Annotated in this window: 37 protein-coding genes and 2 pseudogenes; 27 read left to right on the top strand and 12 right to left on the bottom strand. The window is 60.0% G+C overall.

The window, feature by feature from the left end:
• From repC to ACMV_RS18990, 5 genes are all read left to right on the top strand, one after another.
• Positions 1-1,404, top strand: coding sequence for a plasmid replication protein RepC (repC, locus tag ACMV_RS18970; RefSeq protein ID WP_013641268.1), 1,404 nt, complete (start codon positions 1-3; stop codon positions 1,402-1,404).
• A gap of 137 nt (positions 1,405-1,541) precedes the next feature.
• Positions 1,542-1,823 carry a hypothetical protein gene (locus tag ACMV_RS20455; RefSeq protein ID WP_013641269.1) on the top strand — a complete coding sequence of 94 codons (282 nt, stop codon included), beginning with the start codon at positions 1,542-1,544 and terminating at the stop codon, positions 1,821-1,823.
• 879 nt (positions 1,824-2,702) lie between these two features.
• The gene (locus tag ACMV_RS18980) at positions 2,703-3,065 is read left to right on the top strand and encodes a plasmid mobilization protein (protein WP_013641272.1); all 363 of its coding nucleotides are present in this window, start codon (positions 2,703-2,705) and stop codon (positions 3,063-3,065) included.
• A gap of 295 nt (positions 3,066-3,360) precedes the next feature.
• Positions 3,361-3,606: a type II toxin-antitoxin system Phd/YefM family antitoxin gene (locus ACMV_RS18985; RefSeq protein ID WP_007424956.1), complete on the top strand. Its 246-nt coding sequence runs from the start codon at positions 3,361-3,363 to the stop codon at positions 3,604-3,606.
• On the top strand, positions 3,603-3,989 hold the full coding sequence (locus ACMV_RS18990; protein ID WP_007424955.1) for a type II toxin-antitoxin system VapC family toxin: 387 nt from the start codon (positions 3,603-3,605) through the stop codon (positions 3,987-3,989). Before ACMV_RS18985 ends, ACMV_RS18990 begins: the two co-directional genes overlap by 4 nt.
• A gap of 227 nt (positions 3,990-4,216) precedes the next feature.
• Here ACMV_RS18990 and ACMV_RS18995 read toward each other — a convergent pair.
• Together ACMV_RS18995 and ACMV_RS19000 are read right to left on the bottom strand one after the other, a co-directional pair.
• Positions 4,217-4,450: pseudogene (locus ACMV_RS18995) on the bottom strand (Tn3 family transposase); the annotation flags it as partial.
• Positions 4,451-4,486: 36 nt separating this feature from the next.
• The gene (locus ACMV_RS19000) at positions 4,487-7,453 is read right to left on the bottom strand and encodes a Tn3 family transposase (RefSeq protein ID WP_013635074.1); all 2,967 of its coding nucleotides are present in this window, start codon (positions 7,451-7,453) and stop codon (positions 4,487-4,489) included.
• 173 nt (positions 7,454-7,626) lie between these two features.
• Here ACMV_RS19000 and ACMV_RS19005 point away from each other — a divergent pair, with 173 nt between their 5' ends.
• Positions 7,627-8,208: a recombinase family protein gene (locus ACMV_RS19005; protein ID WP_013635075.1), complete on the top strand. Its 582-nt coding sequence runs from the start codon at positions 7,627-7,629 to the stop codon at positions 8,206-8,208.
• Between the two features lie 32 nt (positions 8,209-8,240).
• On the opposite strand, the pseudogene ACMV_RS19010 reads toward ACMV_RS19005, so the two are convergent.
• Together ACMV_RS19010 and ACMV_RS19015 are read right to left on the bottom strand one after the other, a co-directional pair.
• Positions 8,241-10,997 (bottom strand): annotated as a pseudogene (locus tag ACMV_RS19010) (Tn3 family transposase); the annotation flags it as partial.
• A complete protein-coding gene (locus tag ACMV_RS19015; protein WP_013641276.1) occupies positions 10,948-11,595 on the bottom strand; it encodes a recombinase family protein in 648 nt (215 codons plus the stop codon). The pseudogene ACMV_RS19010 and the gene ACMV_RS19015, both read right to left, overlap by 50 nt.
• A gap of 580 nt (positions 11,596-12,175) precedes the next feature.
• On the opposite strand from ACMV_RS19015, the gene ACMV_RS19020 reads away from it, so the two are divergent.
• Together ACMV_RS19020 and ACMV_RS19025 are read left to right on the top strand one after the other, a co-directional pair.
• Positions 12,176-12,430 (top strand): type II toxin-antitoxin system Phd/YefM family antitoxin, encoded by a 255-nt coding sequence (locus tag ACMV_RS19020; RefSeq protein WP_013641278.1) that lies wholly within the window; start codon positions 12,176-12,178, stop codon positions 12,428-12,430.
• Positions 12,430-12,855 carry a type II toxin-antitoxin system VapC family toxin gene (locus ACMV_RS19025; protein ID WP_013641279.1) on the top strand — a complete coding sequence of 142 codons (426 nt, stop codon included), beginning with the start codon at positions 12,430-12,432 and terminating at the stop codon, positions 12,853-12,855. The genes ACMV_RS19020 and ACMV_RS19025 overlap by 1 nt, the downstream gene beginning before the upstream one ends.
• A gap of 72 nt (positions 12,856-12,927) precedes the next feature.
• Here the strand turns inward: ACMV_RS19025 and ACMV_RS19030 are convergent, their stop codons facing one another.
• Complete coding sequence (locus ACMV_RS19030; protein ID WP_013641280.1) at positions 12,928-13,236, bottom strand: hypothetical protein; 309 nt, start codon at positions 13,234-13,236, stop codon at positions 12,928-12,930.
• 417 nt (positions 13,237-13,653) lie between these two features.
• On the opposite strand from ACMV_RS19030, the gene traA reads away from it, so the two are divergent.
• The 9 genes from traA (at position 13,654) to ACMV_RS19070 (ending at position 22,586) form a co-directional block, all read left to right on the top strand.
• Positions 13,654-16,497, top strand: coding sequence for a Ti-type conjugative transfer relaxase TraA (gene traA, locus ACMV_RS19035; protein WP_013641281.1), 2,844 nt, complete (start codon positions 13,654-13,656; stop codon positions 16,495-16,497).
• A complete protein-coding gene (locus ACMV_RS19040; protein ID WP_013641282.1) occupies positions 16,494-17,099 on the top strand; it encodes a hypothetical protein in 606 nt (201 codons plus the stop codon). The genes traA and ACMV_RS19040 overlap by 4 nt, the downstream gene beginning before the upstream one ends.
• A 173-nt stretch (positions 17,100-17,272) precedes the next feature.
• The gene (locus ACMV_RS19045; RefSeq protein ID WP_013641283.1) at positions 17,273-18,154 is read left to right on the top strand and encodes an ABC transporter permease; all 882 of its coding nucleotides are present in this window, start codon (positions 17,273-17,275) and stop codon (positions 18,152-18,154) included.
• Positions 18,155-18,158: 4 nt separating this feature from the next.
• Positions 18,159-18,986, top strand: a complete 828-nt coding sequence (locus ACMV_RS20475; RefSeq protein WP_013641284.1) for an ABC transporter ATP-binding protein — start codon at positions 18,159-18,161, stop codon at positions 18,984-18,986.
• Positions 18,983-20,041, top strand: coding sequence for a dTDP-glucose 4,6-dehydratase (rfbB, locus tag ACMV_RS19050; protein WP_013641285.1), 1,059 nt, complete (start codon positions 18,983-18,985; stop codon positions 20,039-20,041). Before ACMV_RS20475 ends, rfbB begins: the two co-directional genes overlap by 4 nt.
• Positions 20,038-20,919: a glucose-1-phosphate thymidylyltransferase RfbA gene (gene rfbA / locus ACMV_RS19055; protein ID WP_013641286.1), complete on the top strand. Its 882-nt coding sequence runs from the start codon at positions 20,038-20,040 to the stop codon at positions 20,917-20,919. The genes rfbB and rfbA overlap by 4 nt, the downstream gene beginning before the upstream one ends.
• Positions 20,916-21,470, top strand: a complete 555-nt coding sequence (gene rfbC, locus ACMV_RS19060; RefSeq protein WP_013641287.1) for a dTDP-4-dehydrorhamnose 3,5-epimerase — start codon at positions 20,916-20,918, stop codon at positions 21,468-21,470. The genes rfbA and rfbC overlap by 4 nt, the downstream gene beginning before the upstream one ends.
• Before the next feature lies 1 nt (position 21,471).
• The gene (gene rfbD, locus ACMV_RS19065) at positions 21,472-22,377 is read left to right on the top strand and encodes a dTDP-4-dehydrorhamnose reductase (RefSeq protein ID WP_013641288.1); all 906 of its coding nucleotides are present in this window, start codon (positions 21,472-21,474) and stop codon (positions 22,375-22,377) included.
• Positions 22,374-22,586 (top strand): glycosyltransferase, encoded by a 213-nt coding sequence (locus tag ACMV_RS19070; RefSeq protein WP_013641289.1) that lies wholly within the window; start codon positions 22,374-22,376, stop codon positions 22,584-22,586. Before rfbD ends, ACMV_RS19070 begins: the two co-directional genes overlap by 4 nt.
• A 254-nt stretch (positions 22,587-22,840) precedes the next feature.
• On the opposite strand, the gene ACMV_RS19075 is transcribed toward ACMV_RS19070, so the two are convergent.
• Positions 22,841-23,857 (bottom strand): IS1595-like element ISAcr1 family transposase, encoded by a 1,017-nt coding sequence (locus tag ACMV_RS19075; RefSeq protein ID WP_007421341.1) that lies wholly within the window; start codon positions 23,855-23,857, stop codon positions 22,841-22,843.
• A gap of 129 nt (positions 23,858-23,986) precedes the next feature.
• On the opposite strand from ACMV_RS19075, the gene ACMV_RS21725 reads away from it, so the two are divergent.
• On the top strand, positions 23,987-26,617 hold the full coding sequence (locus tag ACMV_RS21725; protein ID WP_231844566.1) for a glycosyltransferase: 2,631 nt from the start codon (positions 23,987-23,989) through the stop codon (positions 26,615-26,617).
• Here the strand turns inward: ACMV_RS21725 and ACMV_RS19085 are convergent.
• A complete protein-coding gene (locus tag ACMV_RS19085; protein WP_013635006.1) occupies positions 26,594-27,961 on the bottom strand; it encodes an IS5 family transposase in 1,368 nt (455 codons plus the stop codon). The genes ACMV_RS21725 and ACMV_RS19085 overlap by 24 nt on opposite strands.
• Before the next feature lie 313 nt (positions 27,962-28,274).
• Here ACMV_RS19085 and ACMV_RS20485 point away from each other — a divergent pair, with 313 nt between their 5' ends.
• From ACMV_RS20485 to ACMV_RS19100, 4 genes are all read left to right on the top strand, one after another.
• Complete coding sequence (locus tag ACMV_RS20485; protein ID WP_172637357.1) at positions 28,275-29,351, top strand: glycosyltransferase family 4 protein; 1,077 nt, start codon at positions 28,275-28,277, stop codon at positions 29,349-29,351.
• A gap of 114 nt (positions 29,352-29,465) precedes the next feature.
• The gene (locus ACMV_RS19095) at positions 29,466-30,044 is read left to right on the top strand and encodes a recombinase family protein (RefSeq protein ID WP_013641292.1); all 579 of its coding nucleotides are present in this window, start codon (positions 29,466-29,468) and stop codon (positions 30,042-30,044) included.
• A 321-nt stretch (positions 30,045-30,365) separates the two neighbouring features.
• The gene (locus tag ACMV_RS20490) at positions 30,366-30,662 is read left to right on the top strand and encodes a hypothetical protein (RefSeq protein WP_148361038.1); all 297 of its coding nucleotides are present in this window, start codon (positions 30,366-30,368) and stop codon (positions 30,660-30,662) included.
• A gap of 212 nt (positions 30,663-30,874) precedes the next feature.
• Complete coding sequence (locus tag ACMV_RS19100; protein WP_007421341.1) at positions 30,875-31,891, top strand: IS1595-like element ISAcr1 family transposase; 1,017 nt, start codon at positions 30,875-30,877, stop codon at positions 31,889-31,891.
• Between the two features lie 738 nt (positions 31,892-32,629).
• Here the strand turns inward: ACMV_RS19100 and ACMV_RS19105 are convergent.
• Entirely contained in the window at positions 32,630-33,175 is a 546-nt protein-coding gene (locus ACMV_RS19105) for a cytochrome b (RefSeq protein ID WP_013641294.1), read from the bottom strand.
• On the bottom strand, positions 33,168-33,761 hold the full coding sequence (locus ACMV_RS19110; protein ID WP_148361005.1) for a YceI family protein: 594 nt from the start codon (positions 33,759-33,761) through the stop codon (positions 33,168-33,170). Before ACMV_RS19110 ends, ACMV_RS19105 begins: the two co-directional genes overlap by 8 nt.
• A 390-nt stretch (positions 33,762-34,151) precedes the next feature.
• Here ACMV_RS19110 and ACMV_RS20495 point away from each other — a divergent pair, with 390 nt between their 5' ends.
• Positions 34,152-34,541: a hypothetical protein gene (locus ACMV_RS20495; RefSeq protein ID WP_148361006.1), complete on the top strand. Its 390-nt coding sequence runs from the start codon at positions 34,152-34,154 to the stop codon at positions 34,539-34,541.
• A 4-nt stretch (positions 34,542-34,545) separates the two neighbouring features.
• On the opposite strand, the gene ACMV_RS19115 is transcribed toward ACMV_RS20495, so the two are convergent.
• Complete coding sequence (locus ACMV_RS19115) at positions 34,546-34,992, bottom strand: recombinase family protein (protein ID WP_013641297.1); 447 nt, start codon at positions 34,990-34,992, stop codon at positions 34,546-34,548.
• Positions 34,993-35,153: 161 nt separating this feature from the next.
• Between ACMV_RS19115 and ACMV_RS19120 the strand changes: the two genes are divergently transcribed.
• Positions 35,154-35,777 carry an ISAs1 family transposase gene (locus tag ACMV_RS19120; RefSeq protein WP_013641298.1) on the top strand — a complete coding sequence of 208 codons (624 nt, stop codon included), beginning with the start codon at positions 35,154-35,156 and terminating at the stop codon, positions 35,775-35,777.
• Positions 35,778-35,794: 17 nt separating this feature from the next.
• On the top strand, positions 35,795-36,292 hold the full coding sequence (locus ACMV_RS22075; protein ID WP_407921942.1) for an ISAs1 family transposase: 498 nt from the start codon (positions 35,795-35,797) through the stop codon (positions 36,290-36,292).
• A 404-nt stretch (positions 36,293-36,696) separates the two neighbouring features.
• On the opposite strand, the gene ACMV_RS19125 is transcribed toward ACMV_RS22075, so the two are convergent.
• A complete protein-coding gene (locus tag ACMV_RS19125; RefSeq protein WP_007421341.1) occupies positions 36,697-37,713 on the bottom strand; it encodes an IS1595-like element ISAcr1 family transposase in 1,017 nt (338 codons plus the stop codon).
• 62 nt (positions 37,714-37,775) lie between these two features.
• Between ACMV_RS19125 and ACMV_RS20505 the strand changes: the two genes are divergently transcribed.
• Positions 37,776-38,465, top strand: a complete 690-nt coding sequence (locus ACMV_RS20505) for a PEP-CTERM sorting domain-containing protein (RefSeq protein ID WP_231844567.1) — start codon at positions 37,776-37,778, stop codon at positions 38,463-38,465.
• A 592-nt stretch (positions 38,466-39,057) separates the two neighbouring features.
• Here the strand turns inward: ACMV_RS20505 and ACMV_RS20515 are convergent.
• On the bottom strand, positions 39,058-39,741 hold the full coding sequence (locus ACMV_RS20515; RefSeq protein ID WP_013641302.1) for a ParA family protein: 684 nt from the start codon (positions 39,739-39,741) through the stop codon (positions 39,058-39,060).
• Positions 39,742-40,191: 450 nt separating this feature from the next.
• Between ACMV_RS20515 and ACMV_RS19135 the strand changes: the two genes are divergently transcribed.
• Positions 40,192-40,404 (top strand): ribbon-helix-helix protein, CopG family, encoded by a 213-nt coding sequence (locus ACMV_RS19135; RefSeq protein WP_013641303.1) that lies wholly within the window; start codon positions 40,192-40,194, stop codon positions 40,402-40,404.
• The last annotated feature ends 184 nt before the right edge of the window (positions 40,405-40,588 follow it).

The raw sequence follows: 40,588 nt of genomic DNA on the forward strand, positions 1-40,588 counted from the left end.
ATGGAGACGGAAAGTCCCGGTTTCGGGCGAAATACCAATATAAATCAGAGGCCTGGCGGACTTCGCCGGTTGAGCCTGGCGATGATTGCGACGGACCGGACCGCGGAAGGTTTCACCGGACTGTCAGACGGGGCAGGGGGGCCGGGCGCGGTTCTGGCGGCCTTCAAGGCGGCGGCGCCCTATCTCGGCCTGCCGCCGCGGGTGGTGCATGCGGTGGACTGGCTGTTCCGCTTTACCCAGCGGCAGGACTGGGAGCCGGGGGCGCGTCCGGTGGTCTGGCCGTCCGCTACGGTCCAGCAGGCGGATCTTGATCTGGGGGTATCGCAGACCAAGGCGCTGAACCGGCTTCTGGTCGAGCTGGGCCTGGTGGTGATGCGGGACAGTCCGAATGGCAAGCGTTACGGGCGGCGTGATCGTAGTGGGCGGATTGTCGAGGCGTATGGGTTCGACCTGTCACCGCTTGGGGTGCGGCTCGAGGAATTCCGGGCTGTGGCGGAGAAGGGGCGGGCGGAGCGTGAGGCGGTTCGCCAGTTGCGCCGGCGGGTGACGATTGCCCGCAAGGCGATCGAGCAGATCGTGGAAACGGCGGTCGAGGTCGGGCTGGAGCCGGTGGCTTTTGTGCGGGAGGCGGAGGAGGCGCGTCGGCTGTGCTGGCGTCTGGGCAAGGAGGAGAGATCCGATGTCCTCGCCTTTGGCGTAACCCGGCTCGAGGACCGTCATGGCGAGCTGCGCCAGCGGCTTGAGAGCCTGATCGCCGATAGGCGGGGAATGGCACAGAAAGATGTGGAAACCGACCCCAAGGGGCCGGAAAACCGGCCCCACCAATACAAATACAAATCAAACCCTGATCCTGAACAGGATACGGTATCTGGCATTGAGAAAAGTAGTCCGACCCCGGTGAGGTCGGTGGCCGCGGTCGGCAAGCCGGGACTGCGGGACGGATCGTCGGGACCACAGACGGGGAGGGGGGCGCAAAAACCCGCCCGGCAGGACGATGGAACGGTGCTGCGGATCACACCGGACGAGCTAGTGCGGCTGGCACCGCGGCTGCGGCCGTATCTCGGGCGGTCATCGCCGGCCTGGCCGGATATTGTGGAGGCGGCGGACTGGCTGCGGCATGATCTCGGAGTGTCGAAGCCGCTCTGGGGTGAGGCATGCCTTGCCATGGGCCGGGAGCAGGCGGCGATTGCGCTGGCTATTGTCTCGGCACGCCCGGCGGGGCATTTCCGGAGCACGCCCGGGGGGTATTTCCACGGCATGGTCACCAAGGCCCGGGCCGGCGAGCTCAACCTCGGCAAGTCCATCTGGGGCCTGCGCGCCCAGGACAGAAGTTCAGGGCCGGGAAAAGCCGCACCGCGACACTGTGGACCGGAGGGGCTTGCCATTCCGCGGATTTCGACCTGATTGTTGCAGCAGAGGAGTGGTTTCACGAGATCCTGCTGCAGCGCGGGTTTTGTCCCGAGGATCGGGCAGGGAAGCTCAAGGTCAGGTATTATCACCCTGACTATCCGCAGTTCGGCTGGCAACTGGTCACAGGTCCCATGTTTGACGGTCGCGCGGATCTGATGCGTGTTGCGCAGTTCCAGATTAATGCGGGGAGTGTTGTTGTCTTGCCGGCGATCGAAGACCTTATTGGTGACCGTCTGGGGCAGTATGCGGGGGACAAGCCGCCGGATGTATCACGCCTGATACCAGGCACGGGTTCTTTTCGAGATGGCGGACAAGATCGATTCCGCCTATCCGCCTATTTGAAGAAGCGGGTAGAAGAGGAAGGCGGGGATATCTCGCTCCTGGACGGCCTGGATTCGGAATCGGAGCCATGAGGACGATCAAGCTCGAGACACACCTGAAAAGGACTGCCGCGAAAGCGCGTGAACTCGACGCTGCCGGCCGGAACGTGCCGACTGACGCTCTGCGGAACGCTGGAAAGACGCGGACCACTGCGAAAAGGGTCCTATTGGATCGGGTTGAAAAGCGGGCACGTGCCGCAGGAAAAAAGCCTGTCCTCAGCCACTATTGATTGTTCCGAAGCTTCGCGAGCCACGATTCAATCCGGAATCTTCCGAGTGCTCGGACCCGTCCCGTGCAGTCGCCATGGACGGGGTGCATGCTACCCTGGCATCCGAACATGCGAAAGCCACCGGTTCGCGGTGAAGCGCTATCCGGTTGTTTTCACGCCGGAGGCGCGTGACTAGCTGGTTGCGCTGTATCGACGGATCGCGACCGCGGCTTCGCCGGACATCGCGTTGCGCTACACCGACACGATCATGTCCCGCTGTGAGGCCTTGAACTTGTTTCCCGGACGCGGGATCGCCTGCGACGATATCCGGGTGGGTCTGAGGATTAACAGTTTCCGAAAACTGCACGGTGATTGCCTTTACCGTTGGTGCCGACCGCGTGGCGATCCTCGGAATATTTCATGGCGGGCAGGATTATGAGGCCGCGCTCGAGGCCAGAGACATGGACTGAAGGCGCGCGGGGCCGGTCATTCCGCACCCTGCCTTCTCCAGGCCCGTCCTCTTCTCCGCATGCCAATCCGGTTTGCTCCGCTTTGAACTGCCGGCGGGCAGAACTCTGTCCAGCGGCAAGAATGACACTTGTAGCCACAAGTGCGGTGGGGTAGGGCCTGCTCGCCTGCGGCTCGACGCGCGTATGAGGGCCGGCGGCGATCCGGCCAGAAGCGGAGAAGAAGAAACACGACGATGGACACAGCCTACCCCCGACAGATCCGCTCTGCGCGCGAGACCCGGACAGAGATAGTCCGGGTGCGCTGCACGCCTTCCGAGCGCAAGGCGATCGAGGAGCTAGCCAACGTTACCGGGCAGTCGCTGAGCGACTTTGTACGGGCGGGTGCGCTGTCAGTGGACATCCGGGGGCGGGTGGAGCAGCGGGCGATCTACGCGTTGGCCGATGCGGTGGGCCACATGAACGTGCTGGGCGCGCAACTGAAACAGTGGCAGACGGCACGGGACGGGGATGACGCCTCGGCGGCCTCGGCCGAGCGGGTACTGGCGGATATCGAGGCGGCTGTCCGAGATGTTCACGAGAAGGTGGCGGCGCTGTGATCGTGCGCCGGATCTAGGCGCAGAAGACCAGCGTGCTGATCAACCGGCTGCAGGGTGGGCTCGACAAGGAGCGCGTCCATGAGGTCGTGGCGTTGATTGACGAGGTTGCAGGCAGGATCGAACGGCTCTGACCGGTAGAACCGGCTTGAACGGAATGTCGCGGGCACGGAACCTGCCCGCGACAGGGAAAACCACCTGAGGAATATGGAGCGGAGAAAATAGCAGAGGCAAAGTCTTGTGTCCGGGCCTGGATGATATAAACTAAGTCCTGTAAACTAAACTAGTGTGTGCCGTAATGCGGACCTATAACATTCACGAGGCAAAGACCCATCTGTCCCGGCTGATCGAGCAGGCTCTGAAGGGGGAGGGGTTCCTGATCGCCAAGGCGGGCAAGCCGCTGGTGAAAGTCACTGCCCTGGGCAAACCGGAAGCATCCAGCACCCGGCGGCTCGGGTTCATGGCCGGGCGGATGAGGGTGCCGGACGATTTCAACAGGATCGGGGCTGACGAGGTCCGGAAGCTGTTCGAGGACGATGCGTGAAGCTGCTGCTGGATACGCATCTGCTGCTTTGGGCCGCAGAGAATGCGCCGCGGATGCCGGAAGCCGCCCGGGAACTGATCGCCGATCCGGGGAACGAACTGTATTTCAGCGCGGCCAGCCTGTGGGAGATTGCGATCAAGCAAGGGCTTGGCCGGCCGGATTTCGAAGTTGACGCACGGGTATTGCGGCGCGGACTGATCGACAATGGTTATCTGGAACTTCCGATCCTGAGCGAACATGCGGTGGCGATCGAGGGTTTGCCCGCGATCCACAAGGATCCGTTCGACCGGCTTCTGATTGTCCAGGCGATGGTCGAGGGAATCACGCTTTTGACCAATGATGCGGTCGTTGCACGGTATCCCGGCCCGGTCCGATTTGTTTAGGTTTCCTCCGCCCGGTGCCGGTCGCAAACATGAAGAGGATGCTGTTGTTTGCCTGCCTCGACCGGTACGGGAACAGTGTGGGCACAGAAACCGTTCCGCTAGAGGGTGCAGACACGAAAGTGAATTTTACGTACGCCTAACGTGAACGAGTGGTGAACGCAGGCGACTAGAAGGCCTGAAGTAACGAAACGGCCTGCGCTGTAGCATAAGCGGACAAAGCAGGAACATCAGGCGGCCTTTATGGTCGTGTCGGGGATTGGCCTGAGAGGTCGCAATCCGGCATGGTTTTCCGTCGATTTCTGATTGGCGCTCCAGATGTAGTCGCCGGTCAGGTTCACATGCTCCCAGCCGATCGGCGAGAGATGCGTGAGGAGGGTTCCGGGCACATCCTCGACCTGGCGTAGGGCCTGTATGGCTTGCGCGAGATAGCGTGTGTTCCAGAGGATGATGGCGGTGACCAGGGGGGGGTCACCGCACGATCTGTTCAAAATCGTACGCTAAGCGGCGCGGGGTATGAACGGAGCGCGAACATCGCGTAGCGGCCTGAAGCTGGCATTGGGATTGGCGGGATTCCAGACATAATCGCCGGTCAGAGCGATGTGTTCCCATCCGAGCGGCGCGACATGCGCCAGGAGATCATCGGGCACTGCCGTACCCTGGGCCCGCAGGTGCTGGACGGCCTGGTCGAGATAGATGGTATTCCAGTGGACGATGGCGGCGGTGATGAGACTGAGCCCGGAGGCCCGGAAGCTCTGATTTTCGAAGGTGCGGTCGCGGATTTCACCCTGGCGATGGAAGAATACGGCGCGGCGCAGGGCATTGCTGGCCTCGCCCTTATTGAGCCCGGCATGACTGCGCTGGCGCAGAGCGGGATCGGACAGCCATTGCAGGGTGAACAGGGTGCGCTCGATCCGCCCCACAGCCCGTAACGCCCTGGACAGAGTGTTTCCTCCACCGGCGGCGGCCAGCTTCCGCAAGATGACGGAAGGCAGAACAGTGCCGGCATTGATGGATGCCTTTAACCGCATCAACTCCGGCCATTGCCCGAGGATGGCGGTGGTTTCGACGGCGTCGCCGATGAGCGGCACCAGCAGCGGCCAGGTGCCTGGCTTTTCTATCGTGTAGAGCTTGCGGTCCCGGAGATCCTTGATCCTGGGGGCAAACCTGTAACCCAGCAGATGGCAGAGACCGAAGACATGATCGGTCGCGCCGGCGGTATCGGTATAATGCTCGGCGATGCGCAGATCGGTCTGGTGGACATGATGCAGCAGCCCGTCGAGCACATAAGGCGCCTCGCTCATCGTCGCGGAGATGACGCGCGTGTGGAACGGTCCGTATTGACCGGAAACATGGGTGTAGATCACCGCGCCCGGCTCGATGCCGTATTTGGCGTTTACCGAGCCGCCGGCTCCGGCGCGGCCTGCGGCCCGGAAATATTGCCCGTCCGAAGACGAGCTTGTCCCATCATCCCAGATTGCCGCCATGGGGTGTGCATGGTGCGCATTGATGATGGCGGCGCGGGCGGCGACATAATTGTCATCGCTGATGTGCCATTGGGCCACATTGACCAGGTGGTGATAGCTGAGACCGCGCGAGGCGTCCGCCATGCGGGCAAGGCCAAGATTGGTGCCGTCAGCGAGCACCGCTGCCAGCAGGGCCGCTTTGTCGGTGACGGGGTTACCGGTGCGCAGATGCACGAACCTGTCCGTGAACCCGGTCCAGGCATCGACCTCGCTCAAAACCTCGGTGATCCGCACCCGCGGCAGCATACTGTTCAGCCGCAGCGCCAGATCGCGAGCCGCGTCGGGCACGGTGGGCGGCGTGCGGGCGATAAAAAGTTTGCCGTCCTCAATCTCCACCCCGTCGAGGTCGCCCTGCGCGGCCCGGGCGGCCACGAAGGTCAGACGCTCGCGCAGCATCTCTGCCCGGCTTGCGACGTAACGATCGGGATCGGCCTCACCATCGATGCCGGTGGCCGCACCCGCCCCGGCCGGAAGCAGATAGGTCTCGAACGCCTGGTAATCGCGGCTGCCAGCGACCCAGATATTACTGCCCCGCAGCTTGTCGCGCAGCACGGCCAGCACCGCTGTTTCATAGAGCCGCCGGTCGGCTGTGCCGCCGGCAAAAATCAATTTCCGCCACTGCGGCGGCAGGAACGTGGAGGGCGGCCGCTTGGGCAAGCTGCGGATCGCGCCACGGTTCAGGGCGCGGAGAAGTTCGATCGCGGCCAGAACGGGATCGTTCGGCATATTCGACCGGAAATCGAAGGCGGCCAGGAAGCGGGGGCTGAACCGGCGGAGCACCGTATATCGCTCGGCCGCCGTGACCAAAATATCCTGATCCGCCACATCGGCGACGGCGCCGATGATCGGCAGCACATCTTCGAGCTGGTTCATGCCGATCTCGCGCTCGATGGCGGTGATCCCATCTTCTCCGGCCTCCTTCGCCTGGCGAAGGGCGGCGATCGTCCGGCGGAACAGCAGTAGCGCCTTGGCGACATCGCGCCGCGTGGCCTGAAACCGACGCTCATCGCGGTTGCGCGCCCGGCTGAACAAAGTGCCGACATATTTCTCGAACATGGCAAGCGTCGCGTCCGTCAGACGGGTTTCCAGGCTTGCGATCTGGGCAATGAGAATGGCTGTGCGCCGCGCCGGCTCCAGATCGGCGATGTGCTGCACGGTCATGAGCGCCCCCTCGTCGGTCAGCCGGACCAGGCGGGCAGCATGGATACGACCAGCCCGTGCGGGATCAATGCCCATGGCGCGGACATATTCGAGGCGATCGAGCAGGGAGACGATGTTGGAGGGAGCTGGTGATTCCGAATAATCCCGCAGCCAGGCAAAACGGGAGCGACGCAACTCGGGATCGACCGTCAGCAGCTCGGTCAGAGCACTGCGCTCCGCATCGGCCATCCCGGCTGCCAGCACCTCGAATGTTTTCTTGCGTGCTCGGACACGGGCGGCCAGTCCAATTCGCTCCAACACTGTCGCCGAGGGAAGCAATACCCGGCTTTCTCTCAGATGAACGAGCATAGCCTGGATGATGGGTTCGCCGCGATCTGTGGCCCAAGCCGTATCCGCACCAGCATGTAGGCAGGCGCGCCAGTCATCGAGGCCAAAACTACGCAGACCAGTGAACTTTTGGAGCTCGACCAAATGCTCCCGACGGGTTTCAGCACGGCGCGCGTATTCCGCAAACAACAAAGGATCGACACCGATCTGTTCAGCAACAAAAGCCAGCGCCGGCGCCGGTGGATATTCCGATGGATCCAGAGTGCGGCCTGGGAAGCGGAGAACACAGAGTTGCACGGCAAAGCCGAGCCGGTTGCTTGCCCGGCGTCTGACCCTGACCATAGCGAGGTCAGCAGCATCCAGTACGTAATGCCGGCTCATGGAGGCCATGTCCGTTGGAATTGAAAACAAACGGGCTCGTTGTTCAGCGGATAAAAGAACGCGGAGTGGCATATCGGGTTCCGGTTGATGAGAAAATTAGCGCCCACCGTGCGTCCGCAAGAGGATCGTTCAACGGACAGATGTAACGGCCTGGCACTGGTGGCTGTTTCCCTCGGCAACGGATGGATCATTTAACTGGTACGATATCTTTTGCAATGAAGGGGGGTCATACGTTACAATTCCGCATGGCCCACACCCTGATCGGTTACGCCCGCTGTTCAACCGACCGGCAAGATCTCGCCGCGCAACGCGCCGAACTCGAACAGCTCGGGGTAAAGCCGGACCGCATCTATACGGACCATGGCCTCACAGGCACCAATCGTGCCCGCCCCGGGCTTGCTCAAGCCTTGGCGGCGGTGCGTAAAGGCGACACCCTGGTCGTGCCAAAACTCGACCGCCTTGCACGCTCCGTTCCAGATGCCCGTGCGATCGCCGATGAACTCATTACCCGCGGTGTCAAACTCGCGCTCGGCGCGGCCGTCTATGACCCAACCGACCCAATGGGGAAGATGTTCTTCAACATTCTCGCCACCTTCGCAGAGTTTGAGGCCGACCTGATCCGGTTACGTACCAGAGAAGGCATGGCCATCGCTCGCGCCAAAGGAAAATTACGCGGCAAAAGGCCGACGCTATCCGAAAGACAACAAAAAGAACTGCGCCGCATGTACGACACTGGCAATTATTCCATCACTGATCTCGCAGACCTATTCTCCGTCTCCCGCCCAACCATCTATCGTACCCTCGCCAGGCAGCCCGCCAACGCTTAGCGTACGATTTTGAACAGATCGTGCGGTGACCCCAGGTTCAGGCCGGAGGCTCGATGTTTCTGGTTTTCAAAGGTCCGGTCGCGGATTTCGCCGAGCCGGTGAATGAAGACGGCGCGGGCCAGGCTATTGCGGGCCTCGCCCTTGTTGAGTTCGTGACTGCTTTCACGGCGCAGTCCCGGATCTTCCAGCCAGTCGAGGGTGAACAGTGTGCGCTCGAGACGTCCGAGCTCGCGCAGCGCCGCGGCAACGGCGTTCTGCCGTGGATAGGCGGCGAGTTGCCGCAGGATCACCGACGCAGACACTGTGCCGGTGCGGATTGAGGTGGCAATTCTCAGGAGATCGGGCCAATGGGCGCGGATCAGGTCGACGTTGATGCGGCCGGCGATCATCGGCGCAAGCGTCGGATAGGCTGCCGGCCGGGCAAAACTGTAGAGGCGCCGGTCCTTGAGATCGGGAATTCTCGGCGCGAACACGTATCCGAGCAGGGCGCACAGGGCAAAGACATGATCCGACACCCCGCCGCCATCGGTATGGTGCCGGTGCTGACGTGGCGGCGCTTCGCCGTGATGATCGAGCAGGCCATCGAGGACATGCACGGCCTCGCTCGCGGTCGCGGCGATCACCCTGGTGTGGAACGGTGCATAGCGATCGGAGAGATGGGTGTAGAATTTCAGGTCCGGTTCAGGGCCGTAGTGCGCATTGATCCGGCTCGCATCACGGCCGGAGCCGCCGGCGCGGAAGAACTGCCCGTCCGAGGATGAGGCGGTTCCAGACCCGAAGAGGGCGGCGAGCGGCTCGCGGTTCTGATGCTCGACCAGGCGGCGCAGCGCCAGGGCGTAGGTCTCGTCGCGGATGTGCCAGTCAGCGGTCCAGGCGAGCTGGCCCAGACTGGCGATGCTGCAGGCTTCCGCCATCCGGGTCAGGCCGAGATTGAGGCCATCGGCCAGCAGCCCCGCCATCAGCACCCGGGGATCAGCAGCGGTTTCGCCGGTGCGCAGATGGGTGAAGCAGTCCGGGAAGCCGGTCCAGCCGGCCACTTCCGTCAGCAGGTCGGTGATCCGGATGCGGGGCAGCGTGGCATAGAGCTTCGCTGCCAGCGTTTCGGCCTCGGGCGGAGTCGATTTTTCGATCGGCGTGATTCTCAGCACGCCCTTCTCGATCGTCACATCGGGAAGCAGCCCGCCCCGGGCACGGGCGTCGACCTCGGCCAGCCGCGCATCCAGCCAGGTGCGCCTGGTCGCGATGAAGCGCTCGAAGTCGGTCTCGACGGCGACCGGAATGCCGGACTCTTTCTGCAGGACCTGCAATGTCTCTCTGGAGATCAGCCGCTCCTCGAAGGCCCGATATTGCCGACTGCCGGTAACCCAGACATCGCCCGCAGCAAGGCGCTGACGCAATTCCGCCAGGACGCAGAGTTCGTAGTAACGCCGGTCGATGCCACGTGCCGTGAGGACATGACGCGCCCAGCGCGGCCGGACAAAGGCGGTCGGCGCTGACTTGGGCAGCGTCGACGCTCCCGCGCTGTTCATGGCGCGCAGCATGGCGATCGCGCGCATCAACGACGCCGCGGCGGGAACACCCTGAAACTCGAAAGCGGCCAGAAACGCCGGCGCCCAGCGCCGAATGCCAGCATAATGGTCGCTCAGCACCTCGTAAGGATCGAAATCCTCAGAACGAACCAGAGTTTCGGCTTCAACAACGGTCGAGCAGAACCGCTCCCAGGGTATCACCTTGTCGATCGCCGCGAAGGGATCGCCCTGGCCGGCGCGCGCGGCCATCAGGGCGGCGCCAATCCTCGCATAAAGCCGGACCTTCTCGTTGATCGCCCGGCCTTCGGCCTGGAACGCCCGGGCATGTCGGCCTTCCGCCTTGCGGAACATCGCGCCGATCAGCCGCTCGAACAGATTGATCGCCTGATCCGTCAGGCGGGCCGACAGGTCGAGAGCGATCGCGGTGAGCACGGCATGCCGGCGCCGGCGCTCGTAGCCGGCAACATGCTGCACTGTGGTTCGGCCGGCCTCGCGAACGAGCTGGGCGAGCCGGGCCTGATTGATCCGGTAACCGCGCTCTGGATCGATGCCGATTGCCCGGATATGCTCCAACCTCTCGATCAACCCGAGCATGGATGCCGGTTTTGCCGATTCCGGAATCTGGCGGAGCCATGCCAGCCAGCTCTGGCTGGTGTCCAGACGCCGTTCCGTCAGCGTATCCAGCCCATGCCGCTGATCGGCGGACAGACCCTCGGTCAGCCGGCGCTCGATTTCCCGGCGCGCGCGGTATCGAACCTCGATGCAGAGCCGCTCGAGCCGCGCCGGGGGAGGTAGAAGGATCCCGCGACCGCGGCACTCGTCCAGGACCAAAGCCGCAAGATCGACCAGCCGGTCGGTTTCCAGCGCATGCGCCAGCAGCCAGTCGGCAAGGTCCGCCGCCACCCGCGGCCCCCATGGCCGCAACCCAAGACGATCCTGCAAAGCCGCCGAATGCCGGCGCCGGTTTTGATCCACCCCCAGATAAGCACCGAGATACTCCGGCAAGACGTCGACCTGTGCGGCGACGAACGCGACCAGGGCAGGATCGGGTGTCTCGCCGGCATGGAGCGGCCGGCCGGGATATCGTAGGTAACAGAGCATCAGAGCCAGACCGAGACGGTGATGATCGCCGCGGCCGCGCCGGATCACCGCAAGATCAGCAGCGGACAGCGTGTAATGGCGGATCATCCCGCGGCGATCAGTCGGCGGGTCAAACAGCTGCGCGATCTGTTCCCCGGTCAATATCCGTCGATGACCCACTGGTCCCTCCCTCCTGTTTGTTCAGGCCGGGAGACCAGCCGATCCGGGCCAGAGAGTCGACCAGCGTGCTCCGCGAAATGCCGAAAGTACGGCAGGCCGACGATTTCGTGGCGCCGGTGTCGAGCGCGGTGATCACTGCCGCCAGCTTCTCGGCGTCGATCGCCACCGGCCGGCCGCCCCGCCGACCCCGGCGACGGGCGGCCGCCAGACCTGCCTGCACCCGCTCCTGGATCAGCGAACGCTCGAACTGTGCCAGAGCGCCAAAGACATGAAACAGGAATTCCCCCTGCGGCGTCGTAGTGTCCATCTGCTCGGTCAGGGACCGGAAGCCGACGCCACGAGTCCTGAGGCTGTTCACCGTCTCCAGAAGATGCGGCAGCGACCGGCCGAGCCGGTCCAGCTTCCAGACCACGAGGCAATCGTCCGATTTCAGATAGGCCAGTGCCGCGGCGAGACCCGGCCGATCGCGCCGGCTGCCGCCGGCACGGTCCTCGAACAGATGCCGCTCATCGACCCCGGCTCCGAGCAGGGCATCGCGCTGCAGGTCGAGCACCTGTCGGTCATTGTCGGTCGAGACGCGCATGTAACCGATCAGCATGTACGGAAATCCCCTTCGAGACGGTTTCCGTACATCATGCCATTCCGACGGTGTTTTCCGTAGATGATTCGGCGCAAAATTCGGGATTTTGCGGCAGGTCTCGGACCACCGACGGAAAACAGGTGTTTTCCGTCATCGCGCGATCCCGGCCTCAAAACCGCGCTCTCCGCTCAAACCCGCAGAAAACCTCCATCCCAACCAGTCAACGTTCCCACTTTGTCCGCTTATGCTACAGCGCAGGGCGTTTCGTTACTTCAGGCCTATCTGCCCAACGCAGAGGCGCTGCCCCTGCACCCCGTTCTCGCCGAAGGGCAGGGGTGCAGGAGGACAAGGGCGAAGCCCGCTGGGCTGTGCCCCCCATCCGATAGGCTCAGGGCCGCTCCAGGGCGTCAAGGACCGGCTCCGCCTGCCGTCCTCTCCCGTTCGGTGCTCGCCTACAGGCTGCGCTCCGCTGCGGCCTCCGGGCGGCTCCTTGACGCCTCTCCACAGCCAGAAAAGCAAAGTGGCATTGACAAAAGAAAGATTGTTGTAGTAACGTTTATACTCAATCTGATTGCCCCTGACAGCAGGAGTGCCACCCATGACCATCACCACCCTATCCAGCAGGGAGTTCAATCAGGACACCAGCCGGGCCAAGAAAGCCGCTTCAGAAGGTCCGGTTTTCATCACTGACCGGGGCAAACCCGCACACGTCCTACTCAGCATCGAGGAATACCACCGCATCACGGGAAAGCGCCGCAGCATTGCTGACGCACTGGCCATGCCTGGCCTTACCGATATCGAATTTGACCCGCCTCGCGTCAGCATTGGCCTTCGCCCCGCCGATTTCTCCTGATGTTCATCCTCGATACCAATGTCGTCTCTGAACTCCGCAAGGTGCGCCTGGGTAAGGCGCACCCTCAGGTGGCCATCTGGGCCGACAGCGTAGACGCCGAAACCCTCTACATCTCGGCGATCACTATCCTCGAAATCGAGATCGGCATCCTGCAAATCGAGCGGAAAGACCCCGATCAAGGGGATTTGCTGCGCGCCTGGCTGGAAAAGCAGGTGTTGCCCGAGTTCGAAGGGCGCATTTTCCCAGTGGATACAGCCGTCGCCCGGCGCTGCGCGACTTTGCATGTTCCTGATCCTCACGCCGAACGGGATGCACTCATCGCCGCAACAGCGTTGGCCCATGGCATGACCATCGTGACCCGCAACGTCGCGGACTTTCACACAACCGGCGTACCGCTCCTCAATCCATGGGAGCCGGAGCACTGAAATCCAAACCCACATCCCCCGCATGAGGGGGACAAAATGTCGGAAGCAAGAACAGATCACCGTTGAGTGACATTACGCTTCGGCTTTCCTCGGTTCTGGAATTGTTGCCGGAGCGTCGGCTTTACCGTTCAGCAGATCAGCGAAGAGAGCCTTGTCGTCTTCGCGGGTGAGGAAGCCTGGGAGCTCGCGTCGGAGCCAGTTGGCGAGACGTTCGGAGAATTCGGCATCGGCGTTGTGTTCGAGACGATCAAGCACCAGTGCGCCGATGAGGATTTTACGGCGGGTGTCTCTGGCACGATCCTGCTTTGCCAGCCGTGCCTTGAGAGTCTTGGCACGGGCTTCAAGCTGGGCGATCTGCTGTTCAATGGGTTTGCGAGCCATGGGTTTCCTCGGTTCTGTCGTGATCGACGGCAGCGACGGTTCGACGTGCCTTGTCCTGCATCTCCCACAGGCAATTCGGGCAGAGGCAATGTGCTGCGTCATCTGCGGGCATCGGTGTGACGGTCGGCAGTTTTGCGCACCAGCAACCGCCTTCAGGCTGGCAGATCATCGGCGCTCGGCAACGTGGACAAATCGATTGCATTGATCGGAATATCACCGGTTCTTGCTCAAACTTCCAGTATCCTGTCTGATCGGCCATTCATATCGAACTGTAAAGTGCTGAAATCCTCGACATATCAGGCACGGAACATCCCGCCAGCATGACGCCATCGATCACGAAGAGCGAAACGTAGTATAGCTCTAAGTGCGCACTTACGAGTTGCTGCGCAACTCAGTGCGGGGTAAGGTGGGTGTGGAATGGCGATCTACCATCTGAGCATGAAGCCTGTGGCCCGTGGCTCCGGTCGCAGTGCAGTCGCGGCGGCAGCGTATCGCGCGGCCGATCGTCTTGAGAATGCACGCGATGGGATGGTGCATGACTTCAGTCGGCGTCATGGGGTGGAGCATGCAGAGATTATTCTCCCCAATGACACCGTAGCGGCAGACGGTACCGTTGTTCATGGCGTAGGTCCTGAATGGGCGCGTGACCGATCAGCGTTGTGGAATGCTGCGGAATTGGCGGAGAGACGCAAGGATGCGCGGGTCGCTCGCGAAATCGAGGTTGCGCTCCCGCACGAGCTGTCGGCGGAGCAGCGGCTGGCACTGACGCGGGATTTTGCTCAGGCTCTGGCCAGGCAGTACGGGGTTGCGGTGGATTTTGCGATCCATGCGCCCCACGGTCATACCGATGTCCGCAACCACCATGCCCATATCCTGCTGACCACGCGACGGATGATGATCGGGCGTGGCGAGGCGGGGCGCTGGATCGGGGCCATGCCGGCCGGTTTCCTGGGCGAGAAATCCGAACTCGAGCTTGAGAACAAGAAGCTGCAGGCGCTTGGTCTGCCGACCTCGCATGAGCAGCTTCGGGATATTCGCTCCGGCTGGGAGCAGCGGACGAACGAACATCTGGTGCGTGCAGGGCTGGATGTGCGGATCGATCACCGTTCGCATCAGGAGCGCGGGCTGGAGATCGAGCCGACGCAGCACATGGGCGTGAATGCGACGCAGATGGAGCGGCGTGGCAAGGTCGTATCGCGGGTTCGGATCGATGAGGACGCCGCGAAGCGTAACGCCGCGCTGATCCGGGAGCGGCCGGATCAGGTGCTGACGCTCATCACAGGCGAGAAGAGCGTATTCGATCGTCACGATGTGGCGCGGGCGCTGCACCGCTATATCGGCGATGCCGATGCGTTCCAGGCGGCGTTTGCAACAGTGATGGCGTCGCCTGCCCTGGTGGAATTGCGGGCCGAGCAGCGCGACGAGCGCGGGCGGGTGATCGAGCAAGCCCGGTATTCAACCAGGGAAATGGTTGGCATCGAACGCGATATGGCGATTAGCGCCGATCGCATGGCCCAAGGTCGCGGGTTCGGTGTCGCTGGCCGGCGTGTGGAAGCGGCGATTGAGACGCGGCCATTCCTGGCCGACGAGCAGCGGGCCGCCATCGAGCATGTGTGCGGGCCAGAGCGTATCTCTGCGGTGGTGGGGTTGGCCGGGGCGGGGAAGAGCACGATGCTGGCGGCGGCCCGCGAGGCGTGGGTTGCGCAAGGCTACCGGGTGCATGGGGCGGCGCTGGCGGGCAAGGCGGCCGAAGGGCTGGAGGAGTCGGCTGGCATTGCCTCGCGCACGCTGGCCTCATGGGAGCGGGGCTGGGAACGAGGGTTCGACCGGCTCGGGCCGCGCGATGTGCTGGTGATCGACGAGGCCGGCATGGTCGGCTCGAAGCAGCTTTCCCGGTTTATCACCGAGGCGGACCGGGCTGGTGCGAAAATCGTGCTGGTGGGCGATCCCGAGCAGCTGCAGCCGATCGGGCCGGGGGCGGCGTTCCGTGCGGTGGCTGAGCGGGTCGGTTTTGTTGACCTGGCGGAAATCCGCCGGCAGCGCGAGGTCTGGCAGCGGGCGGCGTCGGTGGCGTTCGGGCGGCACCAGACAGAGGAGGGTTTGCGCGCCTATGCCGAGCGCGATGCTGTCCGGTTTGAGGCAACCGCGGCGGATGCGCGGGCGGCGATTGTGCGGGATGTGCTGGCCGATATGGAGGCGCGGCCAGATGGCTCTCGCCTGGTGCTGGCGCACCGCAACGCGGACGTGCGGGACCTCAACGAGGCGATCCGGACGGTTCGGCGCGAGCGGGGCGCGCTGACGGACGAGCGGGTTTATCGCACGACCGAGGGCGAGCGGGCCTTTGCGCCGGGGGATCGGCTGCTGTTCCGGGAGAACAACCGCGAGCTGGGCGTGAAGAACGGGATGCTGGGCACGGTGGAGTTGGCCGAGGACGACCGCCTTCTGGTGTGGCTGGATTCTCCCTCCGGGCCTGGGCGGGGTCGGTCGGTGTCGGTCTCGATGGCGGATTATGCTGCCGTGGATCACGGCTATGCCACCACCATTCACAAGGCGCAGGGGGCGACGGTGGACCGGGCCTATGTGCTGGCCTCGGGCACGATGGACCGGCATCTGACCTATGTGGCGATGACGCGGCACCGGGACGGGGTGACGCTCTACGCCGATCGGGAGGAATTCAGCACCGTGGCTGCCCTGTCGGCGCGGCTGTCCCGATCCCAGGCCAAGGAAACCACGCTGGACTATGATCGGGCGGACTATGCCCATCGGCGGGGGCTCGATGTCCGGCCACGGGAGGCGGTGGTAGCGCACGAGATCGCGGCGGGACGCGCTGGGTTCCGGGAGCGGTACGAGGCGCATCGGCAGCAGCAGGCGGCCGAGGCGGCGCGCAACAAGGGAGCGCATGGGCTGGTGCGGGAGTGGGCGCGGCGATCGGAGGCATACAACAAGGCGCTGCCGGGGCTGGCGGCTGATCCGACTCTGGTCGGTGGGGCGCGGGCGGAGCTGCTGGGGTTTGAGCAGTTGCTGGATCGTCATTCCGAAGCGGCACAGTGGCTGCGGGCGCGTGGCCATGACTTCGGGGTGAAGGATGGATCTGCACTGGCGCAGGTGCTGGCATCGCCGGATGCCGGGCGGGCCATCGGCCGGCTGATTGAAGGCGCGGAAGAGCGGATGCGTGGCCAGCTGGCGCGTGAAGCCGAGCGGGTGGCCGCTCGAAAGCAGCAGGAAAGATCCGTGTCGCGGGATCGGGGGATGTCGATGTGAGTAGTGCTGAGGAACATCTCTACGGGCTGATGGAGATCGCCGAGCAGCAGCAGGCGGCTGTGCAGCGGGCGCTGAACGGCCTTGCTGAGGAGCGGGCGGCGCTAGCGCAGGAGCGGCAGAAACTGGCGGAGGAAGCCTCGAGCCTCGAAGAGCGGGTGCGTGAGGCGGTCAGCGCCGCGGTGACAACGGCGCTGGAGCAGGTGGGCAAGGAAGGTGTGGCGACGGTCCGAGCGGCAACCAAACCGATGCTGGAGGATCTGGCCGGGCTGGCAGGGGGCATGGCGGTTGCCGAGGAGGCGTTGCGCCGGATCGTGGCCTGGGCGAGCTGGCGGCTGCTGGGGTGGATCGTGGCCCTGACCGTCGGGTTGATGCTGTTCGGCTGGCTGAGCAGCACGGCCGTTGTCTGGTGGGATCGCACCACGGTCAGTCAGCTACGGGGCGAAATCGCCATGTTGCAGGCCAATCACGCCGCCTGGGTGAAGGCGGGAATGCTCGACAAGATCACCCGATGCGGGGCAAACAGCCGCCCCTGCGTCGCCATCAACCAAAGCGCCGGGGCATACGGGAACAGCGGCGAGTATCGCGTCCTCAAGGGATATTAGGTCATCATGTCCGCTGAGGTGGTTATTCTTGACGTTAAGTCGCGATTGCGTGTGCAGACGGGGTGTAACCAGTGGTAGAAATGCCACGATTTCACCTTATTTGGCAGGTGTTTTAAGGAGGGGCGCACGCGGGCTATGACTGCCGAAGATCTTGTTTAGAGCAAAGGTGGGACATGACAGAACTATCTGAACCGGGCTCGACGATTCGAGAGTTCCGGCAGCCGGTGCATTTCTCGCTGTCGGCAGACCGTGGCTGGGGGCAGCGGTTTCAGCTAATTGCAACAGATATGAAAGATGGCGTCCGACTCTGGCGGTTGATTTGGACGCTCGGCCTGTCGGATATCAAGCTCCGTTATCGTGGATCGGCTCTAGGGCCGTTCTGGCTGACGATTTCCATGGGCGTTCAGATTGGGGCGATGGCGTTTCTCTATGCCGATCTGTTTCATACTGATATTCACACCTATCTGCCGTATCTGTCGATCTCGATTGTCCTCTGGGGTTATCTCAATTCCCTCATTTCGGATGGGTGTGTCTGCTTTTCGAGCGCGGATACTCTTATTAAGGGCACTCGCATGCCTTTTACCGTTCATGCGGCGCGCAGTGTCGTTCGTAATACAATCGTGCTCGGGCATAACCTCGTCGTAGTTGTGGTCGTTTTCGCGATTATGGGTGTTGATCAGAGTCTATATTCCCTGCTGGCGATACCGGCCTTCTTGCTCTGGCTCATTGATGCGTTCGCGATCTCTCTACTTTTTGGAGCGTTTTGTGCCCGGTTCAGAGACGTGCCGCAGATCATCATGGCGTTGATGCAGATTGCGTTCTTCGTGACACCAATCATGTGGTACGCCAAGATTCTTGAAACTCATCCGAGAGCCGTTCTTTTGGTCAAGCTCAATCCGTTTTTCTATATTTTGGAAATTCTACGCGCGCCGTTACTTGGTTCACCAATGAGCGTCGACATGGTGCTGAAAGCACTAATCATCTCCGCTGGGATCATTATCATCAGTATCATTGGCTTTGCCCGGACGCGTGGGCGCATTGCGTACTGGGTTTGACAGCATGGCACATCTTACTGCCTTCAATATTTCAGTCGATTTCCCACTTTATCATAGTGATAGTCGGTCGCTGAAAAAGACGATCATGGGCAGGGCGGCGAGCCGCTTCGGACAGGATCAAAAGCATCGTCCGGTTGTTCAGGCCCTGCGGAATATCTCGTTTTCGCTCCGCTCGGGTGATCGGCTTGGATTGATTGGTTCGAACGGTTCGGGAAAGACAACGCTTCTGCGGGCGCTCTCGGGGATCTACCAGCCGACGGTAGGTTCACTTTCGATGGAAGGTCGGCTGACCTCCTTGCTCGATCCCGGACAGGGGATGAACACGGATCTCACTGGCCGGGAAAATATCCAGCTCCGGGGCCAATTCCTTGGCTTACCTCGTGCTGAGATTGATCGGCTTGAGGCCGACGTCGAGGATTTCTCCGAACTTGCACAGTTCCTCGATTTGCCAGTGAGGAGCTATTCGTCGGGCATGGTTGTGCGACTTGCTTTTGCAATGGCTACAGCTTTTCCACCTGAGCTACTTTTAATGGATGAATGGATTCTGGCCGGTGATGCTGCCTTTATGGAAAAAGCCAAGAATAGAATAGAAGGTATGGTACGGCACGCAGATATTCTTATACTAGCAAGTCATTCTCCTGTTATTTTAGCAGAATGGTGTAATCGTCTGGTTTTGTTAGATAATGGCCAGATAAAAGCGGATGGAGAACCCATGGATATTCTTGAAGAATATCTCCCATCTACCGCAATTGAAGAAGTAAGGCTTACGGTTTCTCAAAAGCGAATGAGAAAGCAAAGGGTTGTTGAGGAAGAATCGAAGGATCTCCCGTGACGAAATTTCTGATCACCGGGGGCTGCGGCTTCATTGGTTCTGCCGTTGTCCGGCGGCTGCTGGCGAGCGCGGCGCATGAGGTCGTCACTGTCGACAAGATGACCTATGCCGCCTCGGAGGACGCGCTGGGCGCTGCGCTGGGGCATCCGCGCCATCGTCTGATCCGCGCCGACATCGCCGATGCCGCGGCGATGCGCGCCGTCTTCGAGGCCCACCGGCCCGACATCGTCATGCATCTCGCCGCCGAATCCCATGTCGACCGCTCGATCGACGGGCCGCGCGATTTCATCGACACCAACATCACCGGCACCTTCGTCCTGCTCGAGGCCGCCCGCGCCTGGTTCGCCACCCTGGACGAGCCCGCCCGCCGCCGCTTCCGCTTCCACCACATCTCCACCGACGAGGTGTTCGGCGCGCTCGAACCCGGCGATCCCCCCTTCACCGAAACCACCCCCTACGACCCGCGCAGCCCCTATGCCGCCAGCAAGGCCGCGTCGGACCATCTCGTCCGCGCCTGGCAGCACACCTACGGCCTGCCCACCATCGTCTCCAACACCACCAACAATTACGGCCCCTGGCAGTTCCCCGAGAAGCTCATCCCGCTGGTGCTGATCAACGCGCTCGAGGGGCGGCCCCTGCCCGTCTATGGCGACGGCTCCAACCTGCGCGACTGGCTGTTCGTCGAGGATCACGCCGAGGCGCTCGTCACCATCGCCCTCACCGGCACGCCGGGCGAGACCTACGCCATCGGCGCCCGCCAGCCCCGCTCCAATCTCGACGTCGTCCGCGCCATCTGCCGCCTGCTCGATGACCGCCGTCCCGATCCCGCCGGCCCGCGCGAGCGGCTGATCACCTTCGTCGCCGACCGCCCCGGCCACGATTTCCGCTACGAGATCGACCCCGCCCGCAGCGAGGCCGCCCTCGGCTGGCGCGCCGCCCACGATTTCGAGGCCGGCCTCGCCCGCACCGTCGACTGGTATCTCGCCAACGAGACCTGGTGGCGCGCCATCCGCGCCCGCCGCTATGCCGGCCAGCGGCTCGGTACCGCCGCATGATCCGCAAGGGAATCATCCTCGCCGGCGGCTCCGGCACCCGCCTGCACCCCTCCACCCTCGCCGCCTCGAAGCAGCTCCTCCCCGTCTACGACAAGCCGATGGTCTACTATCCGCTGTCGACCCTGCTGCTCGCCGGCATCCGCGACCTGCTGCTGATCTCCACCCCGCAGGACCTGCCCCAGTTCCGCCGCCTGCTCGGCGACGGCGGCCAATACGGCATCCATATCGACTATGCCGCCCAGCCCTCGCCCGACGGTCTCGCCCAGGCCTTCCTGATCGGCGAGGACTGGCTCGCCGGCGAGGCCTGCGCCCTCGCCCTCGGCGACAACCTCATCCACGCCGATCATCTCTCGCTCGCGCTGCGCCAGGCCGCCGGCCGGGAGGCCGGCGCCACCGTCTTCGCCTACCAGGTGCGCGATCCCGAGCGCTACGGCGTCGTCACCTTCGACGATGCCGGCCGCCCCATCGACATCGTCGAGAAACCCACCGCCCCCGCCTCCAGCTGGGCGGTCACCGGCCTCTATTTCTACGATCGCCGGGTCAGCGAATTCGCCCACCGCATCCGCCCCTCCGCACGCGGCGAGCTCGAGATCACCGATCTCAACCGCCTCTATCTCGACGACGGCTCCCTCACCGTCGAGCGCCTCGGCCGCGGCACCGCCTGGCTCGACGCCGGAACCCCCGACTCCCTGCTCCAGGCCGCCACCTTCGTGCAGACCATCCAGGCTCGCCAGGGACAGCTCGTCGGCTGCCCCGAGGAAGTCGCCTTCCGCATGGGCTTCATCGACGCCGAAACCCTCCGCCGCCACGCCACACGCCTCGGCAAGACCGATCTCGGCCGCCTCCTGCACGAACTCGCCGACGGTGACACTCCATGATCGAAACACTCGTACTGCCCGACGTGAAACTCATAACCCCGCCGCGCTTCGCCGATTCGCGCGGCTGGTTCAGCGAAACCTGGAACCAGGCGAAGCTCGCCGCCCTCGGCTTCACCGAAACCTTCGTGCAGGACAACCACTCCTGCTCCACCCGGCCCGGCACCATCCGCGGCCTGCACTGCCAGATCGCCCCCTTCGCCCAGGGCAAGCTCGTCCGCTGCATCCGCGGCGCGATCTGGGACGTCGCCGTCGATATCCGCCACGGCTCGCCCGGCTTCGGCCGCTTCGCCGCCGCCGAACTCTCCGCCGCCAACGGCGCCCAGCTCTGGATTCCGCCCGGCTTCCTGCACGGCTTCTGCACGCTCGAACCCGATACCGAGGTCGTCTACAAGGTCACCGCCCCTTACGACAAAGCCTCCGAGCGCGGCGTCATCTGGAACGATCCCGATCTCGCCCTGCCCTGGCCCGTTCCCGGCGATGGCGCCCTGCTCTCGGACAAGGACAATCTCCTGCCCCGCCTCGCCGAGGCCGAACCCTGGTTCACGCTCTGACATGCCGGCGCGCCCGATCCTGATCACCGGGGCGAGCGGCCAGCTCGGCCACGCCCTCGCCGCCCGCGCGCCCGCCGCCGGCCTTCCCGCCCGCGCCGTCGGCCGTCCCGGCTTCGACTTCGACGCCCCGGAGACGATCGCCGCCACCCTCGCCGCCACCGATCCCGCCCTCGTCGTCAACGCCGCCGCCTGGACCGCCGTCGACGCCGCCGAGGCCAACGCCGACGCCGCATACCGCGCCAATCGCGACGGCCCCGCAACCCTCGCCACCCTTTGCCGCGCCCGCGGAAACCCCCTCATCCACGTCTCGACCGACTATGTGTTCGACGGCACCAAGGGCGCGCCCTACACCGAAGCCGACCCGATCGCCCCGCTCGGCGTCTATGGCGAAAGCAAGGCCGCCGGCGAGGAAGCCGTGCTCGCCTCGGGCGCGGATGCCATCATCCTGCGCACCGCCTGGGTGTTCTCCGCCACCGGCAAGAATTTCGCCCGCACCATGATCGCCGCCGCGCACCGCCTGCCGACGCTGCGCGTGGTTGCCGACCAGCGCGGCGCCCCCACCGCCGCCGAGGACCTCGCCGAGGCCATCCTCGCCATCGCCGCTCGCATCCTCGCCGAAGGCTGGCAGCCCGGCTTCGCCGGCATCTTCCACGCCACCAGCGCCGGCGACACCTCATGGCACGGCTTCGCCACCGAAATCCTCGCCCTCGCCGCTCGCCACGGCACGCCCCTCCCCGACATCGTCCCCATCGCCACCGCGGACTGGCCCACCCCAGCCCGCCGCCCCGCCGACTCCCGCCTCGATACCACGAAACTCAAGGACAGCTTCGGCCTCGCGCTGCCCCACTGGCGGGACGCCACCGCCCGCATCGTCCCTGCAATCCTGGCGCAGGACGAAACATCGTGACCACCATCCTCCTCTCCACCTTCAACGGAACTCGCTTCCTCCCCGAACAGCTTGCAAGCTTCGCAGCGCAGACCGATCAGGACTGGCGCCTCCTCTGGCGCAATGACGGCTCGTCCGACTCCACCCACGAAATCACTTCCAGGCTCGTCGCTGGCATCTTTCACGCTACCCACACAGGTGACATCACATGGGACGGCTACGCTACCTAAATTCCCGCCAGAGCTGGGAGGCATGGCATATTCAATCCCGAAACTATTCCGAACGCGATTGGCGCCTTCCCAAGGCCAATATGCATACTGGAAAAATAAAGTTAAATTTCCATGAAGGATAGAATAATGGATAATTATTATGAAAAATATAATGTGTTAAATATGATAAAAGATGAAAGTAATGATTTTATTTTTAAATCAGCTCCGCTCAGCGGGGTATTAAGTGCTTGGTATGGTCCTTGCCTATCCGGTTGTTACCCACACCCACTAAATGTAGGGTGTGTCCATTCCCCGGAATAAAGCTCGTCAAAGGTTGGTGCGGCTGCCCTACCCGCGATTCCGAGCAGCGAGCGGAACGCGTTGAAGGGATAGAGGCGCCGGTTGAACCGAAACGTGAATTCATTGAGGTAGGCTTGTAGATGTTTGGCGCTGACCCCGTGATGGATGCCGTTGATCCAGGTCTTCAGGTTGGTAAAGACCAAGTGGACGATCGGCAGGAATTCTTCTGCCACCTCCGGGTCGCCGCATTCGGCGATTGCATGGTGGTCGAACCCGCGCCTTCCGAGACCGGCATAGCCGCTCCAGTCGTCGGTAACGATCAGCGATCCGGGAGCAACGGCGTTTTCGACGAATCCGCAGAGCGAATTGGCGCTACGGTCGGGGACAACAGCGAGACGAACGCGTCCCGCGTAGCGACCGTCTTTCCGATTGTCGAGCTTGGTTCCCGGTTTCCGGTGGCGCACCTCCACGGCACAGGCGACGAGAACCTTGTGATGGACACCCCGTCCATCGCCTCGGGTTCGTCCTCCAACCCACGTTTCATCCACTTCGACGTGTTCTTGCGGCGTGTCGCCAATCTTGTCGCGCTCGGGGCGCACCATCCCGGCGCGCAGCTTATGAAGGATGCCGAAGGCGGTCTCGTAGCGCGACAGGCCGAGTTGCCGCTGAAATTGGACGGCCGACATTCCGGGCGTCTGGCTGGCGATCAAGTAAGCCGCCCAGAACCAAGTCGACAGCGGCGTGTGACTGCGTTCCATAACGGTCCCAGCCATCAGGCTTACGTCTTTGCGACAGGCCCGGCAGCGCAGAACGCCCGGGCGCGCCTCGAAACGGAACGGCTCGCCAACGACGCCGCACCTTGGGCAGGCGAACCCTCCATTCCAGCGGGCGCTTTCGAGATAGGCGGCACAGGCCGCGTCGTTCGGGAAAATACGCTGGAATTCCGGCAGAGACTGCGGGAACGGCAGGTCTTCACGGGCCAGGACATCCATGCCCAACACTAGATCTAGTAGGTATGGGAGTCAACCGGATAGGCAAGGTATGGTCATGTTCCATTTGCTTATTGGATTGTATCAGCACTAAGGCCTCGTCGCTTTGTGGAGTTGGGAACACACAATGGTGTGTCCTATGCTGCATTCTGCGACGCAGTATTACGTGCAGATCTTGATACGCAATGCTTTGCAATAGACACATGGCAGGGGGACGCTCATGCTGGTTATTATGGAGAAGACGTCTATAACGATCTTCGGACCTTTCATGACCCCCGATATGCGGCTTTCTCAGAACTGATAAGGTCGACATTTGATCAGGCGTTAGATTATTTTCAAGATGGTTCTATTGATCTTCTTCACATAGATGGTTGTCACTCTTATGAGGCTGTTTGTCATGATTTTAATAATTGGCGCGCAAAACTTTCTACGAGAGCAGTTGTATTATTTCATGACACTAATGTGCGTGAGCGGAATTTTGGTGTTTGGAAATTATGGTCAGAATTAAAGATGAAATATCCAAATTTCGAATTTATGCATGAACATGGACTTGGTGTTCTTGCCTTCGGCAGTGAAGTACCTGAGGTAGTGCTTAAACTCTGCAATCTATCTAGCCCCAGCGATATCGCCGTAATCCGCAATCGGTTCGCGTTCAGTGGACGGTCATGTATCCTTGAGGCAATGCATGTACAGGCTCAACGGGATATCTCCGCGGCTGAATTGCGCGTGACTAGGACGGAATCAGAGCGCCGACATCTCGAAGAGCGGTTTGCTGCGGCTGAATTGCGCGTGACTAGGACGGAAGCAGAGCGTCGACATCTCGAAGAGCGGCTTGCTGCGGCTGAATTGCGCGTGACTAGGACGGAATCAGAGCGTCGGCATCTCGAAGAGCGGCTTGCTGCGTTTGAATCACACATGACTAGGATGGAAACAGAGCGCAGAGATCTCGCAGAAAAGCTAGGTAGTGTTCTTTCCTCCGAGTCTTGGAGGATGACGGCACCACTCCGGTTCTTAGTGCGGCTCATTCGCCGGCTTACTGGACGTAACCTTCGGCGAGGGAGGATCATACTCCGCGCGCTTAAGCCGGCGAATATCGAGCATCGCCGAGAAGTGATTCAGGTGCTGCGTCGCCGTGTCGTCTTAGCCAGCCGTTTTGTCCCGGGGCTAAACAATGCTGTCATTCACGCTTCGCGTATAACGCTCCCGAGCATTTCTGATGACTCTAATCTAAAATCTTTGAAGTATATTCCGCCGCATCATGCTGCGGTCGTATCCTATCCAATATGGTCGCTTCGCTTTGACACGCCGTCGGCGACTGACCTATTGCACCTTGAGGAGACTGAAATCAAAATGCCAGAGATCCTCGTCATAGCGAGGTTCTCTAGCGAAACTTTTCATCTCATCCAGCAAACTGCCAATGCTCTCAAGGCCACAGTGGGAGTGCGATGGCGTTCCGTTTTCATCACTAAGAACCCCGACGATACGACCTTCGCTGTCACTTGTATGCAAGCCTTCCGGGGTGACGTGCGTTTTCTAACGCGATCGTTTCCCGAGGAACTCAATGGTAAGATTATCGTTCTTCTGGAAGCGGGAGCAATTCCTCGTAGCCATGGCCTACGCCTCTTAGTCGAAGCTATGGTGCATAATCCTGATTTGGCTCTCACCTACTCCGACGAGGACCGATTATCCTCCAAGGGCTTGCCGGAATTCCCGTGGTTCAAGCCAAAATACTCTCCCTTACTCGCGGCACAAGGAATGCTATTCGGCCGGATGTTTGCCATCAGACCATGTGGGCAGTTAGCATCTGATAGTCTTTTTGATCCAATCCAGTCAGTGCTGCAACTGGCGCTCAAAGCTACACATGGGTTGGCGAGTGAACGTATTAGACATATCGCTCACGTTCTGTTCCATGATATCCTACCATCGGCACCCTTTCAGCCGGTATCGCTTCCATCTCTCGAAATTCTTCCATTCGTAAGCATCTTCATCCCTACGCGCGATCATTGGCATCTACTTCGCCAATGTCTCGACAGTCTACGGCGCACAGACTGGCCTATCGATAGAATTGAAATTATCGTCATTGATAATGGGTCAACCGAAACGGAGACCCTTGAAGGCATGGCTATCGAAGAAGCAAGTGGTCGGATACGTATTATCCGAGATAGTCGGAAATTCAACTACGCCGCCCTTAACAATGTTGCCGCTAGGGCAGCGCGTGGTGACGTCTTTGTCCTGCTTAACAACGACACCGAAATTATCGATCCGACTTGGCTCCGTAAGCTCTGTGCCTACGCTATTCAGCCGGATGTTGGCGCAGTCGGCGCCAAACTTCTTTATGAAGATCGTACCATCCAACACGGTGGAGTAATTCTCGGTATCCAAGGCACAGCCGGACATGCGCATCTCCTCCTCAGGGAATCGGAAGGTGGCTACCAGCAGCTCGCCAATATCACACGTGAGGTCGCAGCTGTTACAGGAGCTTGTATTGCCGTCTCGCGTACGGCATTTGAAGAGGTTGGTGGCTTACGCGAAGAATTCGAGGTTGCGTTCAACGATGTTGTATTTTGCCTAGATCTTTTGGCCGCTGGTCGGCGTAATATATATGTCCATGACTGTGTGTTGATCCATCACGAGAGCAAGACCCGTGGTTTCGACACTACGCCGCAGAAGATTGCTGTCGCTCGTTCTGAAGCGATCCGCGCCTGGCTACATCACCCTAGGTTGCTAGTCGTCTGTGAATTAAGCGATGTGGTAGTTCGGTAGGCGAAGGTCTGGAGAGGGTCTTGCGGCCGAGAGCCATGTGAAGATGGCGCAAAGAAGCCTGATCAGCCATCTGCGGAGCAGCCGGAGGTTGTGGCCGGCGCCGGCAAGGATGGCGTTGATGGCATCACCGTCGAAGCCGAGCAGGAAGTTTCGCCCCAGATGGCCATCGGTCTTCATGTGGCCGATGACGGGTTCGATGGCTGTGCGTCGGCGCAACTCGCGGCGGATGGTGGGGGTGATGCCGCGTTTCTGGCGGGAGATGAAGATCCTTCTGCCCTCGGCTTCGACGCCGTGGCCGCGATAGCCGCGGTCGACATAGGCGCGGGCGACGGCAACGCCGGTGATCCGCTCGACCTGCTCGATCTGGCCGGCCAGGGTGTGGCCGTCATAGGGATTTCCCGGCTGGCTCTGCATGCCGAGAACGAACTGACCGCCGGGTGCGGCGGCGTTGGTGGTGGCGATGGAGACCTTCACGCCGAATTCGAATCGCGTCCTGGCCTTGCCCTTGCCGATGCACTCCACCTCAGGCGCGTGCAGGGAATAGAGCTTGTCGGCACCGCGGTCGGAGCGCTTCTGGCGAAGCAGGCGATTGATCAGGCCCAGCGTTTCGGCGAAAGTGGCCTTCGCTTCAGCGTTGCCTGCGATCTTGCGGGTGATGTCACGAGCCAGCCGGCCCAGCCAGGTTCGCAGCTTGCGCACGCGAGCCTCGGCCTCGCGGCGTTTGCCACCATGGTGCAGGCGCGCCGCCTCCTGCCTGGCGTAGCGCGCGACCCGGCGATACGACTGGCGTAGCGTGATACCGTGCTTGCGTGCCATCCGCGCCAGTGTCTCGATGCCGCTGTGCAGGAGCTTGCTGTCGGTCGGATGCGTCACGGCCTTTGGCTGGACCGTGGTATCGATGGTGACCCGCTTGTAGTGCTTCTCCGCCACGGCCCCACCCCGCTCGGCGGCCGCCAGCGTCTCGGCGAGCAGGGCCTCCATCCGCTCGGGCCCGATCCGTTTGCGCCAGCGCGTCATCGAGGATCGGTCAAGCGGCAGCGTGTGCTGGAAATGCGTCTCGCCGCAGAATGCCTGGACATACGGACTGTCGAGATAGCGCGCGCAGATCGCTTCGTCGGACAGCCCATCCATGTGCTTGAGAAGATGCAGCGCCACCATCAGGCGGGTCGGCAGTGCCGGACGTCCCGCCGCCTCGGCGTAGAGTGAGCCGAAGCGTTCCTCGAAAACCCGCCAGTCGATCAGCCGGGCCAGCCGCACCAGGGGATGCCGCTGGTCGATGATGTTCTCCAGCCGCGAGCGGAACAGTTCGAGATCATCCTGCGAGGCATTCAGCTTCGGCGGCATTCTTTCCTCCACGCCAAACGCATGATGTTCGACATCAAAGGGAGAGAATCACGATCGCGACCACCGCGCAACGCTCCAACGGTTTTGCAAGGTTTTTCCCCTCAGCTCGCCCAGACCCTGCAAATCCCAATATTGCCAGCCACCAAAACATCGCCCCCAGATCAGCAAAGTTCGATTTTTCACGGGTGACTTGCTACGCGACGATCCATATTATTCGCCCAATCTCTCGCTCGAGTCTCCATATAAGCTTGCTTTCGCGCCACGGCGCCGCGAGCTTTGGCGCAAGACCGTCGGTACTACGCTGAAAATTTTAATGCTTTCTTCCACCTACGCACGTGGTCATGGCGTGGCAGTGGTTATCGATTTGATGGTAACTACGCTGCGCAAGCGCGGCCATGTAGTATTCCTCGCTGGGACAAAGAGCGACCGCGATTTCTCTTATGGAGGGACCGAGGTCATCGATGTACAAGACCCCCGATCGGCTGCAACGATGGCTACAGATTTGCAGATTGATGTGATTATCGCGCATACACCACCATTTTTTGGTGTTGCACGCTGGACCGGTGCATACCCGCCAGTGATTGCTTATGATTACGGTGAGCCGCCTCCAAATTTCTTCCCCGACGAGGAGGCGCGGCGTGAGAGCCTGGCTGACAAGAACGCTAGCCTGCGGATGTGTACGAAGGTTTTCGCGATATCCCAGGCGATCGCAGATGAGTCATTGATCCCTCCAGACAAGGTAATCCCACTCGGCAATAGCCATCTTGGCGTATGGACGTCTGAACTCTTGGAGCGGCGTGAAGCAATTCGTCGTAAGCACGGATGGACTTCACACTACGTTATTCTCAACGTTTGCCGTTTTCATGTAGGCGAGCGCAAATACAAGGGGGTCGATCAGTACGCCGATATGCTTGCTGCCTTGAAGTCGGTCGATCCAGATTTCGCGGCGCGTTGTATCTTTGTTCTCTGTGGAAAAGCGCACGATGAGGATATAGCCGCGGTTCGTGCCCAAGGGATTACAGCTATCGCAAACATTTCTGATGAAGAAATGTTGGATCTCTACGTGGCAGCAGACCTCTATGTGAACTTTTCGCGTTGGGAAGGATACAATCTGGGTATTGGCCAAGCTCTTGCGATGGGACTGAAGGTAATTGCTTCAGATATACCCGCTCATCGCGCCTTTGGCGTAAGGGTTGTGGGCAATGCAATCGATGCTGCCTTTGCACTACTCGATCTAACTCGCGAATCGACGGAGCGTGTTCCCCTGCTGTGGAGTTGGGACGAACCGCTCCACCTATTCGCTGAAGAAATTGAGAGCTTAGCTTTTACCAGCACCAACCCCCAAATAGGTTGGAGCCATGACAAGTCTGAGGATCAAGGAGTTGCGTAACTTGTAAAACCTGCGACACATAGGCAACCGCCCGGTCTGCCAGGCTTTTTCTTGTCGCATATCATTGTCGCATGTTATATTAATTGTGCGACATAACATGCGACAGGAAAGTTCATGAACGAGTCTGCAACCGGCCCCTTGATCGGCTACGCCCGCGTCTCCACTCAGGGCCAGGATCTCGCCCAGCAGCGCGCGACGCTGCGGGAGGCTGGCTGCACCCGCATTTTCGAGGAAAAGGTCAGCGGGGCAAAGCGTGACCGGCCAGAATTAGCACGCCTGCTCGATCACCTGCGTGCCGGTGACGTGGTGACGGTCACGCGCCTGGACCGGCTTGCCCGCTCCACCCGCGATCTGCTGGATATTGCCGAGCGGATCAAAGAGGCTGGCGCCGGCTTGCGCTCACTGGCCGAGCCGTGGGCCGATACCACGACGCCGGCCGGCCGCATGGTGCTCACCGTGTTCGCCGGCATGGCCGATTTCGAGCGGTCCCTTATTGTCGAACGTACCAGCACTGGCAGGATAGCAGCCAAGGCGCGCGGTGTGCGCTTTGGGCCGCGGCCTGCTCTCGCGGCCGAGCAGATCGCTCATGCCCGTCAGCTCATCGAGGTGGACGGCAAACCCGTGGCCGAGGTTGCCCGCTTGCTGGGCGTCCACCGCGCCACCCTCTACCGGACCTTGGAGAAACACCAATAGCGCGGTCCGGGAGGGGCGTTCGATTTCCGAAAATCTTCAATTACGGAACGTCGCGGATTGAATGTCGCGCATGATAAAGGACGTTATCATGCTCAAGAAGCGTGGTTTAAGGGATCATCGGACGCATCTGCTCGATACCGGGTCCGTCCATGCGACCAGTGAGTTGAATTGAAAAACGAAGGTGTCTGCAGCATCTGGATTGATGCTCAGGCGGTGTTCTGGTGGTGCATCGAGCAGCGGGCATCCGAGACTGCAACCCTGTAAGATAGAGAATGCTTCGTGTGCCTTGGCGCTGTGCAACTCGCTTGGGAAATATGCTACATGCCGAGCGAGAAAGGAAAGCTGCTCGTAATGCTGGACCTGCCGATTCCAAACGACGCGACAAAGCTCTGGTTACGATCCAGCTGGTCGCGGTTTAATCGTACTGATGGCTGCGAGATCACTCTCAATTGGACCAAAGTTGGCTTTCGCTGGCGGGCGATGGTGCCGAATTTCCATTACAATAAAAGAAGTGGATGGATCATATTAAAGGATGAAAACGGCATTGTAGACTTCAAAAAATACTCACACGCAATGAGACTTGTAGAGTTATATATTTCAGAAAATGAGAAAAAATAAATTTATATTACGAAATATATAAATTAGGTGGAATTATAGAGATCAAAAGAATCGTGTGATCAGGTCAATTTTTCTTACGCAAACGACGCCTGGCTAAAGAAACCGGTTTTCTGGCTATATTTGGTCTATTTTCGATGATATTTGCGAGACCATCGATTATCAAACCTTGCCTATCCGGTTGACTCCCATACCTACTAGATCTAGTGTTGGGCATGGATGTCCTGGCCCGTGAAGACCTGCCGTTCCCGCAGTCTCTGCCGGAATTCCAGCGTATTTTCCCGAACGACGCGGCCTGTGCCGCCTATCTCGAAAGCGCCCGCTGGAATGGAGGGTTCGCCTGCCCAAGGTGCGGCGTCGTTGGCGAGCCGTTCCGTTTCGAGGCGCGCCCGGGCGTTCTGCGCTGCCGGGCCTGTCGCAAAGACGTAAGCCTGATGGCTGGGACCGTTATGGAACGCAGTCACACGCCGCTGTCGACTTGGTTCTGGGCGGCTTACTTGATCGCCAGCCAGACGCCCGGAATGTCGGCCGTCCAATTTCAGCGGCAACTCGGCCTGTCGCGCTACGAGACCGCCTTCGGCATCCTTCATAAGCTGCGCGCCGGGATGGTGCGCCCCGAGCGCGACAAGATTGGCGACACGCCGCAAGAACACGTCGAAGTGGATGAAACGTGGGTTGGAGGACGAACCCGAGGCGATGGACGGGGTGTCCATCACAAGGTTCTCGTCGCCTGTGCCGTGGAGGTGCGCCACCGGAAACCGGGAACCAAGCTCGACAATCGGAAAGACGGTCGCTACGCGGGACGCGTTCGTCTCGCTGTTGTCCCCGACCGTAGCGCCAATTCGCTCTGCGGATTCGTCGAAAACGCCGTTGCTCCCGGATCGCTGATCGTTACCGACGACTGGAGCGGCTATGCCGGTCTCGGAAGGCGCGGGTTCGACCACCATGCAATCGCCGAATGCGGCGACCCGGAGGTGGCAGAAGAATTCCTGCCGATCGTCCACTTGGTCTTTACCAACCTGAAGACCTGGATCAACGGCATCCATCACGGGGTCAGCGCCAAACATCTACAAGCCTACCTCAATGAATTCACGTTTCGGTTCAACCGGCGCCTCTATCCCTTCAACGCGTTCCGCTCGCTGCTCGGAATCGCGGGTAGGGCAGCCGCACCAACCTTTGACGAGCTTTATTCCGGGGAATGGACACACCCTACATTTAGTGGGTGTGGGTAACAACCGGATAGGCAAGTATCAAACTATCTTTTGATTGATTTATGCTTACCAGAAGCGCCGCTGCTTGCCTCAAATATTCAACAGCAGCAAGATATATACGCTTTTCATCGTGGCCGAACTCGGACATCGACTTGCCTTCTGTTTGTGAATCTGCCGGATTAATCATTTTAGATTATCCCTATTAGAAATGACAAACTTCACGCTTAGCCACGATATTGCTAAATATCTAAAATCTTTCACTTACGCAACCCATAGTAGCAAATTCGTAGTTGGGATGCATTTTGCGAAGATCTGCAGATCGTAACAAAACATTACGATCTTCCATATTCATCGTATTTATCTGGAGAGTTTCGATTCAGATAGTGGGACTTGGATGAAGTTACACAACCATTGGCTGCAGTCGCTACTCCGGCTGTTCCTGGGTTTGAGCGAGACCATCTGCGTAGTCGCGGCAGCTACGTCAGCAACGGCAGTAGCCTTGCTCCCGGTGACACGTTCGACAGAATCGAAGGCCCGTGCCCGGTAGACGGTCATCGTTTTGGCCAGAAGACCCGGCATATGATGAAACAGGACGATCCGTACCTATAAGCTCGGCCGCGCCGGCGTCTCATATGCCTCGATGATGATCGTCACGGGTTTGATCGCGCCGACGAAGCTGTCGTGATGAAGGCTGCAGGTCGACTGCCAACCCCGATTTCTCACGGGGCTAGGTGCATCGGGGCCAAGGATGTCGACGAATTAGTGGGGCGACGCGCGCCACATCTGGCGCAGGAGGAGGCGGCCTCGGCGGTGGTGGCGGATCGCTTGCAGCGCGTGGCCAACAGCGAGAGCGATCAGGATGATTGCCGACCAGCGATGGATGGGCGCCAGAAGGTCGAAAAGATGCGGGTCAGGGCCGATCACCGAGGGAATCGGGATCACGCCGAGGAACAGGGTCGGGAAGCCCGATGGCGCGGAGCAGGCGGTCAGGTAGCCGAGGATCGGGACCTCCAGTAGCAAGCCATAGAGCAGGGCCTGCCCCGCTGCGGCGGCGCGACGCTCGGCGATGGACAGCCCGTCCGCGTCGGCTGGGCGGCCGTGGCGGTTGCGCAAGCCCAGGCGCCACACAACCAGGGCGAAGACGGTCAAGCCGATCGTCTTGTGCAACTGGAAGAGGAGGAACTTCACCAGCAAATCGCGCAGTGGTACGGCGACCATGATCCACGCAATGGCGAAGCCGGTGGCGACGAGGCCGGCGGTCCACCAGTGCAGCCGGCGCTGCGCGGGACGCCAGGCTTCAGCCATCCCCGGACGCCAGGACGAGGATGCGGGCGTGGATGACGATGTCGACCCTGTTATCGATGAAAACCGGATCGGCGACGATGCCGAACGCCTTGCGGCGGACGGTGCCGGTAATCGTGAAATCATCGATCGTATCACCGGTCGTGGGGTCCGTTGCGGTTTTGACGAGGTGAGCCGCGAGGATCACGGGTCGCGTTACGTCCCGCAGCGTGAGCTGCCCATGGACCGCGTAGTGGCCCGGTGCCGTGGCCGTGACGTTTCCGCTGGTAAACCGGATCTTGCCGTAGCGCGCGACATCGAAGAAATCCGGAGACCGGATCATCGCACTTTCCTGCGCCCAAGGTGTCACGACAGATGCTGTGGGGATGGTGACGCTCACCCTCGTGCTGGTCGGGTGTGCGGGATCGATTAGCAAGGTTGCATTGAACTGCGCGAAATGGCCACGGGCACGGAAGAAGCCGAGCGTGCCGACGCTGAAGCGGATGGTGCTGTTGCTCTGGTTGAGGTGATAGAGTTCGGCGGCTCTGGCCGGTGTGAAGGCGCTGAGAGCGAGCAGCGTGACGGCGGTGAGTGAAGGCGCGCGATGCATTCGGCGTGGGCTTCCGTCAACAAATACACCTCTCAAATGAGCCGGATACGGCGCCTGTAAAGATGCGTGGCGGGACGCGCGGGCAAATCCGTCCGTCACGCGACACTCTGTCGGCAGGGGGGGGTATCGAAATAATTATAGACAATAGCAAAGGATATTGACGACAAATGACCGACTAATATAATAACAGCGGCAACAACAATTGAAATATCATAATATGAGACATTTATAAGATTATGAGAACGGCGGAAAATGCAATAATAGCATTCTGACAGTTTATGTTGAAATCTTCTTGATTTATGATAAAAAATTGGGAAATGGAATTTTAATTATGCAAAAATAATAAAATATAAAATGTCAATATTTTTAAATAATTTAGGAATTTTTTCGATGGAACAAATTGAAGAGTGGCTATTAACGACGTCTATCGTCTATGTTGTAAATGAAAACTTTTTAAGCAAAAGTCGTATTTTTGAAGTTGTAAATTATTTTTACCGAATTGGAATTCCAGAAATTATTATTATTGATGGATTTGGAGATAATCCCGAATTATTTACAAAAAACAAATATTTTAGATATTTCTCTAAAGATAGTTCAATATCTGTAGATGATATAATAAAAGATCCAGAGAAGTATTGTGATATGAATAATATTGTTATTATTGCGAATGATCGTATATATTATCATTCAGGGTATATAAACAAAGAATATTTAGAAAAAATTATATATAATATGAATAATATTTTTCAAAGTGACGATAAATATGTAGGTGTGAACTGATATCTCACCGACGTAGAGCTTCATGCCGCTGGAAAAGGGATAATTTCGGCTTGGGGCCCATACGTACGTCGAGGACCAGGATTCGCTCCCGGTCGAACTCAACCATGCCGCCAAGGACGGTCAGCATCAGCCGGCCGTGCGGGGCGGTGGCGTTGGCCCCGCCGTCCCCGAGGGATCTGAACTCGGCGCCCTTCTCGGCGATGGTCGCGAGGGTATTCAGCAGATCACAGGTTGAGCGGGCGGGACGGTTGAACCGGGTGATCAACAGGATATCGTCGGCCTCGAGCCTGTCGATCGTCTTCCGAAGCTGGATCCGGTCAGTGCTTCGCCGCGGGCCTCTCCTGGAAGACACTTCCAGCAGCCGGCGGCTTTCAGCTGGGCGATCTAAGCGGCCACGCTCTGCCGGTCGGTGGCCCTCTCGGAGCAACTGCTGCGCCCGGTCATGGCACATGTTCACTCCCCTCGATTCCCAGGGCTGTTCAATGCTGATTTCTGAGTTGGGGTGAGTCCGATGTGCAACATCGGGGAGAGAATTGATTTTTCGGGGAGCGCGGGGATTCCCGACCGGCGGGATTTGGGATTCTTGGGAAGGCAACCGATTCGGAGGTTGTCATGGCCGCGTTCAGCTCGTTGCTCGATATACTGGCAGAGGTCCCCGATCCGCGGCGCGCGGAAGGCAAGCTCTACAAGCTGCCGCATGTCCTGCTGTTCTCGATCCTGGCGATCATCAGCGGCTGCAATTCGTATCGCGGCATCGTCACCTTCATCGACGTCCATCGCCGCCGGCTGAACCGCAGCTTCGGCCTGAAATGGCGCCGGGCGCCCTCGCACACGGCGATCCGCTACATCCTCCAGGGGCTCGACCCGGGCGCGGTGGAGGCCGCGTTCCGACGCCACGCGGCACTGCTGCAGGCGGCCAGGACCAAGCCCGGCACGGCCAGCATTGCGCTCGACGGCAAGACCCTGCGCGGCAGTTTCGACAGGTTCCATGACCGCACCGCGGCTCATGTGCTCAGCGCCTTCACCACCGACACCAAGCTGGTGCTCGCTCATGTCGAGATCGGCGAGAAATCCAGCGAGATCCCCGCCGCCCAGGCGCTGCTCGCCGAACTGGGCATCGCCAAGGACACAATCGTCACCCTGGATGCCCTGCACTGCCAAAAAAAGCCTTCAACGTCGCCCAGGCGGGCAACATCAACCTCATCGTCCAGGTCAAGGACAATCAACCGACGCTGAAGCAGGCGATCCACCATATCGCCACATCGAGCGCCCCATACGACGTCTTCCGGACCCGCGACCGCGGCCGCAATCGTGACGAAACCCGCACCGTCTCCGTCTTCGATCCCGCCAGCGCGCTCGCCGGCACCGAATGGCATCCCCTTGTCGCCGCCATCATTCAGGTCGAGCGCGCAATCGCCACCCGCAATCCCGAAACCGGCCTGCTCAAGCTGACATACGACATTGCCTTCTACGTCGCCAACACATCGCTCACCGCCGCCATCGCCGCCAAGGCCATCCGCGCACATTGGGGCATCGAAAATTCCTCCCACTATGTCCGAGACGTCACCTTCGCCGAGGATCGATCCCGGATCCGAACCAACCCTGGCGTCATCGCCCGATTGCGCAGCTTCGCCTTCAACATCCTCATGAACAGCAAAGCCACCGCCAGCACCCTCAGCCAAGACCGCTACCGCGCAGCTCTCGCCGGACTCAAACACCTCCTCGCACTCATTACTATCCCAAAGCGTTGAACAGCCCTGCCTCGATTCCTGAGCTTACGTTTTGCGAGCGTGCAATGATTTGCGCCGGCGCGATAGTCTGACAGGGTAGACTATTCAACTACTACTTAAGAATGAGGTATGTATCGATGCTTTTCTGACTATTTTGATATCAGATGAACGAACGTCTAGCGACGCAACATATACAACCTAACATTTATTATGAAATAAATTACAATCCCGAGTATATAGCGAAATATTATTTTGTCGGAATCTCTTACGTCTCATAGGGCGAGATGGGATATCCGTTTGATTCTATTAATATTGCAAATACGGCACGACTTTTGCCTGATTATTGAACGCACTTCACTGGATGAAGTGTCCGTGGTCATTCATGGCATGATTTCTCAAACGTTTGGAGCTTGCCTATCCGGTTGTTACCCACACCCACTAAATGTAGGGTGTGTCCATTCCCCGGAATAAAGCTCGTCAAAGGTTGGTGCGGCTGCCCTACCCGCGATTCCGAGCAGCGAGCGGAACGCGTTGAAGGGATAGAGGCGCCGGTTGAACCGAAACGTGAATTCATTGAGGTAGGCTTGTAGATGTTTGGCGCTGACCCCGTGATGGATGCCGTTGATCCAGGTCTTCAGGTTGGTAAAGACCAAGTGGACGATCGGCAGGAATTCTTCTGCCACCTCCGGGTCGCCGCATTCGGCGATTGCATGGTGGTCGAACCCGCGCCTTCCGAGACCGGCATAGCCGCTCCAGTCGTCGGTAACGATCAGCGATCCGGGAGCAACGGCGTTTTCGACGAATCCGCAGAGCGAATTGGCGCTACGGTCGGGGACAACAGCGAGACGAACGCGTCCCGCGTAGCGACCGTCTTTCCGATTGTCGAGCTTGGTTCCCGGTTTCCGGTGGCGCACCTCCACGGCACAGGCGACGAGAACCTTGTGATGGACACCCCGTCCATCGCCTCGGGTTCGTCCTCCAACCCACGTTTCATCCACTTCGACGTGTTCTTGCGGCGTGTCGCCAATCTTGTCGCGCTCGGGGCGCACCATCCCGGCGCGCAGCTTATGAAGGATGCCGAAGGCGGTCTCGTAGCGCGACAGGCCGAGTTGCCGCTGAAATTGGACGGCCGACATTCCGGGCGTCTGGCTGGCGATCAAGTAAGCCGCCCAGAACCAAGTCGACAGCGGCGTGTGACTGCGTTCCATAACGGTCCCAGCCATCAGGCTTACGTCTTTGCGACAGGCCCGGCAGCGCAGAACGCCCGGGCGCGCCTCGAAACGGAACGGCTCGCCAACGACGCCGCACCTTGGGCAGGCGAACCCTCCATTCCAGCGGGCGCTTTCGAGATAGGCGGCACAGGCCGCGTCGTTCGGGAAAATACGCTGGAATTCCGGCAGAGACTGCGGGAACGGCAGGTCTTCACGGGCCAGGACATCCATGCCCAACACTAGATCTAGTAGGTATGGGAGTCAACCGGATAGGCAAGGTTTGGAGATTGAACATGTCTAGCGTCCGCAAATATCTGTTACACGGAGCCGTAGTGCTCCTCGGCCTCACGGGAATAGCGCGGGCGGATATTTATAATCCGACCTGGCTAGTCACAGCCTGGACCACAACGAACGGTAAGATTGGCGGCACCAACTTTATAGGCGCTGCAAGCCAGCCTGTGCCACCAGCCGCAGATGCACTGGCTTCCTTCACATACTCAGGGCAGTTGAATTTCGACAACACCAATAAACAGGGGCAGTCGAATACGTACGGCGACTTCTTTACGAATACCGGCAATATCTCAAATTTCAGCAGTCTGAGTAACCAGACCGAGTCTGCGTTCCTTAAAACCACGATGAGTGCGCCGGGAAGCTCGAATTATTCATATCTGGAGTTCTCGCTCCAAGGTCCCGCTACGAATATAGCTGCTGGCACATACATCACGATCACCCACGACGATGGCGCCAGCAGCTATGCAAACGGTAAATCGGTAACGCTCTCGCCTGGCGAAACTCAAGCCGTCAGCGATACCGGCACATTACCGGTGGGATCGATGACAAGTTTTGCTGTTGACTACGTTGAGGCGAACGGCGCGCCGGCAGTTCTCAAAGTGGACGTACCGGAACCGGGCAGTGTTCTGCTCCTCGGAACGGGATTGCTCGTTCTCGGTCTCGTCGTTCGGAGGCGGCAGAAAGCCCTCTGAGACCCGCTGGTCGATCTTAACTGATGCGGTCCCGCTCACCCGGGACCGCCTTTCAATTGAAAAAAGCTATCAGCAGGAGGTTGCTTGACCTGGCCACGTCGGACCTCCGACGGTGAATCGGCTTCAACGTGGAGCCCTGGCTGGCAGGTGGCGCTCAATGATCCAAACAGCGTTTCCCCCTCCCCTCCCCCGCTGAGCGGCGTAGGTTTCCGTGATGGGGCTACTCGAATGAATTCTTACTTGGCCAGTTCACGCTTGAGCGCGGCAATGGCCTTTTCAAACGTTTCTGCGGCCTTCCAACCGTTTTCCTGGGCGATGGCATAAAATGCATCGGCCGTTGCCGGGTCTGTCTTCACGCTGAAAACCTTGTTTCGGCCAGTACGGTATACCATGGGTCGACGCTTAGTAGACGATTGGTCGTCGGTAGCCTGTGTTGGCGCTACAGGTTCCGGCTCGCGACTCTGAAACCTGCCTTTGCTACTGACCTCGTCAATGGCGGCCGGAGCGGGACGCCTTTGCTTGCCGACCGCCGGCTTGAAGTCACTCACATCCAAGGGCGAGCGTGGGTCGTCGAATATGCTGGATCTCTGTCTCACGCGTTAACCTCCCCTCGATTTCGGCGAAGAAGACCAACGACCTCTCTTGCGAAGGCCTGGGCGTTTTCTATCGCTGCCGGAATATTGCGGACATTTGCTGGGTCAAGAGCTTCCAGTGTTCCCCCGAAAGAAAACAGAGCACGATAGGCTTCCCTTTCATGAAGACGTGTCTTGAGAACGTGAACGCCGTTCTCAGCGAACTCGGCTTCTATGGCTGAAAGTGTACGCGGCCTGATTGCGGCGGAGGTGTTTGTAAAAATGACTGCTGCGGGAATGTGTAACCTGAAAGCTTCCTCTTGCTGTTTCACCTCCCGGATCGCGGCAACAGCCTCAACGGCATCAAGTACGGATCCGCGCGTTGGAATGAGTACCAAGTCTGCGCGGCTCATTGCATAGGGCACCATCCGGGATGCCGTCCCCTCCAGATCAACCACGACAAAAGCTGCGCGCTCTGCCTCGCTGTCGATCACGCGGATGATAGTTTTTTCAGTCACATCATCGATTACACGCAAGGATTGCGGCTTGCCCGGCAAGCGGCTCCACCTGGCCACAGGCTTGTTCGGATCAGCATCTATGATCGTGATTTCTGCCCCTGCTGCGGCCAGCTCAGTGGCAAGGATGACGGCGGATGTGCTCTTTCCGGCGCCACCTTTTGGTGATGCAAAGACAATGGTTGGCATAAACGACCCCAGAAAATCTACGGAAAGTAGACGGTAAGTCTACGGTATACCTTAGGTAGACGGTAGACTTACCGTCTATGACCGTCAATGGTAGACCGAAAGGTGACATTTAGTTGACCTAAGGTAGACTTTTTGGCGCTGCAGTTGTGATCCTCATGCTGTGCTCCTTTGATTCTCGAAGGACCTTGAACTTTGCCGTCGTTTGGATTCCAGACGCTACAACTGCGATTTGATCCCAGCGAGCCTTGATCTATGCGCCACCTGATTCTCGCCCGTCCGAATCGCCGGGGAGGGGGGCGGCAAGTCTCTGGCCGACATTTCTTCACCCGAAAGAGTCGGCTGGCGGCAAAGATTTCAGCGCCTAAGACCGGAAATTTCTCACGAATCGCTGGACAAGACCGCTCATCAGAGCGAGAGTCCGAGTCTCTAGAGACTGATTCGGATTCGCCGATGAATCACGCTGACACCAAGACCGACGATCGCAACGCCCGCCACCGCCAGCGCATTCGCGCTTCCGGTGCCCGCGAGGTGTTGTTCCAGTTGCCGGAAGAGACACTTGCACTCATCGACGACATCAAGAAACGCCAGCGCCTGCCAAGCCGCAGTCAGGCGCTCCTGCAACTCATTGAACGCGGAAAGGAGGCTATCCAGAAATCCGCCTAGACATGCAAAAGCCCGCCTTGCCGGGCGGGCTTTGCGTAAACTCGTGACGGGCCTCATCGGCGACCGTTCGTGAAGGGCTGTTCCCGAACATAGTCGTTGAGAGCTTTTTTGCCAAGCGGAAATTGCCGTTTCTGCTGAGGGGAGAGCTTTGCCTGTCGCGATCCAGCCACAACGGAGGATCACG

Source organism: Acidiphilium multivorum AIU301 (assembly GCF_000202835.1).
In the GTDB taxonomy this organism is placed as follows: Bacteria; Pseudomonadota; Alphaproteobacteria; order Acetobacterales; family Acetobacteraceae; genus Acidiphilium; species Acidiphilium multivorum.

Bases quoted from the DNA above. Each gene is read 5' to 3' on its own strand.
- repC (WP_013641268.1), top strand. From the start codon at position 1: ATGGAGACGGAAAGTCCCGGTTTCGGGCGAAATACCAATATAAATCAG.
- ACMV_RS20455 (WP_013641269.1), top strand. From the start codon at position 1,542: ATGTTTGACGGTCGCGCGGATCTGATGCGTGTTGCGCAGTTCCAGATT.
- ACMV_RS18980 (WP_013641272.1), top strand. From the start codon at position 2,703: ATGGACACAGCCTACCCCCGACAGATCCGCTCTGCGCGCGAGACCCGG.
- ACMV_RS18985 (WP_007424956.1), top strand. From the start codon at position 3,361: ATGCGGACCTATAACATTCACGAGGCAAAGACCCATCTGTCCCGGCTG.
- ACMV_RS19000 (WP_013635074.1), bottom strand. From the start codon at position 7,453: ATGCCACTCCGCGTTCTTTTATCCGCTGAACAACGAGCCCGTTTGTTT.
- ACMV_RS19005 (WP_013635075.1), top strand. From the start codon at position 7,627: ATGGCCCACACCCTGATCGGTTACGCCCGCTGTTCAACCGACCGGCAA.
- ACMV_RS19015 (WP_013641276.1), bottom strand. From the start codon at position 11,595: ATGCTGATCGGTTACATGCGCGTCTCGACCGACAATGACCGACAGGTG.
- ACMV_RS19020 (WP_013641278.1), top strand. From the start codon at position 12,176: ATGACCATCACCACCCTATCCAGCAGGGAGTTCAATCAGGACACCAGC.
- ACMV_RS19025 (WP_013641279.1), top strand. From the start codon at position 12,430: ATGTTCATCCTCGATACCAATGTCGTCTCTGAACTCCGCAAGGTGCGC.
- ACMV_RS19030 (WP_013641280.1), bottom strand. From the start codon at position 13,236: ATGGCTCGCAAACCCATTGAACAGCAGATCGCCCAGCTTGAAGCCCGT.
- traA (WP_013641281.1), top strand. From the start codon at position 13,654: ATGGCGATCTACCATCTGAGCATGAAGCCTGTGGCCCGTGGCTCCGGT.
- ACMV_RS19045 (WP_013641283.1), top strand. From the start codon at position 17,273: ATGACAGAACTATCTGAACCGGGCTCGACGATTCGAGAGTTCCGGCAG.
- ACMV_RS20475 (WP_013641284.1), top strand. From the start codon at position 18,159: ATGGCACATCTTACTGCCTTCAATATTTCAGTCGATTTCCCACTTTAT.
- rfbA (WP_013641286.1), top strand. From the start codon at position 20,038: ATGATCCGCAAGGGAATCATCCTCGCCGGCGGCTCCGGCACCCGCCTG.
- rfbC (WP_013641287.1), top strand. From the start codon at position 20,916: ATGATCGAAACACTCGTACTGCCCGACGTGAAACTCATAACCCCGCCG.
- rfbD (WP_013641288.1), top strand. From the start codon at position 21,472: ATGCCGGCGCGCCCGATCCTGATCACCGGGGCGAGCGGCCAGCTCGGC.
- ACMV_RS19075 (WP_007421341.1), bottom strand. From the start codon at position 23,857: ATGGATGTCCTGGCCCGTGAAGACCTGCCGTTCCCGCAGTCTCTGCCG.
- ACMV_RS19085 (WP_013635006.1), bottom strand. From the start codon at position 27,961: ATGCCGCCGAAGCTGAATGCCTCGCAGGATGATCTCGAACTGTTCCGC.
- ACMV_RS20485 (WP_172637357.1), top strand. From the start codon at position 28,275: ATGCTTTCTTCCACCTACGCACGTGGTCATGGCGTGGCAGTGGTTATC.
- ACMV_RS19095 (WP_013641292.1), top strand. From the start codon at position 29,466: ATGAACGAGTCTGCAACCGGCCCCTTGATCGGCTACGCCCGCGTCTCC.
- ACMV_RS20490 (WP_148361038.1), top strand. From the start codon at position 30,366: ATGCCGAGCGAGAAAGGAAAGCTGCTCGTAATGCTGGACCTGCCGATT.
- ACMV_RS19100 (WP_007421341.1), top strand. From the start codon at position 30,875: ATGGATGTCCTGGCCCGTGAAGACCTGCCGTTCCCGCAGTCTCTGCCG.
- ACMV_RS19105 (WP_013641294.1), bottom strand. From the start codon at position 33,175: ATGGCTGAAGCCTGGCGTCCCGCGCAGCGCCGGCTGCACTGGTGGACC.
- ACMV_RS19110 (WP_148361005.1), bottom strand. From the start codon at position 33,761: ATGCATCGCGCGCCTTCACTCACCGCCGTCACGCTGCTCGCTCTCAGC.
- ACMV_RS20495 (WP_148361006.1), top strand. From the start codon at position 34,152: ATGGAACAAATTGAAGAGTGGCTATTAACGACGTCTATCGTCTATGTT.
- ACMV_RS19115 (WP_013641297.1), bottom strand. From the start codon at position 34,992: ATGTGCCATGACCGGGCGCAGCAGTTGCTCCGAGAGGGCCACCGACCG.
- ACMV_RS19120 (WP_013641298.1), top strand. From the start codon at position 35,154: ATGGCCGCGTTCAGCTCGTTGCTCGATATACTGGCAGAGGTCCCCGAT.
- ACMV_RS19125 (WP_007421341.1), bottom strand. From the start codon at position 37,713: ATGGATGTCCTGGCCCGTGAAGACCTGCCGTTCCCGCAGTCTCTGCCG.
- ACMV_RS20505 (WP_231844567.1), top strand. From the start codon at position 37,776: ATGTCTAGCGTCCGCAAATATCTGTTACACGGAGCCGTAGTGCTCCTC.
- ACMV_RS20515 (WP_013641302.1), bottom strand. From the start codon at position 39,741: ATGCCAACCATTGTCTTTGCATCACCAAAAGGTGGCGCCGGAAAGAGC.
- ACMV_RS19135 (WP_013641303.1), top strand. From the start codon at position 40,192: ATGAATCACGCTGACACCAAGACCGACGATCGCAACGCCCGCCACCGC.